We start from the raw sequence: 55,685 nt of genomic DNA, 5'->3' as shown, positions 1-55,685 counted from the left end.
GAAATAACAAATGGGTACTCCGAAATAACAAATGGGTACTCCGAAATAACAAATGCGTTGGCGTAGCCCAACCCAGGCATCGCAAAATCATTGCGCCTACGTTATCGCTCAACCCAACCTACGCAAAATCAGGTTTTTATCTCTAACACCGAGCGTATTGGGATATTATGCAGGATAATAGAGATGGTTCAATTAGCGTGTCTAAATTTTCATGCAGTTTGAGTGGGATGAGGCGAAAAATTTAGAGAATCTTCGCAAACATGAAATTGATTTCGCCGATGTTCCTGAGATGTTTGAAAGTCCAATGCTAATTGAGTTAGACGATCGTTTTGATTACGGAGAAAACCGTTGGTTCGGTATAGGTTTTCTCGGCAACGGTGTAGCCGTTGTAGTTTGGACAGAACGCAAAAATAATGTGATTCGGATCATTTCAGCACGAAGGGCAAATCGGTATGAGCGACAAAGACTTGAGAAATACCTCTCGTACTAACTGGACAGCATTGGAGTCAATGAACGATGAAGAAATTGACTACTCTGACATTCCACCATTGACAGAAGAGTTTTTTCAGAAAGCTACTCTCCGAGTTCCGGCACCTCAAGCACAGCAATTGGTACAGATTGAGCCAGATATACTAGAGTGGTTTCAAGCTCAAAGCGGAGAATATAAAACCTTAATCAACTCTGTTTTACGTCGTTACATTGAAAACTGTGACGAACAGCCAGCATTATAACAATTCAAAATCCAATATTACACCAGAACTTCCCCTCGATTAGATGACAATTTATATTGGGTGGGTATTGCTTAATATTTCCTCAAAAGCGCGATCGCAAAAATAACAAATGTGTTGGCGTAGCCCAACCCAGGCATAGCTAGATTAACTTTTGATTATGAAAGTAAAATGAAATTATCCTCCACCTGAGCTACATCATGGTTGTCCCAGAACTCGAACAACAACTCCTTCAGCTTTCACCTGATGATAAATTGTATATTATCCAACTCCTGGCACAAAGCCTGACTACAGACAATAACAATACTCAGCCTGTGCAAACAAGCAAAATATCAGAATTATTCCGTCAATTTCCCGTGGCTGAATTACCCGAAGAATTTGACCTTACTCGATTACTAAAAACCCTCATTGAGTCCCTACAACCAACAACTCTAACCAAAATAGCAGAATATCCTTTGCCTCAATTTTATGGATGTATCCAAGATGAAACCTTCTTCCGTCATCCTCAAGAACAACAACCAGAACGCGAACCAATCCTGTGAAATTTCTGCTCGATACTAACACCTGCATTATCTATATGCGTGGTAAAAATTCCACTTTAAAACAGAAACTAGAATCCACTACCATTAAAGATATTGCCGTTTGCTCAATCGTCAAAGCTGAACTATTTTATGGCGCAATGAAAAGTGCCAACCCACAACGGAATCTTACTTTACAACAACAATTTTTAGCCCAATTTAGATCGCTACCCTTTGACGATTTAGCCGCAACGACGTTTGGAACAATTCGCTCTCAACTAGAAGCATTAGGTACTCCCATTGGCGCGTATGACTTACAAATTGCCGCGATCGCTCTGACAAATAACTTAACCCTTGTCACCCATAACACTAGAGAATTCCAACGCATTAATAACTTGTTGATTGAGGATTGGGAGATATAGCGATCGCTGAAATCACAATTGCGTTGGCGTAGCCAAACCCAGGCATTGCACCCTTGTTTTACCTGAAACTGCCACTGGGCGATCGCCTGAACAACCTTTGCAATTGTTAGAGTTTGACAAGCAAGCGGCATTAGGGTTACTTGTCAGGGACAAACTGTGATTCCTTTCTGGTGCGATGCCTACGGCGGGCTACACCAACGCGTGCATCAAATTATTATTTTATTAATTTAAGTTAATATTCAAATTTATGAATAGAGCTAATACGAACAAATATGAGAATTATGAAATTCTTAATTTAATTGGATATGGTTTAGCTAAATTTGATATGGATTTTGTTAGAGAATTTAGTTTTCAAACTAAGCAAGAGTTTTTTCTTTATCTTGTAAACACTGGTATTGCTAAAACTGTAGGAACAATAAAAAATAGACAAGATTTATTTGATCCTTTTTTTGACAATGCAAGAAAAGGATGGTGGCAAAAGGGAAATACATATATTCATCGAAAAATACTAATTGATTCCCTCTTTGGTTCAGAAGATTATAAATCTTATGCAAATATTGATGGCGAGTAGCTGGTCTCTCAAACCTTCAATTATCAAACCAGTTTTGACTACCATAGATAAAGGACTAGCGATCAAAAAGTTAGGGCGACTCGAAGAGCCAGACCTTCAGGCTTTGCAAAACCTTTTTCTGACTATTTTGGGTTGATATGCGATCGCTCTCTCCATTAAAAGCCTGGAACTATCACTCAAACTCAGTTTCGCAGAAAGCTTTTAACAAATCGATACAATTAGCGATCGCTCCTAAATGAGCAATTTCATATCCATGTGTATTTTGGGTAGGAAATGCTAAACACGCAGCACGCCCAACATGTCCGAATTTCATGGCAATGGAAGCATCGCTACCAAACCCACTCAGAGTTGTTAACTGCACTGCCATATCCAACTGTTTAGCACTATGGCGCAGTTGTCCATTTAACCCCTCATCATATATTCCATAGGCATCTTGAGATAAAAGTACAGGACTTTCCCCATCTTTAACAGGATATTCCTCAGATAATGGACAAATTTCTAAAGCAATCAAGGCATCCAAACGTTGATTTTGCGTGAAAAATAGCGCCCCAATTGCTCCCACTTCTTCTTTTGCTGAAGCTACTAAATAAACATCAACTACTGGCTGTTTCAGGTTTTCAGCCAAAGCTAACAAAATCGCCACAGAAGCTTTGTTATCCAAGGTGTAACCAGCAATATGATCCTTTAACCGAATTGGACGCTTGCGATGCTTGCCAATCACCATTCTAGTTCCAGGTCGAATACCAGCTGCTTCTAATTCAGCAGATGTCAGCTTCGTTTCAATCCAAGCATTTTCCCACTTAACAGTAGTATCTTCCTGCTGGACTTTTTGGGGCGATTCGTGGGAAACGTGGCGGGAACCAAAGCTGAGAATACCGTTGATGGTTTCGTTATCTCCCAATAAATCGACAACGCCTTCGCCATAAACCCACGGGAAAGAACCGCCGAGTTTGCTGACTTCAACACGACCTTCATCACCGAGAATCTTGACAATTGCACCAATTTCGTCTTTATGTGCTGTGATGGCAATCGCTCCGTCTGGATTTTTCCCAGGAATTTTCGCAATAATATTATCGGCGCGATCGCACCAGACTTCTACACCCAGCGCTGTAAATCGTTGCATCAACAACTGGTTAATCTCAGCTTCTACACCACTAGGGGAATGGTGCATGACTAATTCTTCAATAATTTCAAATAAGCGATCGTAATCCCACATCAAGACAGTTAGTTTAGTTTTCGACTGTTATATGAGACAATTGTGCATCAACAACCCGACCTGCTGACCTTTTTTGTTGACGCTTCAGCACTCCTACCGCACCAAAAGCACCAAGGGCTAAAATACCCAAGTCGATCGCAGGTTCAGGAACAGACTTCGCCTCAATCGCCGCCAGTGCAGCGTCTGCTACTAACTTATGAGCACCTGTTGTTGGATGTACAGAGTCAAAGAACAAATAATCGTTTGGTTGAGAACATACACTGATGATTGTCTGGAAATTCCCTACTACACAAGGGTTAGTCACATCTTTAAACCCAAACTTCCCTGGATTTGCTTGTACTTGATTAAATAGGGAAAACACATCCACAGAGATCAGATTCAAGTCAGAGTTATTAGTAAATTTGTCTAGTTCCTCTGCTAATCTCGTGTTATGGTCATTTGTTAAGGCAGTCAAGTTGCTAGAGAGACCTGTAGCGGATGCAAAAGGAATCTTGCCTAAATCAGGCAAGTTAAAGACTAAAATATTTTTTGCACCGGATGAGGCAAGTAACCCTACTGCGTTTGATAAATTCTGGACTGTTTGCTTTGCATTCGTAGCTTGACCAAACACATAATCATTTGCACCTCCCCATACAGCATAAAGGGCATTTGGATCGAGCTTCTGATTGGCTTGTATAATAGGTTGCGTCAACAAGGCGACTTGCTCTAATACTCCCGGTAACGGTGCATTCGGAACAACAGCATTGCCTTGACCAGAACTAGCACCACCCACAGCAAAGTTAATACCTTGGTTGGGAATAGTAGGATTTAAAGTAATGTATGGAGAGGGTTTTAATCCTAGCCGATCTCCAAGGTAGTCTACCCACACTCGATCGTTGGAAAAACGCCCTTGAAAGTACGGTGGATTTTGGGGAATGGCTGTTGTTGGAGCGACTAAACCATTAGTAGCAGCGAAAACATTGCCAGTATCAGAAAGGCTGTCGCCAAATACATAAAATTTGTCAAAACTCGCAGCACTTACTCTGAGCGGCAACATGAAAGATAAGAAAACAAATCCTGCTGCTACAGCTTGTTTTTTCATATTTGTTTTACCTGCATTATTTTTTAGTTTGTTTAAAAGCAATCAAAAGGCGAAAGTCTGACAACTTGTCTTTACTAAGTACGTCTATTAAGTTAATTTACGTTATTTTACTTAACTATGCCTCAAAATTTCATCAAACACGGGTAAAAACGCTGAAAATACTTAGATTTACATTTTCTTGATGAAAAACAGGTCTATTACAAAAAAATGGTCAAATTTATATGTTATGGCGTGGGAATTGCACACTTTTATGCTTGCGATCGACTAACTGCGACAGAATGGTGCAACCCTTCCTCTTCATAGCTTTAACTTTGCTTTAATTTCAAAGCCTCAGTAGCCGATACACCCTCACCTTGACTGCCGAAATACCACAAAGCCGTAGCAGCCTCAGCACGAGTTACTGGTTTTTTGGGTTGAAACAGAGTCGTATAACCAAACACCCGGCGAATATTCGATTGTTCGCCATTCTGATAATCAGCCAACACTGCTCTTAAAGCCTTCGGGTCAATTTTCGCTACGTCTTGGAAACCCCAGGTTTGTTTAACCGCATCTAAGTTAGCAGAGGGTAAAGCTTGGCGAGTATCTAAGGGTAATTTCCATAGCAGCAATTGTTCTCGCGTTAGAGGTGCATCAGGACGAAACAAAACTACTGTAGAATCTCCAGACAAAGGACTAGGAATTAAGCCAGCCTCAGCCAATCCCTGAATTGCAGGAAAATCAGGATCTTTTGCTGACACATCACTAAAAGCTGGTTGAGTACTTTCTGATGCCAAGCGAATCTGTTTAGCTGGATTGTTGGCATATACAGCATTGTTAGCAGCAATTAGCCAACGAGCATATTCTCGATGTGTAACGATTTTACTGGGTTCAAACTGATTAGTTGTGGTAGTAGAGTTGCTCTTAGTTGTCTTTGTTTCTATAGATAAAACACCTAATGCAGCCAAGTCCTGGATATGTTGCTGCCATTCTTGTGGTGCCTTATTCAGATCGTTGAATACCTGAGATTTAGAGGAGGCTGTAGGGATTGTTTGGTTATTAGCTGTACTTGGTGGCTGTGCTGCCGAGTTTGTCGGTAGTATTGGGCCAATGAACTGTGAATTTCCCGGTTGAGGAACGGCGTTAGCAGTTTCGTTAGGATTTGTAATTGAAGTAGGTTGTGCTGTTGCAGTACTATTCGGTACGTAATCAATCAGTAATTCAGTGGCTGTTTGGGGTTGATTGGGTGTGGCGTTAGTAACTGATTTGGGCTGAATGGAAACCTTTAACAGCAAATCGCTGCGACGCGCCTCAAAAGTGTTTCCTGTATCATCTGTCGGCTGTTGTAAAATCTGCCAGTTATTTGTTTGAAACTGGCTGCGATAAAAACTAGCAATAAAATTACTGGGGTCAGAACTTAACCAACGAGTTGAGATTTTGTTTTCTGAGCCGCTAGCAGGTGTAACTTCCTGTAGCTTGGCATTGGAATATAGTGGAATATCTTTAGGAAAATCAACTGGTAACTGAACAGTTGATTCGTTTTGCTGTGCTTGCGGTTGGTTACTCTGAGATTCTCCAAAGACAACTGGATTGCTTTGCAGTTTTGGATCTGCCGCCAAAGATTCCTCAAGGTTTTTGGCGACTGGACTATTAGCACAAGCTGTTAACGAAGTGAGTATAACAGCCCAAATTAGAAATACAGCTGGACGTTTACAGGGAAGCACAGGAAATCACAAATTGAGTTTCAATTCCTACCCTAGCGCAGACTGTCCATTAAATGGGAATGAGGCATGGGACATGGTTATTCTCCTTTATTCCCCTGCTCTCCTCTGACTCTCCATATCACCCAAAAACACTACCGACTCACTACGTCTTCTTCGTAAATGTCTATTTTGGTGATGATGTCTCTAAAAATGAGTAAACGGTAGCAAAAGCTACCGTATTGTCTTCGTTTTACAGCCATTAGGTTTTGATAATTCCTATGCTTATTTATAGAGTTCCCTAAAATTCTGGAAAACTAACATTTTTGGGAAAAAATATAAATAAACCTGAAATCATTGCTAGATAATAGTTTTATAATTTCAGAGTTCTTAGTCAGGATTTTAGTATTTAGATAAGAGTCACCAACTACAAACCGAGCGATACTAGATTGTGAACCAATCTTTTAGAGAGTTATCTAAATATCCAAGTTGTAGAGTAGATAACTGCTCAAAAAACAGTTTAGCTAGCAAAAGCTTGAATCTACTTCCATATGCACTAGTTGTAACGCGATGCCTACGCCAAGCAACTGAAGTGATAGACTTGGAATAAAGCTCCCTTTAGCCTCACCCAAAGAGGGGAATAGATCGAGTTCACTAACACTGGCTGACAATCGATTCTGAAAATTATTCATCTGACGATGGCAATGTGAGTCAGGCAATAGCTGAAAAATGCCAGTGTTAAACAATTCCAGTAACTTAGCGTAAGTTCGTTATTCTTGACGATTGGGGTAATTAGGTAAAGCAGTCAAGTGTCGCAGCAGTTTCTTTAGTATCTCTAAATTGATTTTCTGGAGAAAATGCTACTTGTGCTGTAGTCAAGAATTACTTGACAGCCTCGAAAGCAGTGAGTGCTTTCTCTAAAAGTGCGTAGTTTACCGCCGTAGGCATCGCCTCTATGTTATCCAAAACTTTCCCTCAATCAACCCATCCCCTGTTATTCTTGGATAGGGCTGTGGTTCTTTTAGGAAAGCTGGAAGGTGCGCTTCGCAAGTTATAGAAATAGTACATAGTTGGCTTTGGCTGTTTTTCCCAATCCTAGTTAATGATTGGCTTGAGGCGAAAAAGACACTTCATCAAATGCACTGGCGGTTGAAAAAACCTCTACAAACTTGGTCTGAACAGTTAACACCTTCCTGATAGATTAGATACAATTAGCATCTGTGTTTTCTTGGGCGATCGTTTGCTCAAAGCGAGTATTCAAATTGACATGGTGCTAGACTAGCCGAATTGACATAGTATTAAACCTTTCACCTGCTGGCTCTGGCGAAAATTTTTGATTCAGGGCAAATTAAGACTTATATTCAAGAGGCTTGGGTGTTTATTGGAGATGAAGTTCACCAAAAGGCAGCAAAAGGCAGAAAAAGACACGTTTGATGTCAAAAACGCAGATCGGATAGGAGTATGAAAATCTAAAATAGATATTAAGAAGAAAAAACAACGACCATCGACAACCGTCAGTCCTTTTTACTTTCTGTAAAGCGTCACCGGGTTGTTACCAGTGCTGAAACACGATTACATGCAAGTTTCCCAGGATCAGCCTATTTATTCTGAGGCTCCACTCCAGCTGTTACTGTTTGTCGATGGACGTCCCAAGTCCCGTCAACAGGTGCAGCGAATACGTGCTTACTTAAAAGAGTTGCAGGTTGAGTATAGTTTTGAACTTCAAACTATTGATGTTGGTCAACAACCTTACTTAGCAGAACACTTTAAATTGGTAGCAACGCCAGCTTTAATTAAAATTCACCCGGAACCACGGCAGGTTTTGGCTGGAAGTAATATCATAGCGCAATTGAAAAACTGGTGGCCTCGCTGGCAAGCCGCTGTAGACGCCTATTTGAAATTACAGGAAGACTTACAAGAACGGATAGACGATAATGCTAGGGTGACATTACCCAAATCGACTATCCGTTCAGTTGCTGTTTCTGCCGAACTGATCCGACTCTCAGACGAAATTTTTCGCTTAAAACAGGAAAAAGATAACCTCCAAGAGCAGCTACAGTTTAAAGATCGGGTGATTTCGATGCTGGCACACGATCTCCGCAATCCCCTAACTGCCGCCGCGATCGCCATCGAAACTCTCCAATCTAACTACAATTTAGAAACAGGCCAATTTCAGCGCCTTAAACCATCATTAACGGCGCATCTATTAAAACAAGCCCGTAATCAAACTAAGATCATCGATCGGATGATTGCCGACCTTTTGCAGGTAGGTCGGGGCAAAGATACTGAGTTTCCAATTTTACCACAAAAATTACAGCTAGGTAAACTGTGCTTAGATGTACTAGAAGAATTGTGCGATCGCTACACCGCTAAATCCCAAGAGGTCGAAACAGATATTCCCAACGACTTACCTTATGTATATGCTGACCCAGAACGCATCCGGCAAGTGCTGGTGAATCTGTTGGATAATGCCATCAAATACACCCCAGAAGGTGGCAAGATTAGCATCGCCGGATTACACCGCACTACCCAAAAAGTTCAGTTTAGTATTGGCGATACTGGGCCTGGTATTCCTGTAGAGAATCGCGATCGCATCTTTGAAAACCACTTCCGCCTGCAACGGGATGAAGGTACAGAAGGTTACGGCATTGGTCTTTGTCTATGCCAACGCATCGTTCTGGCACACTATGGCCAAATTTGGGTGGATTCTGCCCCCAATAACGGAGCATGGTTTCACTTCACACTGCCAGTTTATCCTTCTTAGGTAAGGATATTGACAAATGACCAATGACCAATGACTAATGACAAATGACAAATGACAATTAAGAACTTGAGACAAAGCGATCGCGTCCCCCGGCCTTTGCTTGATAAAGTGCTTTATCTGCCAGCACAATCAACTCTGAAGGTGAAGATTCCCAAGTCGGGACAACAGTTGCCACACCCATACTGAGAGTGACGTGCTGACTCACCGCAGAACCGTCATGAACAATTTGCAAATCTTTGATTCCCGCTCGAATTGCGGCGGCTACGTGAAGTGCGCCAGATGCAGGAGTGTATGGCATAATCACAGCAAATTCTTCGCCACCATAACGCGCTACTAAATCCTGATGTTTTTGTGCCTTAAGGCTTAAGACAGCACCCACCTTTTGTAAACATACATCCCCTGCCGGATGGCCGTATTTATCATTATAAAATTTAAAAAAGTCGATATCACACAAAATCATTGACAAAGGAAATCCCTCTTGTGCGAGATTAATCCATTGAGTATTGAGATAATCGTCAAAGCGGCGACGATTAGCTAACTCAGTTAAGCCATCTACATTGGCAAGGTGATGCAAAGCTTCGTTTGCCGCCTCTAACTGTTTGTATACTTGTGCTTGCTGTAGCAGTCGACGCAACCGCTGGCGTAATACAGGCCAGTGAATTGGCTTAGTGACATAATCAGTCGCTCCCGCTTCAAAAGCACGGTTTACAGATTCCTCATCGTCCAAGCATGTGATCATCAAGATGGGAGTGCGCTCCCATATCTTGGACATGACCGTATTGTTAAGAGTCGAGTCAGTATCAAAGGTGGCAAGGGCTGAGATTAAATTATTCCTAGCAATCTGGAGCAAGTGCTTACAGCAGGTAAAGCCATCCATCACAGGCATTACAGCATCTAGCAAAACTATATCGGGTTTGATAGTCTCGTAAGCATCTAAACATTGCTTACCATCATTGACCTCGACTACTCGATAACCTTCTTGTTCCATTGCTTTACGCAACAATACCCGGATGGTCTTGTCATCATCAGCCACTAGAATCAGTGGTGGTTGCTTAGAAACAGAAAATGGGCTTATGCCTGACATGAGTTGCCTTCCACTTGCGGGATTATCCTGAAAAAGGCTGTGCAACTCAATTGCATGGGGGCGATCGCTATTTTCATCAATGCCAGGATTTGCGGCAAAGGCGTGTCTGGCTTCACAATCAACTGTTTTTTGACAATGGACTGCCCAATGTTGTTGGGCCAAGCAAGCGGTAGATAAATAAGTTGCATAGACAATCTGTAATTTGAACGCGAAGGCAATTGCTGCCTTTTTGTTCAGCGATGGTTATGGGAGAAAATGTTACTTTTATATTTCCCTATTGTTAAAGTCAAATTACAATTTTTTTGAGAATTACAAATACATACCCTAATTATTTAGTTATGTAGTTAGTTTATAAACCCAGTGAGACAAGGAAAAGCAATCGCTAAAGTCCCCTTAGAAGATAGCTAATACTAAATACTAATATCACTTGACTGAAATTTATTTAGTCTATCCGACAAGGTTTGCTGAGGTTTAGTATAATTACATAAGATTGAGAGAAAACTTAGTGCAAAACTTTATTTTCAAGTGACTTCATAACCCTTTCGTTCTAGCCACAAACCGTCCAAAATTAAAGTTTACTACACAAACAAGCAAAAGTTCTTCCAAAAACCATTCAAACCTATTGACATTCGCTAAATCTTTAAAATGCCAGACTCATTAATGTACCAGCAGGATAATTTTGTTGTTCTAGAAACAAATCAACCCGAACAATTTATGACATCATCAGAGCTATTAGAAAAGCTCAAAATAACTCTTCAACAACTCATAATTCAAGATTTACCGCCTGACTTGCAAAAGTTTAATACTGTGGAAACTCAAGCCCAATATTTAATTGACACTAGTTGCGAATTAGACATTGGCCCTGGAAAATATTTACAGTGGTACGCAGTTCGTTTAGAAAAGTAACTTTTTGGTAAATGTAAATGTTTAAGAGAATCCCAAAAAATATCTTAATAAAAAATTTCTGACTACCTCCCCGACTTTTTGAAAAAGTTGGGGAGTTAAATCTTGGTTAAAGGAATTCTCCAAAAAGAATAATTACTAATTCATAATTCATAATTCATAGTTCAAGACACTGTACACCAATCCATACTGCTCATCAAAAATTTGGTGGTAAATAAGAGCATGGAGCCTACAGACTCTACCACTAATTATAATTATGAACTATTAATTATTTTGACTGTTGCAAAAATATGGGTAACAACAAGTCATAAAGGTATGAAATTTGGGTAACGATAATTTTTGCTCTTGACTATTGACTACTGACTAGTGATTCTTTTTGAGTATTGATTAGCGCTAGCTCAATTGTATTTTCAGATGGCTGCGTTATTTGAATTTCCAAACCAGGGCCAAAATAATTGGTCATTTTTTCATGCTTTTTTTGCCACACATCAATCGGTATTAGCGGTGAATCAAATTCTAAAATTAGGGCATAGCTCCCATTAACTTCCGTTTCTCGTATCCCTGTCACTGTTGGCCGCTCCTGGTCAGTGGGACTCAAACCCAGAAAAGAAAGTGTTGTATCTAGATGAGCATCTTGACCGTAGCAATATCGGGTGATGTCTTTGCGAATTTTATTTTGCGTATCAGTTGCTTGCTGCTGGCGCAGTCTCAATGCTGATGGTGACGTAGTTTGGGTAAATGGTACTGGCTTAAGTTCATTCGCTTTTAGTGCCAGTCCTCCCAATAGTAGAGGAATCCCGTAAAAAAATCCGACAAGATTGAGTGTGGCATTATTATCAGCATAGGCGACAAAGCCAATGATGGTTAATATGCCGCCGATAGTTAGACCGAGTGTTCCCAAAGAGATTTGGCGTAGCATGAGCTTAAATTAGGATAAAGTCTGAATACCTTAGTTTTATTATCATCGGCTATGAGCAACAAATTAGGAAAGAACATTGTCACCAGGTGCTAGTGTTCAACTAACCTTAAATTGCCATATTAAGATGGTTAGAAACCGCACGCCAGTTGCTCAAGAGTGGGAAGGGAACACACCAAGAGCGAATAAGTCAGGCATTGTCGCTCAAAACACTGGCTTCGTTTAAACGAGACTTTATCCACCTTTGTCTTTGTGGTTTTCAAACACTCAATTTATCCTTAGTCCATATTCGCACAGCATCACGCAGGGAAGGCAAGTGGCACTAAGTTGACTACTAAGGGTGTATAGTGTCCCAGAATATTAGATTTTGCGTTAACTTTAAATTTAAAGGTAGTTAAAGATAGGAAAAAAATAATGGATATACAGACTATAAAAGAACGAATTGTCGCAGTTCAAAATAAACGCGATTACCTATTAAGCTTACTGGAGCAACCAAACCTGGGAACTTTGAGAATAGATGTAAATCAGGCTTTGGAAGAACTGGATGAATTAATTGATGAATTTACACGCACCATTCCGGCAGAGTAAAAATTATTAAAATTTACGTCGGTTTAACCTCAACTTCCGGCTAGACCGACGTTCTTCAGTAGTATCATGTCTTCAAATCCCCAAAATTAAACTAAGCTTGAGTTGGCGAAGCAATAATCACTGGATTATTTATCCTGCCACTGAACCATCTCCTGCACGCTGACCTAGCTGCCTAACCAAGGCAATAAGTTCGCTTGTAGGTACATCTTTCTTGCAAACGTTATCAAAGCTAGACATTGCCTTTTGCCCATGAAAATTTACGTCTTCCACTGAGGAGTAAGCAAGTATCTGGGTATTCGGAGATATAGCTTTAATGTGACTGGACGCACTCCAGCCATCCATGACTGGCATCTGTAAATCTAGAACAATTACGTCAGGATGGCAACGTTTAACCATTTCTATAGCTTCTTCACCATTACTGGCTAAACCTACTACTTGAATATTTTCCTGGCAAGAAAAAACCAATTGTAACGTTAAACGAGTCAGTTCGTGGTCATCAACTACTAAAACACGCAAGGTAGAGAGCTCGCAGGATAACATTAACATTGACGGGAAAGACAAATTTATTCAGAGTAACCCCTCCAGTTTATGAGAACAAGTGCCAGCACTGACTCTATCCTATGGTTGAATAACTTGTGTGAAACTATGTAAACAACTTAGACAACTGCTCAAAAAATTCAATTTTTCCAAAAAAAAACTAATTTGAGCTAGTTGTCAAGGTATAAGTAACTTATTTTTTTATCAATCAGGTTGGGACTACACCAGTTGAGCGTAATGCCATGTTCATGAGAATTTTTTGTGAATTAGCTTCTGGAGAATCATCATAAGGACGCCGTTGAATGTAACTACCATCAGCTTGTAATTCCCAAGCTTGGCGATTATCTGCGAGCATAATTCCCATAATTTCTTGCAAATCTTTAGCAATATCTGGATCTTTTACTGGGGTAATTACTTCGACTCGGCGATCCAGGTTGCGGCGCATCCAGTCAGCACTGCCAATATAGATTTCCTCCTGTGTATTGTTATGAAAATAATAAATCCGAGAGTGCTCTAAAAAGCGACCAACAATACTGATGATGCGAATATTTTCACTAATGTCTTTGATTCCTGGGCGTAAACAACAAACACCCCTAACAATTAAGTCGATTTGCACTCCGGCGCGGGAAGCTTCATATAAAGTGGCAATAATTTCTGGATCGACTAGGGAATTCATTTTGGCGACAATCCGTCCAGAAAATCCATTTTGAACATTTTCGATTTCGCGGTGAATTAATGCCAAAAAGCGATCGCGCATATTCACAGGCGCAACCAGAACCTCTCGATAAGATTTTTGCAGGGAATACCCAGTTAAGAAATTAAATAAATCTGTAATGTCAGCACCCAATTCTTCACGGCAACTAAACAATCCTAAATCTGTATAGAGTCGTGCTGTTTTAGGGTTATAGTTACCAGTCCCAATATGCACGTAGCGACGTATGCGGTCTTTTTCGCGCCGTACCACCATGACGGTTTTACTATGGGTTTTTAGCCCGACTAAACCATAGACAACATGAACTCCAACTCTTTCTAGGCGTTTTGCCCAGTAAATATTATTCTCCTCATCAAATCGTGCCTTTAATTCCACCAGCACAGATACCTGCTTGCCATTTTCAGCAGCGGCAATTAAGGCGTTGACGATGGGCGAGTCACCAGAAGTCCGGTAAAGGGTCATCTTGATGGCTAACACATTCGGATCGTAGGCAGCGTAGGTAATAAAGCGCACAACTGTAGCCGAAAAGGATTGATAGGGATGGTGTACTAGTAAATCCTTTTCCCGAATTACAGCAAAAAAGTCTTTTCCTTCGTCCGTCTCCAGCGCATCTGGGTCTAAACTCGGTTCTCTCAGCCTTTGCAGGCGTAACGGTACAACAGATTGGCGTGGTGGATCTTTGAGTTCCGGCAATGGTAAGGACATAAAGTACATTAAATCCCGCAGTCCCAAAAGACCATCTACCTCGTAAACATCACTTTCTGCTAATTCCAAATCATGTAATAATCGCGATCGCACTATTTCTGGAGTCTGGGATTGAATTTCTAGCCGGACTGGACTTCCACCCAAACGCCGTTTTCGCAATTCCTGTTCGATCGCTAACAACAAATCATCTGCTTCATCTTCTTCTAAGACTAAATCGGCATCACGGGTAATGCGGAACGGATGATATTCTTGAATGTTCATCCCTGGAAATAGAGATTCCAAGTTATGAGCGATCGCCTGTTCTAAAGGTACTCCAGTCCAATGGGCAGGTTTTTCGCTATTCTGATCTCCCAACTCAGGCGGTATCGGTAAAAATCGTGGGAGAACACTAGGGACTTTGATTCTGGCAAAAAATTCTTCTTCGGTGTCTGGGTTCTTGACGACAACAGCCAGATTCAGACTGAGATTAGAAATAAAAGGAAAGGGATGACTAGGATCGACAGCCAGAGGAGTCAAAACTGGAAAGATTTGTTCTTCAAAATAGCTGTTGAGATGAGTCCGCTGCTTTTGATTTAAATCTATGTAATTCAGAATATGAATGCCATGATTTACTAGTAAAGGACGAAGCAGTTCCTCAAAATGTTGGTGCTGTTTGTTGACATGGGGAGTGAGGGCAGACCTAATATCGTCTAGCTGTTGTTGTGGTGTGCGACCATCAGGAGTTAACAGGCTAACTTTTGCCTCTACTTGTTGCTTTAAGCCAGCAACGCGCACCATAAAAAACTCATCTAAATTAGAGTTAAATATTCCCAAAAACTTAAGACGTTCCAGAAGTGGGGTGCGATCGTCACAGGCTTCATGTAATACCCTGGCATTAAATTCTAACCAGCTTAACTCTCGGTTAAGATAGTATTGTGGATCGCTGAGATTGATGGGGGTAGCGCTTTTTTTAGATTTTGCCATAATGACCTAAAGGCAGTCAGATGTAGCCCATTCAACTGGGGGACAATAAATATAGTAAGTTAAATGGGGCTTGAGGGTAACGCTAAGGCAATTTTTTGCTGCGCTTACGATCTACCTCGCTACTGGGAAAGGACAGACATCATAACTTTCAAAAATCTATTGGTATTTAAATAACTGTAGTCAAAGACTCAAAAATTAACTTGTGTAGGCACGAAAGCCAACATTCCTAAGAAATTTTTGGGTGTTTTGCGCGTAGGCATAGCCCGTCGTAGACATCGCCTTGGCTATCTTCCAGATAACCACCCTAACCACCTAACCTATAACTAGATTTTATAGCCGTTTTCAATTTTATGGAATATGGTGTTGGCGTATAGTTATCTGCCCTTTGAAAATATTGCATCCATACAATAACTGCGATCGGACTGGGATTCAAATCGTTGCCCACAGCATATTACCTATAAAGATGCACTTAAGATTTAGCAAAGAGATGACATAGCCATATCTGACAAGTTTTAACGAATTATTAAGCAGTATTTACAGAGTATTGGAGTGTTGTAAGCAGTCTAAAGGCTTACCTCCAATCCTTGATGGATTTGGCTTTCCAACATCAAAAATTTGGTAATCATTACTACAACTTTTATACAGGCATTTATTATGCATAAGCCTGACTGCAACTCTATTTTTATAAGGTATTTGAAGCTTTTATTCAGAGCTACACCAATACTTCCATCTATTAGTTTTTTTAATTTGTGACCTCTGCAATTTTAAAAAATTTCAGTATAATCTCTGAGATATTTCTGGCAGGCAATGGTTATATTGATAACGTAAAGAAAAACAACACGGGGAGTTTGTTAATCATGAAAATTTCTGCGATCGTTAAAGGAAGCATCTGCTTGTTAGGTTTGGTTGGTGTTGGTAATATCCTGGCTGCACCAGCAAATGCAGGACAAGCTTCTGCTCGTGGTGCAGTTACAATAGTTAGACCATCAGGTGCTTCTCTCAGCGTCAGTGGTGAGTTGGTTGCAGCTCCGGGTACAGACTTTACCGCACTAGATGTTGTCGTTAATGGTAATTCTGCTCCAGGTACAAACCAAGAAGTTGTCACAGGTCTCACATTAACTCCAACTAGTGCGGCATCTTCAGTCACACCTCCCACCACAATTTCAGCAGCTATTGCAGCAGCTATTGCAGCCAATGCTCCTACAACTGTTGAAGATTTAGCAACCCTTGTCAGAGCAGCTGGTGTTGGTGGCGGTTTAGAGTAGATTGAATTTTTGCTTCGTAAGTACTTACAAAAATTTTAACAACTGACAGAACAGTTGAATAAATTAATAGATCATAGGGAGGAGAAATAGCAATGCTATATCTGTTCCCTATATTTATTTTGTGGCTCAGATTCCCGACTTTTTCAAAAAGTCGGGAATTTTGTTATATGGGTCTTTCGTAGAGAGGCATAGCTAGAGTCATTGGTGTCAACTAAACGTGAAGGCTGGTAAGCAAGAATGCTTTGAGACATTATCTTGTTCCTAGTCTCTTGACTGGAAAGGCATATTTTGTCCACCTCAAGTATTGAGGTAGAGCCGCAATGACAAGCATTTCCAGCTAGAGACTGGAAGCGAGGTTTTAAAAGGTTTTACGTTTAAACTCAGTAAAGGCAATTCATGAATTGCCCCTACTGAAAACTAGGATTTTAGTCCTTTATTGAATTGCCATCTAACTCCTCATCAATCCTTTACATAGCTTTATTGATATCAATATAAACCCTGAAACTCTCACTAAATATTGAATAGAGAGCTTGCGTAAAAATACGAAGCCTCAAAATGTCCATTTTTCACAAAACGCTCCCAACAAAGGTTTTATATTTTTATACACTGAAAGAATAAAAGCCCAATAACAAAAGGTTCTGCCTCTACTTTTGCTAGTCGAGGTTAATTTTGCACTATCAAGCAAAATCTGGAAACAAGCTAAGGCGAAGAACATGAGGAGTTCATAAAACATGAATAGCTTATCCCAAAAATTACCTATAAGTCTTCGAGGAAGTATCTGTCTATTAGGCTTAATAAGTGTAGGAAACTTTTTAGCCGCACCAGCAAACGCACAACAAGCTACTGCTAGTGGTGCTGTTACTCTTATTAGACCTTCTGGCACTTTTCTCAGTGTCAGTGGCGAGGTAACTTTACCTTCTGGCTCTTACTTTAACGGAGGTGTAACAATTTCTCCTACTTATGGAGGTATCGCAGGTGGAAATGAGGAAACGATAACTAGTCTGACTATAAGCCCAGGATTAGTTCAAACTACTATACTCTCTAACCCAAACTCATCTATTGATACAACAGCAAACTTATTAAAAAATACTACTTCTGTTGAAGATTTAACAACTGTAATCCGAGCAGTTGGTGGTAATAATGGCTTAGGTGGCTTAGATTAAACATAATTGACAAATTAAAAACCTTATATCCCCGACTTCTTTGATAAGTCGGGGATATTTTACGATGCTATCAAAATCGATAACCACCTTGAAGCTGTAGGTCAAATCCATTCTCGCCTGTACCAATTTGAGTTTCTATAAACACACTATTGTCTGGAAAATTATGTCTTAGAATAACTCCATAATTGAAGCCAGAAACTCGGCTGCTCAAACCTACATTATTAATAGCATAATTTTTAAAATAAACGCCAGCAGAAAGATGTTTGCTAATTTTGTGTAAACCCTGAAATTGAAAGAAAAACTCTTTACCCATCTCCAAATTTGTCTTGAGGTTCAAACCATGACTAGTACTAAATTCTCCATTAAAAAGACCTAGAAATTCACCATTGCTATTATTCTCAACAAAAGCAATGCCAGGAGCTAAAGAAAAACCAAAATTCCTTTCTTGATGCTGATATAAATAACTTAAATAAGTAGAAAAAGGATTATTTTTATTAGAAGCACTATTCCAATCAACTCTCAAGTATGGTACGTGAGTGTTAATAGCTACAGGCCTTTTGGCTGAATTTAACCGCACATCAGTTTTAATATAGTTAAGAAGTATATTAGTATAGAAACCTAATGTTGGTTCTTCTATTCCTAAATTATTATTAGAAACGCCTGGGGCTGAGTTAGCATCTATATTAAACCATGTTCCTACATTAGCACTATAATTAAAATTTCCAGAAGAACCTGCTGCTAATAATTCAACTGTCGGCAATGAAAGATAACCGTTAAAGCTATTAAAAGTAACACCAATTTTGTCAACTCTAGTGAGTTCCATATAATCGAATGCTAAATCGGCTGCTCGCGCTTGAATTGGTACTATTGTCGAATCTGAGGAATTAAATTTTTGTACAAATTGTTGTCCTTGGGGACTTGTCAAAATTACTTCGGCAGCAGATGATTGGTTAATAGGATCAATAGAAGTATCAGTTAAAGGAATCGGAATACCAATGTAAGTCAGAGGGCCAAAAGTTTTATTAGAAAGCCTTAAATCAGAAAAGAATGTATTACCTTCCTTTAAAATAGAAATATCTCTTCCAAGAAATTGAACTGCTCGTTTGTGGTTTCCCGTTCTTATTTGTAAAATACTAGAGTTCTGAGGAGTGACTTGACTAGGAAATGTATAAGTTCCAGATACCTGCTCTAGTCCACTAGATGCATTAGCATAAGATAAAGTGCGATTCAGCCTGTTATTAATTTGTCTTCTTTGTTCAGATGTAGCAGTTGTACTTAAAGAAGTAAAGCCTTCTCCATCCTTAAATTTTTGTCTAGCTTCTTGTAGACCTTGTTGAATATTATCAATTTGAATAGCTTCAAAAACTTCACCTAATAACAAACCTAATGTAGAATTTACTGATTGAATAGCATCAAGACTAGTATCGCTGAATTTAGCTGTCAGAGATAATCCTGGAGCAGAAAAAATATTAGAATAAGTAGCCTTGACTGCAACTGGATCGTATTGAATTAAACTGCGATTATGAGGACGGCTAACATATAGCCTATGCCAATCTGAACTTTCTTGAGTTTGAGATAGCGTCTGAAATACAGGTTGTCTTCTCCCTAAAGATAACCACATTAAAGAGTTAAAATAATGAAAGTCTTTCTCCGATTGAGAAAGAAAAGGATTGACTGCTACATTTAATAAATCATAGTTATCAAATTTGCCAAGTTGAGCAACCTTAATACCTGGTAAGGAAGAGATAGGAGCATTAAAACCAAAACCTTCTCCTGTCAAGATATTTCCCCAGGAGATACCAGTGGCTTCTAGGGCACTATTAGGAATGATTTCGCCTATCTTGAGTTTGACATTTCCATCATCTAGTAAAGGCTGTATATTCGTCGTTGGAAAGCCTTGCAAAATTTTGGGGGCATTGGCAGCATCTAAAGCTTGAAATAAAGCTTGTCCACCATTAATACTCAAAGTAGAACCACTACCAATAGCTGGAATAGGATTTCTTAAAACTGTGACATTAGGATTGTTTGAGTCAATTCCACTATTAATGGTAACTCTGCCAGCAGGTATCCCTTCAAGATTTACCAATTGTCCAACTATTGAGGTTATGGAAAAATTTTGAGTATCAACGTCTCCAAATAAATTCTGAAAATCTGTAGGTATAGCGAACAGAGTTTGCAATCCCCAAAATGCCTGTTGTGAGGTAACATTTTGGGTGATATAAGTATTAGTTTGTCTTCCTTGAGAGATGATACCGACTTGGGAGCCTTTCGTTTCAACTACTATTCTATTGCCATCGAGAACCCAGTAAAACTGGTCAGTCTTGGGAAATTTGGCATAAGTAAATTTATCAATAATCTGATTCTCTCCAGAAAATCTTATTCTTATATCTGTATCTATATAATTTTCATTTTTATTTGGCTTAAATAATTCAGTGGAAAAAGTAAGGTTATCTGTAGGGTTAATAATCCAAGGATACTTGTTGGCACTAAATGTTAGAGCATCAATAATTATTGTCTTTTGGATTGCTTGTGGTTGCTTTTTTGTTCGGCGTAGTTTTTCTATTAGTATTTGTTGTTGGGGTGTGTATGGTTTTGACGGATTTGAATTTGTTGATGGCTGAATTGTATTTGGTTGAGGCTTTTCTCGGTCTTCTTCAGGTAGCTGGGGAGGCTTTTCTTTGTATTCTTCAATCGGGATAACGTCAGCAATGATGAATTTGCGTAACTGTTTTGGCTTCTCTAAGTTAGAGTTAGACTTTCTTAAAGCCTGTTTTAACAGTTCTTGGCTTTGCAAGTTATTTATTTTTCGATCTGAATTTATTAATGACTTGTTATGATTAGCGATTAAATCAATATTATGCCTGTCTATGCTTAGAGCGATCGCAGATAATTTAATAAATACAATTTTGTATAAAATTGTTGAAAATAACAAACAAATACCAAGAATTTTGATATGTTTTCTGAATCTCATTAGGGAGATATTGATAGTTCTTCGATTTGAATTTTTCAATGGTTTCAAAATAATTTTTTTGGCTATTCAAACTATTGAGCATTGGCTAATGTCGAAAATTAACCATTATTTAATACTTAGTCTTTGGATTTATTTGATTTGATGAATGGATTCAACAGTGTTTCAGTAAATATAGATAGTCAAAAAAGTTTTCTTTCTTATCCTGTCGGCAAATAATAAAATAGGATTAAGCAGATTTACTGCAACAAGAGTGTAATTCTTGAGCAAAAATTCAACCTCAGCGAAATCACCACAACTCAAAAATTGAGCGATTATTTAGCCGTATAAATACGTACTTAAAGACTAATAACTTAAAAAGTGGAGTAAAAATATACTTCAGGCTACTCGCTTTTGTCTGCAAATTTGATACATTTGCTGCTTTCTAGTAGAGTTTATTTATACATCCGGAGTAGACTGATTGAGCTAATTGAGGATACCCTTAGCCATGTATTGGAAATACTAGAGCGATATCTCACAATTAGCCGCTGTGCATTAATGCTGATGTAGATAAATTTCGCATTAATGTAAAAGCCAGTTTTCCTGAGAATTTCGACACAGTAAAAGACGATCGCATCGACCTAGAATGGTTTAGTGCGACTGGTAAATTACTCCGGTAAACTCACTAAATCTCTTATGTCTAATAACTAAATCTAATCATGCACAGTAAATACAATTAGTCCTAAACTTGTCTACATTAGGATTAGGGCGATGTCTACGACGGACTACGCCTACGCAATAAATTTGTGGCGTAGACAGGCAGTGGTTGATAAAAGCTTGTTGAAAAAGTTGTAAAGTATACTTAAAACCCCTCTTCAAATTTCTCCCTGAAACGGAGCGAGACTTTGAAACGCCGATTATCTTGTAGGCAAAGGGGGCTGGGAAAGTTAGGCTTTTAAGGCTTAGATGTTACGAAAAATACTTTTCAAACATCCTTTAAGAATCGCTTTTAACAAACTTTCCTGAACAGCCAAAGGTGAGGAAAGTATTAAGAATTATTAAAAAAACTTAAGCTATTCTTGAGATAATCATGTTGCTGACTGGATATAACATTTAGATTTTTTTAAAAAAAGTTAATGAAATTTAGACATATTGATACAGAAATAGCGAGGTTAGAAGCCCTCCGCCAGTATCAAATTCTTGACACAGAACCCGAAGAAGCTTATGACAATCTTGCTCGGTTAGCGGCCTTTATTTGTGGCACTCCCATATCCTTGGTAAATTTTATTGATGAAAACCGTCAATGGTTTAAGGCAAAAATAGGTTTAGATGTATCAGAAATGCCCCGGAGTGTTGGATTATCTTATCTTTGCCAAGAGCAGCGTCATGTTGTTGTGGTTTCTGATACCCTAGCTGATGAAAAGTTGGCAAGTAATCCGGTAGTAACTGGCTATCCATATATACGGTTTTATGCAGGTGTACCCTTAATTACTCCGAAGGGAGATATGTTGGGAACTCTGTGCGCGATTGACCAAGTTCCACGACAACTAAGCCAAAAACAAGTGGAGGCATTTGTGGGTTTGAGTCGCCTGGTAATTGACCAACTCGAACTCAGGCGTCATGTAAGTGAGGTATCTAAAGTTACCGAGAAACTAGTGGCACACGAGCAAGCAGCCCGCGCCCAATCTGAAGCCGCCAAAACCCGCATCACCAATCTTCTCGAAAGTATCACTGATGGTTTTTTTGCCCTAGATCAAAAGTGGCAATTCACCTATATTAATGGTCAAGCAGAACGGCTGTTGCAAAAAACTCACAATCAGCTTTTGGGTAAAAATATCTGGGAGGTGTTTCCAGAAATTATCGGCACAACATTTGATTGTGAATATCGCAGGGCAATCTTAGAACAGGTTAGTGTCGAATTTGAGGAGTTGTATCTACCACAGCAGCAGTGGCTTAAAGTTCATGCCTATCCAGCTAAAGACGGCTTGTCTGTTTATTTTCAAGATGTTACTGAACGACGGAAAACAGCAGCAGCACTACGAGAAAGTGAAGAACGTTGGCAATTAGCATTACACGGTAATAATGATGGTATTTGGGATTGGAACCTCAAGACTAATGAAGTGTTCTTCTCAACTCGATGGAAGGAAATGCTCGGCTATAAAGACTACGAAGTTTCCAACCATTGGGATGAATGGATAAAACGAATCCATCCCGATGAGCGAGATTGGGTACTTCAGGCTTTCCAAGACCACTTTGCCAAGAAAACACCGTTTTACGTCTGTGAATATCGAGTCCAGTGCCAAGATGGCAGCTATAAATGGATTCTAGATCGAGGACAGGCACTTTGGGACGCATTGGGTGATATAGTGCGGATGGTTGGTTCTTATACTGATATCACAGATCGCAAGCAGGCAGATGAAGAATTAAAGCGGCAAAATCTGCGATCGCAACTATTTGCCGAAATCACCCTGAAAATTCGAGAATCTTTACAAATAGATGAAATTCTTCAAACCACTGTCACAGAGGTACAAAAACTACTACAAGCTGACCGTGTATTAATTTTTCGACTGGAACCTGACGGTTCGGGAACAGTGGTACAAGAGGCAGTGCTGCCTGGTTGGCCGGTAATTCTAGGAAAAAATCTTTTTGACCCCTGCTTCAAAGAAGACTATATAGAAAGATATCGCCAGGGAAGAGTAAGCGCCCTTGAAGACATTGAATCTGCTCATATCCAACCATGCCATCGAGAATTTCTTCAGCAGTTTGCTGTCAGGGCTAACCTTGTAGTGCCGATTATTGTCAGGGAGGATATTTGGGGCTTATTGCTAGCTCATCAGTGTAGCGCACCTCGACAGTGGAATCAGTTTGAAATGGATTTGTTACAGCAATTAGCGAACCAAATTGGGATTGCTTTATCTCAGGCAAAACTATTAGAAAAAGAAACCCAGCAAAGTCAGGAACTTACTCGTTCTAATGCGGAATTAGAACAGTTTGCCTACGTAGCTTCCCATGATTTGCAAGAGCCATTGCGGATGGTAACTAGTTATTTACAATTGCTGGAGCGGAGATACAAAAATCAACTGGATGCCAATGCGGATCAGTTTATCACCTATGCAGTAGATGGGGCCAGCCGGATGCAGACCCTAATCAACGATTTGTTAAACTATTCCCGCGTCAGCACCCGTGGACAGCCTTTTGTGCCAGTTGATTGTAGTGTTGTCTTAGAACAGGTGCTTGCTAATCTTCAAGTGGCGATCGCAGATAGTAAAGCAGTTGTCACTTATGATATTCTACCTGAAGTAATAGCCGATCCTACCCAATTAACACAAGTATTTCAAAACCTGATTGCCAACGCGATCAAATTTTGCGATCGTCAACAGCCATTAATTCACATTGGAGTAAGTAAGAGAGATACAAATATATTAGATGGAAAAAATTTAAATTTTACCCCCTCGGAGGATGAATGGTTGTTCTGGGTGCGTGATAATGGAATTGGTTTGGAATCCGAATATAGTGAACGTATTTTTATAATTTTTCAGCGCTTGCACGGTAGAGACAAGTATCTAGGTACTGGAATTGGTCTGGCAATTTGTAAGAAAATTATCGAACGCCACGGTGGCCGGATTTGGGTTGAGTCGAAACTGGGTCAAGGCTCGACTTTCTACTTCACAATTCCAGATAGAGTAGGTAAGCAATGGTAAACACCATAACAGCGATTATGCCTATTGAGGTTTTGTTAGTAGAGGATAATCCTGGCGATGTCCAACTTACACGCATCGCCCTAGAAGATAGTAAAATCTCAATTCATTTAAACGTAGTCGAGGATGGTGTAGAGGCAATGGCATTCTTGCGAAAACAGGGAAAATATGCTAAATTACCTCATCCAGATATTGTACTGCTCGATTTTAACCTTCCGAAAAAAGATGGACGAGAGGTATTAGCAGAAATAAAAGGAGATGAAAACCTCAAACGAATTCCTGTAGTAGTTTTGACTACTTCCCAGGCTGAAGAAGATATCCTCAAAGCCTATAACCTTTTTGCTAACTGTTATATAACTAAGCCAGTAGATTTCGATCAATTCGTTAAAATTGTCCAATCAATAGAAAATTTTTGGTTTGCGATCGTAAAACTGCCACCGGAGTAGTGGAAATGGCAGGTAAAAATATTATTAAAGTCTTGTTAGTAGAAGACAACCCTGGTGATGTCTTATTGTTACAAGAGTTATTCAAAGAAGTTACCACAGTTATAGTTGAGTTGATGCCCGTTGAACGGCTTTATGAAGCACTCAACTACTTAACAAACGAAATTTTTGATGTAATTTTGTTAGACCTCTCGCTGCCAGATAGCCAGGGATTACAAACTTTTGTCATGGCTCATAATCAGGCAAAAGCAACTCCAATTATTGTGCTGACGGGTATAAATGATGAAACCCTGGCAACTAGGGCAATGCAAAAAGGAGCGCAAGATTATTTAGTGAAGGGGCAAGTAACTGGCGACTTGCTGGTGCGATCTATGCGTTATGCCATCGAACGTCAGCAGGCAGACAACGCACTGCGGCAGAGTGAGGAGCGATTTCGGGTTGCTCTGAAAAACTCTCCAATTTTTGTCTATAACCAGGATAGAGATTTGCGGTACACCTGGGTTTACAATCCGCCATCTGGATTGACAGTTGAGAAAATATTGGGCAAGCAAGACTTAGATATCGTCCCAATAGAAGATGCTCAACATCTAATCGCAATTAAACGTGGAGTGTTGACTACAGGCATCGGAACGCGAGAAGAAGTATCAATTACCATCAAAGATACAACGCGATATTACGATTTAACTGTCGAGCCACTACGGAATGAAACCCAAGAAATTGTTGGAGTGACATGCGCCAGTATAGATATTAGCGAACGACAAGCTGCATTACGCGACCGCAAATTGGCACAAGAAAAAATTCGCGAACAAGCAGCATTACTAGATGTCACCACAGATGCTATCTGCGTCCGAGATTTAAACAATCAAATTATCTTCTGGAATAAAGGTGCAGAAACACTTTACGGTTGGCAAGCTACAGAGGCTTGGGGTAAAAATGCTAGCGAACTTTTGTATGACGAACCTTCACCGGAAATTGAAGCGGCTCTATTGCAAGCTATTAGTAAAGGGAAGTGGCAGGGCGAATTAACAAAACTTACTAAAATGAACAAAGAAGTCCTTGTGGCTAGTCGTTGGACTCTGGTATGCGATGAACAAGGAAAACCCAAATCAATTCTCACCGTTGACACAGATATTACCGAGAAAAAGCACCTAGAAGCCCAATTATTTCGCGCTCAACGCCTGGAAAGTATTGGCACTTTAGCTAGTGGTATTGCTCACGACCTCAACAACATCCTGACACCGATTTTGGCAGGAGCGCAACTGCTACCGCTAAAATTTCCTAATGCAGATGAGCGGACTCGTCATCTCCTAGAAATTTTAGAAATTAACGCTAGACGCGGTGCTGATTTAGTCAAACAGGTACTTTCCTTTGCGCGGGGTGTAGAAGGGAAGCACATCACTTTGCAACTCAAACATATAATTGTGGAAATTGCCAAGATTCTTAAAGAGACCTTTCCCAAATCGATAGAAATCAGCACTAATGTACCGCAAGATTTGTGGATGGTTTCTGGAGATAGTACTCAACTGCATCAAGTGCTGATGAACCTCTGCGTTAACGCCCGCGATGCTATGTCCAATGGTGGTACTTTGAGTATCTCTGCCGAAAATATGTTGATTGACGCAAATTATGCCCGCATGAACCTAGAAGCCAAAGAGGGGCCTTACATAGTGATTACTGTCTCCGATACTGGAGTTGGGATTCCGAAACAAATGCTAGATAGAATTTTTGAGCCATTCTTTACTACAAAAGATGTCGGACAGGGCACTGGTTTAGGACTTTCCACGGTATTGGGAATCGTTAAAAGTCACGGAGGTTTTGTAAATGTGTATAGTGAACTGGCAAGTGGTACTAGCTTTCAGGTTTACTTGCCAGCAGTGGGGGGAATAGAAACACGCAACCCCGAAAATTTGCCACCACAGACAGGACATGGAGAATTGATTTTGGTTGTCGATGATGAAGCCGCCATTCAAGAGATTACGACAACATCATTAGAAGCTTACAACTACAAAATCTTAGTTGCCAATGATGGCATTGAAGCGATCGCACTATATGCTCAAAATAGAGACAAAATTAGTGCCGTTCTTATGGATATTATGCTGCCCTCACTGGATGGTTTAACAGCCATACGTACCTTGCAAAAAATTAACCCCCAAGTCAAAATTATTGCCAGCAGTGGACTTATGTCTGACAAGAAGCTCAGTGCAGTAGTAGCTATTGGTGTCAATACGTTTTTGTCAAAGCCCTATACTGTTAACGAATTATTGCTTTCTTTGCAGAAAGTACTATCATGAATCAAATGCTTACGTAAGTATACTGTTAGCTGTGAGTACAAAACGCTGCTTTATTAAGCGGGTGCAAATTGCTTGGATTTGATATGATTGAGCATCCGTTAACAGACTTATTTTACCGATACTCACAGCTTGGCTATATTGTGGGTGGAAGTAGCTATTAGATTTGCAGGATTGCTGGTTTATTTGCGTAGGCTTTGCCCGCCGCAGGCATCGCCTTGCATATTTTTATGCACATTATACAATATTTGTCAATTTATTTATGGCGATCGCAACTTAGTGTAAGTTGACCATTATTTTATCGATAACGGCCACTCATTAATTACCCCTACACATTAAATCGGAACAACATTACATCTCCTTCCTGCACAACATACTCTTTCCCTTCACTGCGAACCAACCCTTTTTCCTTCGCCGCATTCATCGAACCTGTTGTTACCAAGTCTTTATAGGCAACAGTTTCGGCGCGGATAAATCCCCGCTCAAAATCACTGTGGATTACACCAGCAGCTTGAGGTGCAGACATTCCCGCATTAATTGTCCAAGCGCGGGTTTCTTTAGGGCCGGAGGTGAAATATGTCCGCAAACCTAAAAGCGTGTAAGTTGCCCGAATCAATGATTTCAAACCGCCTTCTTCCACACCCAAAGACGCAAGAAAATCAGCTTTATCTTCCTCTAGTAATTCCACTAATTCAGCTTCAACTTGAGCCGAAACTATCACAACTTGGGCATTTTCTGTTGCTGCAATTTGCCGCACTGTTTCGACAAAATGATTACCAGTAGCCAACTCATCTTCAGATACATTGGCAGCATAGATAATTGGCTTATAAGTAAGCAGTTCCAATCCTTTAATAATTACTGCTTCTTCTTCATTCAAGCTTACCTGACGCACCGATTTACCTTCATTTAAAGCCGCAGCTAATTTTTCTAAGACTGTGATTTCAAACTGTGCATCTTTGCTAGTACGAGCTAGTTTACGAGTGCGGTCAATTCGCCGTTCAATTTGTGCTAAATCTGATAAACCCAGTTCTATATTAATGATTTCAATATCTCGCGCTGGATCAACAGAACCAGCAACGTGGATAATATCGTCATTCTCAAAACAACGTACCACATGGACGATCGCATCAACTTCCCGGATGTGGGACAGGAATTGATTCCCTAATCCCTCACCCTGACTAGCACCTTTAACTAAACCGGCAATATCGACAAATTCAACCCGCGCCGGGATAATTTGTGCCGAACTGGCAATCTTAGCAAGAACATTTAACCGTTCATCCGGTACTGCGACAACGCCGACATTCGGTTCAATCGTGCAAAAAGGGAAGTTAGCTGCTTCAGCTTTGGCATTAGCAACTACAGCATTAAATAAAGTAGATTTTCCGACGTTGGGAAGTCCGACAATTCCGGCTCTTAGCATTTTGGATTTTAGATTTGAGATTTTGGATTACATTACCAAGTTAATCTAAACAGGTTCCGGTATGGTTTGGGGAATTGTCCCTGGAACCGTCTGAGGAATGGGAGCAGGTACTGGTTCAGGTACAGGCCCCGGTAACGGTTGAGGAATCGCTGGCCCCGGTACAGGTTCGGGACTAGGTAGCGGATTCGGCTCAGGATTGGGGCTAGGTAGCGGACTCGGCCCAGGAGTAGGAATTTGTGGTTCAGGTATAGAAATCGCAGTAAAATTAATCATCGTAAGTCTAAATTAAATTATTTAACCTTCCCACGCTAGATGACAACCTCATCTGTTGACATCTCCCCAAATAGCTATACCCACCAACACATCCTTTAATAATTTACCCCTCTTCTCATTCTCCGCGTCCCTCTGCGCTTCCCTTTGCGCCCCTTTGCGTTTAAAATCCAACCTCAATTCCCCACCGCACAAAACTACTCCTCCTTCACCTTTTCCACCACCTCTGGCACTGGATCGTAACCACCCGGATGAAACGGATGACAGCGCAAAATCCGCCGAGTTGCCATCCAGCTACCACGCAACACACCAAATCGTTCAATAGCTTCAATAGCATACATCGAACAAGTTGGTTGAAAGCGACAAGTTGGGAGAAACAACGGCGAGATAAACATTCGGTAGCCCCGAATCAGCCAAATAAATAATAATTTCATTGCAGCTACCCAAATCTTATAAATTAGTAACAGGGGTAAAACTTTTCATTTTGTCGCATCTTTGTTAATTACATTTTCTGACTTCACCTCAATTCCGGTTTTCTGGCTGCAAATTGCGTTGGCTTTGCCCGCCGAAGGCATCGCTGCAATCTGGGTGTTACTCATCCTCCTGATTGCAGGGGTGGTAAACCGCTTTGCCGACAAGCCAGAAATCGTGCGGAAGATAGTTCATATAGGCACTGGTAACGTGATTTTAATCGCCTGGTGGCTAGATATTCCCGCCAGCGTAGGGATTACAGCTTCTATTTTAGCGAGTGCAATCACCTTATTATCCTACCGATTGCCGATTCTTCCTGGTATTAATAGCGTTGGACGGCAAAGCTTAGGGACATTTTTTTACTCTGTTAGTTTCGGTATTTTAGTTGCTTGGTTTTGGTACTTGCAACAACCCCACTACGCAGCACTCGGAATTTTAGTAATGACTTGGGGAGATGGATTAGCAGCCTTAATTGGGCAACGCTTTGGTAAACATAAGTATAAAGTTTTTGGGACAGAAAAAAGTTGGGAAGGTTCCCTAACTATGATGCTTGTTGGCTATGTTGTCAGTAGTTTGATTTTAGTTGGAACTCAAGGAAACAGTTGGCAAACTTGGGCGATATCCCTGATAGTGGCAGTTATAGCTACGGCTTTAGAAGCTGTTTCATTTTTGGGTATTGACAATTTGACAGTTCCTTTAGGTAGTGCAGCCCTTGCCTTCTTTTTAAGTAACTTAGTTTTGAGTTACTAAATTGCATTGAGTACTATTCCTAATTGAGCAAATAAGAGATAGCGCCAAAAATTCATCCTTAGTACTTTTTTAAACGCAGAGGAACACAGAGTTAAACGCAAAGGTACGCAGAGTTTTGCCAAAGTTAATTCGCTATAAATTAAAGAAATGTTGTACTTAGTTAATAAAAATAGTACTTTTCAGTTGAGTCCAATACGGGTAAGCAAGTTTGTAGTAAGGACTTTAGTCTTTATTTTCTAAGTACTAAAGTCGTTACTACAAATCTTCAAAACTAATTTACTGGTTTAGTAGTCCGATCGCAATTTCAAGATACATCTTAGCCTTGTGCAAGTTAAGCAAGCTTTCTTGGTCGTATCTGTCAGGGTAGCTCATAGCCTTTCCTTCCATTGTCAGCTTAATCAGCGCCGCTTGCTCATCTGTGGGTGAGTTCATCTCATCTACTACACCTTCAAGAAATTGAATAACGCTAAAACCTGGTGACTTCAACCCTCTTCCTTGCCTTAGTTGCGCGAGTCCTATCTGTGGGAATGCCATTAAGGTAACAATCCAACTGGTCTTGTACCCTCCGTTCCCAGTAGGCTTCAATCCGTAACGCCTACACAAGTCTCTCAATTCAGCAATAGTTTTGATTTCGAGTTCTGACCTTGTGAACATAAAATAGAGTTACCTCTTGTAAAAGTGGTATCGGTGGTGAACTTGTTTTGTAGACTGGGTATCGCCACCGATATAAAACTCTATTCTAATGGTTTCGTTTGTCTCAAGCTATATTTACATCTCTCAATAATGCCTAATCCTAAAGGAAACCCTCAAAATTTTGAACCAGCGCAACCAAAGGGAGATAAGCCATTAACTGACCAATTGAGTTTTAGAGTCTCTAAGGAAATGAAGGAAGAGGTAAAGGCTAAGGACGATCCTCCTGAATTTTGTCGCCAAGCTATCCAAAAAGCACTAGATGAAGATAAGAAGAAGTAGTTATACCAATTTGAAAAAAGAATGGGACAAATAGACTCTTTGTAGAGACGCGATTCATCGCGTCTTTACCCAAGGATGTGTTGCAATCATTAATTGAATTGGTATTAAAAGTTTTTGGACTAAAACTTCAAGAACTATAATAAAGCCCTCCTATTAGAGAGGGCTTTATCGCTAAGTCAAACTCTTAATTTAATTAAGACCATAGTCCTATTGCCAATTTTTCGTATCGGCTCAATTAACAAAAAATAAATCTTTTTGATTATATTCAACACCATCCATTACGTGAAAATTGAGCCGAGTTTATGACTGCGATCGCTCCAAAATCCAATCGAGTAAAATCGGATTGACTAACTCCGGCGCTTCATCCTGCGGACAATGGCCTACTCCCTCTAAAGGAATAAACTTTTCTACTTGCCCAAAGTTAGCTAATTCTCTCCCTAACTTAATTGGTTCCCACGGATCGGCTGTTCCCCACAAAATAATCGCCGGACACTGTAATAGTGGCAAAAGGTCTTCAGGTAATGGCCCTGTAGAATAAGAAGTAAAGGCAAGAAACACAGCCCCAGCCCCCACATCGCTTGCTGGTGACATCAAAATATCTACCAACTCATCTGTCACCATCTCAGCATTTGCATAAGCTTGTAGCAGAATTTTCCGCACCGTTTTCGGTTTGGCGAGTTGATTGAAAAAGAAATCACCAACTGGTTTGATGGATAACAGGCGTTGCAGTAGAGGCGCTCCGTAACGACGAGATAAAGGTAAAGTTTCCCGTTTGCGATCGTGCAACAGCCGTAAAGAACAGTTGAGTAAAGCAACTCCCAAGGCAATATCTGGGTTGCTTACTGCTGCTTGCATGGCGACAATACAGCCAATGGAATTTCCGACTAAAAAAGCTGGCTCACCCACTACTTCACGGCAAAAATCTGCTATTTGTTGTCCCCAGGTTTCTAGAGTATAGGCAATTTTTTCACCAGGTTCAGGTTTTGCGGAAGCGCCAAAACCAATTAAATCGATCGCATAAACACGGCAATTTTCCGCTAATACCGGAATATTTTTTCGCCAGTGCCACCAAGAAGCACCAAATCCATGCACCAGGACAACAGCTGGCCCAGTAGTTCCTTGGGTTTGGTAACAGATCGGAAAATCTTGCCAAATCCAGGTTTTTGTAGAGTTAAGTGCTGTTTTTGAACTTGAGGTTGTCATGGGAAATTTGATGTAAAGAATGCTAAAAGCTTTTTAGCAGCAAAGCACAAGTAAAATTGTTTTGAATTTGCAGAAAATTTATCAGATTTTCAAAATTAATCCTTTGCTCTAGTGATAGCCTATACATATACCACAAAAGCTTCTAGGCTGAATAATCCTAGCATCAAGCTGATAATTTTATCCAGTATAGAGAGTTTTCATTTTATTGATAGAGGTAATTTCCTCACAACTGAGATTATGTCAGTATTAAAAATCATAACGTTTCTAATATGAGTAATATTTGGGCTATTTTTTAGATGTGAGTGAATTAGCATCCATGCTAGATTCAGTAGTTTCACAATTTACGATCGCAAATTTGGTCTATAAGATTGGCGAATATGAGGCATCGGCTAAGGGGTGGTTTGCAACTGGAAACTGACGCTGAATTTAACAATATTTTTCTTGTTCCTAGTTCTGCGGGCCAGAAATCATGAATCTACTAGAAACAATTGATACTCCCGTTGGGAGCTACGCACCAGATTTTGAATTGCCAGGAATTGATGGTCAAGTACACCATCTCAGGCGTTATCTTGAGAAGTTCCGAGCAGTCGGCGTTATTTCTATGTGTAACCACTGCCCTTATGTCGATCGGTATTTAGGCAGACTAAAAAACATTCAAGCCGAATTTGCCCCCAAAGGCTTCACACTAATTGGACTCAATGGTAGTAATGTTGACTACGACACTAGGTCAAGCTTTGAAAATATGAAAGCTTTTGCCCGACATCACCAGTTAAATTTCCCCTACCTGTGGGACTCAACGCAAGATGTGACCGGTAGTTTCGGCGCAACAAAAACACCAACAGCCTTTCTCATAGATACTAACGGTATAGTCCGCTATAAAGGTAAAATTGATAATCATCCCCAAGAACCATTACCAGTGGGAGAGGATTATTTGAGAACTGCGATCGCTTCTCTGTTTAAAGGTGAAGAAATAGCCATACCACAAACAGAACCAGTAGGTACTACATTGATTTGGCGTAACTAGACATAGATAGTCCCTGTAACTGTTATCTTAAATTGGAGGCAATTGCAACTTTTTTGATAAAGCGTAACTTCATGGGAACGAATTACCGACGGGTTTTACTCAAACTGAGCGGTGAAGCCTTAATGGGCAACATGGGCTATGGCATTGATCCAGAAGTAGTCAAAGGAATAGCACAAGAATTAGCAGAGGTGATAGCCACTGGTACTCAAATCGCCATAGTTGTTGGCGGCGGCAATATTTTTCGTGGCGTTAAAGCAGCGTCGGCGGGGATGGACAGGGCAACCGCTGACTATATCGGGATGATTGCCACGGTAATGAATGCCATGACGCTGCAAGATTCGCTAGAACACATAGGAGTACAGACGCGGGTGCAAACCGCGATCGCTATGCAAGAATTAGCAGAACCATATATCCGTCGTCGTGCCATCCGTCATCTTGAAAAAGGACGGGTGGTAATTTTTGGTGCTGGTTCTGGAAATCCCTTTTTTACTACAGATACGACTGCGGCATTAAGAGCAGCAGAAATCGATGCTGAGGTGATTTTTAAAGCCACCAAAGTAGATGGAGTATATGATGCCGATCCTCATATTTATCCTGACGCCAAGCGTTACAATAGCTTAACCTACGCGCACGTTTTAGCCCAAGATTTGCGGGTGATGGATAGTACTGCGATCGCCTTGTGTAAAGAAAATAATATCCCAATTCTGGTATTTGACCTAACGGTGCGAGGAAATATCCACCGAGCAGTCTTGGGAGAATCCATCGGCACCCTTGTGGGAGGTTCTTGTGAAATTAGCTGAAGCTGAAAGTACGATGCAAAAAACCGTTGAGGCAACTCAACGAGCTTTTAACTCGATTCGCACTGGTCGCGCCAATGCGAGTCTATTAGATAAGGTATTGGTGGACTATTACGGTTCGCCTACTTCCTTGAAATCACTGGCAAATATTAGCACGCCAGATGCTACGACAATCTTAATTCAACCCTACGAGCGCAACACCCTAAACATCGTTGAGAAGGCTATTTCCCTCTCAGATGTGGGTTTAACACCTAGTAACGACGGTTCTGTAATCCGGTTAAATATTCCGCCCTTAACCAGCGAACGCCGTAAAGAATTTGTCAAAATGGCATCCAAGTATGCTGAAGAGGGTCGTGTTGCTATTCGTAACATTCGCCGCGATGCTATAGACGCCATTCGCAAACAGGAGAAAGCCTCTGAAATCTCCAAAGATGAATCAAAAGACCAACAAGACAAGTTGCAAAAATTGACAAATGAGTATACTGCCAAAATAGATGCACTGTTGGCAGAAAAAGAAAAAGACATCACGACTGTTTAAAGTCTCAAGTCTTAAGTATAAAGGCTGAAGGATAATGGATAAATTCTTCAGCCTTTATCATTTCTTAAGTTATTGCATAAATTCTAGAAAAATTGATCGAGTAAGTAAGTAGACATGAATAATTAAAGTAGGAACAATTCATCAATTGCCCCTACTCAATAGAAAATAAACTAATTCTGGAGCAAAAATTCAATATGTACGACTGCATCATCGTCGGCGCTGGGCCAGCTGGTGGAACAGCTGCATATCATTTAGCCAAACAAGGTCGCTCAGTATTAGTGTTGGAAAAAGAATCTCTGCCAAGATATAAACCTTGTGGTGGTGGTGTATCTCCAGCGATCGCTCAATGGTTCGACTTTGATTTTAGCCCAGTAATTTCTGTAAAAGCCGACTCCCTTCGCTTTACCTGGAATTTGGGCGACCCTGTAGAAGCAAAAATCGCCACCAAAGAACCAGTCTGGATGGTGCGACGAGATATTTTTGACCATTTCCTAGTGCAGCAAGGGCAAAAGCAAGGAGCTGAACTACGAGATAATACGGAAGTAACGGGTATTGAGTTTCAAAGCGACTATTGGCAAGTTAACACAGCTAATGGCTCGGTTACAGGTCGCTACTTAATCGCAGCTGATGGTGTCAAAGGGCCAATGGCAAAATGGCTAGGCTTCAAAGATCGTAAACGCCGTTTAGCAGGAGCTTTGGAAGCAGAAGTGGCCGCGGAAGTCAAGGATAAATCGACAATTCATTTCGAGTTTGGCTTGGTGAAAAACGGCTACATTTGGAATTTTCCAAAAGCTGATGGTTATTCCATTGGTGTCGGTACATTTGTCGGCGGCAAACCGCAGGATTTTAAGAAAATTTTAGATGAGTATGCGCGATCGTTTAATGTAGATATCAAAACTGGCAAGCAATATGGCTATCCTCTTTGCTTGTGGGATGGCAACCAAAAGTTGCATACTCAAAATGCAGTTTTAGCTGGGGAAGCAGCTTGTGTAGTCGATCCGATGACAGCAGAAGGCATTCGCCCGTCAATTTTTAGCGGTTTAATTGCAGCAGGAGCCATTAATGAAGCACTTTCTGGTGATACCAACGCTTTAGAAAAATATAGCGAAGCCATTAATGAAGAATGGGGTACTGAAATGGCTTGGGCGCAAAAATTAGGTGGAGCATTTTATCGCTTTCCTAGCATTGGCTACAAAGTTGGTGTTAAGCGTCCTTCCGGTGCGAAAATCATGGGTAAGATTCTGTGTGGAGAACTGCGCTATGGCGACGTTGCCGGTCGTGCCATCAAGCGTTTAATTCCTGGTTTTGGGACTTGAGCAACTTGTTAAAGTAAGCAAACTTCCGCCGCAGTGTACTAGATATTTCTCAATATGGCAATTTACTTGACAAAACGGCTATCTGTGTTAGCTAATATTCTTGCTCTTGTCCTCTTCATACCGGGAATTGCCTTAGCTGCACCCGTTCAAATCAATACTACTTCTGGTATTATTTTCGCCCAAACTACCAAAGCTGCAAACTACTCCACATTGTTGGAGATTAACCTGACTCCTTTACAGCGTCAAGAACTCCAGGCTGTGCGTCAGAGAAGAAATAGGGAAATTGAGGCAGTGTTAAACTCAGCCCAACGTGCCCAACTTACTCACAATCTCCGGGCTGGTAATAATATCAAGCAAGCTTTAGAAAAATTAAATTTACAACCAGAACAGCAAGATTTTGTAAAGGCGATCGTGCAATTTACTAACTTGAAAATGAAGGCTATTTCATCTAGGCATTTGCTAAAAACTGGACAGAAGTAAAAGTTTGATTTGTAAAAGTTATGGAAACATTTGACTAATCTGGACTTCAATTTCTGGAAAGGCAATCAGGGATAACGTTGCATCCTCCTGCAAAATAAATTCAAGATTGTAACCTTTCAAACCTAGTTTGCGGAAAACATAAACCTGACGCTGATTCACATCCAAAATCCAGTAGTCAGTAATTCCTGCTTTCGCATAAAGAGGCGCTTTTTGTTTACGGTCTGTTTCTAGTGTTGTATCCGCTACCTCAATGAGTAAAAAGATTTCATTCGGTGCGGGATGGCGATCGATATACTTTCGCGCATCAATCTGAACAACAGCAATATCTGGCTCAGGTTCCGAGTATTCGCTTAACTGAATCGGATCTTGCACCCGAACTAAGGCAACTTCTGCTAGCAGCCGCTTAAGATAATCAGATGCACACAGCGTTGTCGCTGCATGGGGAGGATTTTTGGCGCTCATCGGGATAACTTGCCCGTTAATCAGTTCTACCCGTTCATCCTCTGTAATAATACCCGTTTCAAACATCCGGTGATATTCGTTTACAGTCCACAGGCGCACTCTAGTTTGTGTCATTGGATTTCCTTTAGCGATACCTACGGTGGGCTACGCCTACGCACATCACTTTTAGGCGATTATCTTTTACTCTCAACTTTGGCAGCATCTATAATTAATCTTGCCCTATTTAGTTCGTTACCATGTCGGAAGAAGATATCCGAGCCGCAAGGCTGGAGAAAGTAGAACAACTCAAGCAGCTAGGGACTAACCCTTATGCCTATCGTTGGGAATCTACCCATCATGCAGCGCAGTTGCAAGAAAAATTTGCCGATTTATCCAGTGGCGAAGAAGTCGATTTGGAAGTTGCCATAGCTGGACGCATTATGGCGCGTCGCGTTTTCGGTAAACTGGCTTTTTTCACCTTGCAAGATGAAACCGGTACAATTCAGCTTTATCTGGATAAAAATCGCATCCAAGAAAGCATGGCAAATATTGATGCTGATGCCTTCAATCATTTAAAACAACTCACAGATGCAGGCGATATCCTGGGAGTTAAAGGTACTATTAAACGGACTGAAAAGGGCGAGTTATCTGTCTACGTTAAACAATATACTATCCTCACGAAATCCCTGTTGCCCCTACCCGACAAGTGGCATGGATTAACGGATGTTGCCAAGCGTTACCGTCAGCGCTACGTTGACTTGATTGTAAACCCGGAAGTACGGCAAACTTTTCGCCGTCGCGCTCAAATTACTGCTGGTATTCGTCGTTATTTAGAAGAACGGGATTTTCTGGAAATTGAAACGCCAGTTTTGCAAAGTGAAACTGGGGGTGCAGATGCGCGTCCATTTATCACCTACCACAACACTTTAGAAATGGAGTTGTATCTGCGAATTGCCACAGAACTCCATCTCAAGCGGTTAATTGTGGGTGGTTTTGAAAAGGTATTTGAGTTGGGGCGAATTTTCCGCAATGAGGGAATTTCGACTCGACACAATCCCGAATTTACGACGATTGAAATTTACCAAGCCTACGCCGACTACAACGATATGATGGCGCTGACAGAAGGGATTATTACTACTGTCGCCCAAGAGGTACTCGGCACATTAGAAATCACCTACCAAGGGGAACCAATAGATTTAACACCACCTTGGCGGCGGGTAACAATGCACGATTTAGTTAAAGAATTTACAGGCTTGGATTTTAATTCGTTCCAAAGTTTGGAAGAAGCAAAAACAGCAAGTAAAAATGCTGCTATTCCTGGTATAGATGAAGCTCAATCAATTGGTAAGTTACTAAATTTAGCCTTTGAAGAGAAGGTAGAAGCCAATTTAATTCAACCTACCTTTGTAATTGATTACCCTGTAGAAATTTCGCCCTTAGCAAAACCCCATCGTTCTCAACCTGGTTTGGTGGAAAGATTTGAGTTATTTATAGTCGGGCGAGAAACTGGGAATAGTTTCTCAGAACTTACCGATCCCATCGACCAAAGAGAACGTTTAGAAGCACAAGCGGCGCGAAAAGCTGCTGGTGATTTAGAAGCCCAAGGTGTAGATGAAGACTTTCTCACCGCTTTGGAATATGGGATGCCGCCTACAGGTGGTTTAGGGATTGGGATCGATCGCTTGGTGATGTTATTAACTGATTGTGCCAGTATTCGGGATGCGATCGCTTTCCCTTTACTCAAGCCAGAAAAATCAGAATCATCCCCAGAAGAATCCTAATCTTACACCCCATTCCTTAATCCCCTCCTCGCTTGCGGGGCTACAGTGTACACACATCCTGTCAATTAAGCCCAAACCTTGGATTTACCCCCCTTAATCCCCCCTTGCAAAGGGGGGAAATCCGGTTCTCCCCCTTACCAAGGGGGAGTTAGAGGGGGTGAGAAGGACTTGTGTGTACACCGTAGCTTTGGCGGGGTGGGGTTCTTCTGTTAAAGCCCTTATACCACTACCTTTTCTAAAATCAGCTTAGAACGCTTCACTTGCTCAGGAATCACCACAGGATAATCTCCGGTAAAGCAGGCAGAACAGAAACTATTGGTGTCTTCTCGTGTCGCTTCTAGCATTCCTTCCCAACTCAGATAGGCAAGGCTGTCTACTTCCAGCTGCTTGGCAATTTCTGCTACTGACTTGGTAGCAGCAATTAGCTGATCCTGAGAATCGGTATCGATGCCATAGAAGCAGGGATGAGTTACAGGCGGAGACGAAATTCGCATGTGTACCTCTACTGCACCTGCTTCACGCAAAGTTTTGACTAGTTTACGGCTGGTAGTACCCCGTACAATCGAGTCGTCTACAATAATTACTCGTTTACCTACCAGTACATCTTTGAGGGGGTTGAGTTTCATCCGCAGACCCGATTCCCGCATGGTTTGGGTTGGTTGAATGAAGGTTCGCCCAACATAGCGATTTTTAATCAGTCCTTCGCCGTAAGCGACACCAGACGCTTGGGAAAATCCAATAGCAGCAGGTATACCAGAATCAGGAACACCAAAGACAATATCGGCATCTACAAAAGATTCTTTAGCTAGCTGGTGTCCTAATCGCATTCGATAGCTGTACAAACTCTCGTTGTGCATGACGCTATCAGGGCGGGCAAAGTAAATCATTTCAAAGATACACAATTTCCGCTCAGATTTTTGACTCCAATGATAAGAAGCTAAACCTTCTTCAGTAATCCAAACTAATTCACCTGGTTCTACATCTCGCAGATATTCGGCTCCAATGATGTCTAAACCACAAGTCTCGGAAGCCAAAACGTAACGGACTGGATTACCTGCCAAAGTGCCGATTACTAACGGGCGGATTCCATTAGGATCGCGCACACCCATAACGCCGACGGGAGTGCCAATAACTAAACTAAAGGCTCCTTGGCAACGTTGAAATGCCTGAATTCCACCTTCTAGCCAATCAGCGCCCGTATCTATGGCTTCTGCGATCGCAAAAGCGATCATTTCTGAGTCTGTTGTTGTCACTAAGTTACATTTATTCTCAAGCAACTCTTGACGTAGTTGCACAGTATTGACTAAATTACCATTGTGTGCAAGAGCTATTGAACCTAAACGGGTTTCTAGTACTGCGGGTTGGGCATTAACTTTGCGGCTAGAACCTGTGGTGGAATAACGAGTGTGACCAACAGCAAGACTACCAGGCAATTGATCCAAGACAGATTCATTGAAGACTTGAGACACCAAGCCCATATCTTTATGGAGATGTACCTTTGTCCCCTCAAAAGTGGCAATACCAGCTGATTCTTGACCCCGATGCTGGAGGGCATACAATCCAAAGTAGGTCAGTTTAGCAACGTTTTCTCCTGGGGCGTAGATGCCAAAAACACCACAAGCTTCTTCTGGCTTGTCAGGTTGATTTTCATGACTATTGATTGGGTTGTTGGTCTGGTCGGGGTATTCATCCGAAGTGACAGAATGAATAGAAATCATGCTAGCTTTGCTCCTGGTGGGGGGGGGTCAATCAATTTTGGATTTGAGACTTCGGCTACGCTCAGTCGAACGATTGACGATTTTGGATTGATCGCACCGTGTAAAGATGCGGCTTGGGATTTTAGAATGGCTATTTTAGATTTTTTGCCCAGTAAGAGCAAGATATGAACTAGAAGCAACGCCCCTAATCCAAAATCTAAAATTCAAAATCTAAAATTGGTAGTCAGTCACTGGGATTATTAGATGGCTGGGGAGTTCTTAACAAATCTTTAACCATCCATTAAAACAGTACCGTAAATTTGCTCAGAGACGCTAAAAGTTGTGAGTGAAGTCTAAATACTCAGCATTCAGCGCTCAGAAGTAGTGGTATGGATGGCGAGACGTTTGGCGATCGCATGGGAATAGCGATCGTTCATATCTTCGATACTAACTTTGATTAAGGTTTGGTTATCAGTGGTAAAAACCCCCAAACCAGTCTCAAAATTACTAACTACACCCAGTTTTTGCCACTCTTGACCGAGATGTTCCTGTAAATATGATTCCCAAATTTCTTGTTCTGCTGATGCTACAGAAACTAAAATTCTGGCACCACCTTCGGCAAACAACACCTCGTCAAGTCGATTTAACTGTGTTTGCGCTATTTCTAAATTGATTTCGGCACCAAGGTTGCCAGCAAGACAAGATTCGGCTAGTGCGATCGCCACTCCCCCTTCAGCAGAATCGTGAGCTGAACGTACCCAACCATTACGAATTCCTTCACGACAAACTTTCTGGACGCGGCGTTCCAAGTCAAAATCAACCCGTGGTGGTTTTCCGGCAACAGTATTGTGGATAGTAGCTAAATACTCAGATGCTCCCAAACTGATTTGGGATGCCAGAGGTAATCCCAGAAGATAAATCACATCGCCGGATGCTTGCCAACCTTGACCACAAATTTTGGTTAGATCGGGAATCAAGCCCACCATACCGACAACAGGAGTGGGATAAATGGGTTGTGGGATGCCTTGAGAATCAAGAGTTTCGTTGTACAAAGAGACATTTCCGCCTGTGACTGGTGTCGCCAATTCTCGGCAACCTTCCGCCAAACCGCGACAAGCTTCTGCCAATTGCCAGTAACCAATGGGTTTTTCTGGAGAGCCAAAATTCAGATTATCCGTCACCGCCAAAGGTTCAGCACCCACACAACTAAGATTGCGTGCAGCTTCTGCCACCACTGCCTTAGCTCCTTCGTAAGGGTCAAGATAAACATAACGAGGATTGCAATCTACCGTTGCCGCCACACCGCTTTGGGCATTGAGGGTTTCCTTGTCTCCTTGTCCTCCTTGTCCCCTTGTCCCCTTGTCCTCTTCCAAAGGGCGTAAGCGGATAACAGCCGCATCTGCGCCACCTGGCAGTATTACCGTATTATTTTGTACTTGATGGTCATACTGACGATATACCCAATTTTTAGAAGCGATCGTGGGTGTATCGAGCAAAGTTAAGAGAATATCATTCCAATTTTGCAGTCCTCCTGGAAGTTCTATTCCAGCAATTGTGCAAGGAGGTAGGGAATCAGGTGTCCATTCCCAAGCTTGACGCGCATATTCTGGTGCTTCTGCCAATAACTCCCGGTTATACAGTGGGGTATTTTCTGCCAAAGCTTCAGCGGGAATTTCTGCTGCTACTTTACCCTGAAAGAGAATTCGCACAATAGGATCGGCGATAACTGTCCCAGCAACAACGGCTTGAAGTCCCCAACGGTGGAAAATGTCGATTAATTCTTGCTCGCGCCCTTTATGAGCAACAAACAGCATTCGTTCTTGAGATTCCGAAAGCAGATATTCATAGGGAACCATCCCCGTTTCTCTGACGGGAATTTTATCTAAATCTAGTTCAATTCCCACACTGCCTTTTGCCGCCATCTCTGAGGTAGAACAGGTGATTCCCGCAGCTCCCATATCTTGGGCGGCGACAACTGCACCCGTTTTAAACGCCTCCAGACAAGCTTCAATTAACGACTTTTCCAAAAAGGGATCGCCCACTTGCACAGCAGGGCGATCGTCTATGGATTGATCGCTCAATTCTGCACTAGCAAAACTCGCGCCTCCCATACCATCGCGCCCAGTGGTGGAACCAACATACAGCACGGGGTTGCCTAAGCCAGATGCTCCAGATTTGACGATTTCTGAGGTTTCCATCAACCCCAATGCCATAACGTTCACCAGAGGATTACCAGAGTAAGCAGAGTCAAAGTAGACTTCGCCGCCAACGGTGGGTACTCCCACACAGTTACCATAATGAGAGATTCCTGCCACCACACCGCTAAACAGCCGTTGAGTTTTGGGATCTTCTAGGGAACCAAAGCGTAACGAGTTTAATAGGGCAATGGGACGCGCACCCATTGTAAAAATATCTCTGAGAATACCTCCGACTCCTGTTGCAGCTCCTTGAAAGGGTTCGACTGCTGAGGGATGGTTGTGAGATTCAATCTTAAAAGCTAGTTGGAGTCCATCACCCAAATCTACAACACCAGCATTTTCACCAGGCCCCACGAGGATGCGGGGGCCATCGGTGGGAAATTGTTTGAGTAGAGGTCGAGAATTTTTGTAACAGCAATGCTCAGACCACATGACACCAAACATTCCCAGTTCAGCTTTGTTGGGATGACGGCCTAGCCGACGGACAATTTCTGCGTATTCTTCTGGTTTAAGACCAACAGCCGCAATTTCTTGGGGGGAAAAAGCTGGTTTTGAGGTTGCAGTCATGGAAGTAATGCACTCTGGGGGGACAGAGCATTATTCTATCGATTTACTTGCCCTGTAAGTACAGTTCTTAATTGAAGCGCGATCGCTCTTTAATTTAAACTTTAACTAAATACTTGTATTTCCATCTTGGTAAATAATTGGTAGAAAATGCTTGTGCAGCCTTTTTTACAAGCAAACTTATTTCTTTGATGGAGGAGTAGTAAAACCCCAGAATGCACTCAACAGGATTATTTCGACCATGAGATAGACAAGATGAAGATCAATAGCACACAAAATGCTTTAGTCTGTAAAGATAACTTTATTTTTTAATCTTGGTGAAATTTCTAGCTCCTTTACTTACGTGAGTCTAGTCTCACTCAGAGATTATTCGGGTATATGCAGTTTAGATGTAACAATCAAGTGACGAGAATCACACATATCGATGATTAAGATCGTCCCCCAGCGATCGGTAACTAGGCATAATTAATGACAACTGAACTCTAGCCGAGTCATTAATAGGGAACACACTTAATAGCCGACAGTCTTAATCAAGGACTGTCGGTTTTTTGTATTTGTCCTTAGTCATTGGTCATTGGTCATTGGTCATTGGTCATTAGTCAAATGCCCCATGCCCATATCCATAAAATTTCCCCACAACTGGTTGGTAACCTGACAGAGATTTTGCCACAGCCACTACCAAATGTGGGGAAGGTACGATCGAATTGGGGATCTTATGCCTATCAAGTGCTAGTATCTCGCACTCACTTTAGTAGACCGGAAGTATATTCTTAGAACCAGCACACACTTTGTATTAAGACATCGCTTGAATGATGTAATCAAAGTAAGGTGCTGCTTCAGCAGCGTCTTCCGCACTCAGTAAGCTAAGGGAGGCTGTTTTGAGGGAATTAATCGCTTCTACCATTCCAGGCACGGGAACGCCCAATGAATTGTACATTTCCCGCACACCAATCAAACCAATTTTTTCGATTGGCTCTTTGTCACCGGCAAGTACACCATAAGTAATTAGGCGTAAGTACCAGCCAAAATCACGGATACATAGAGAGCGTTGGCGTTCGCCGTAAGCATTACCTCCAGGGGAGATAAAGTCAGGACGCTTCTGCCAAAGTTGTTTAGTTGCTTCTTGAACTATCTTCTTTTCGTTTTCAGCTAAGGTAGCCGCAATCCGCGTCCGTTGTACACCGGTTTGCAAAAAGTCTTTGATATTTTTAAGTTCGCCACTGCTGGGATAACGCAGTTCGTCGTCGGCTTTGAGAATAACTTGGCTAATTACAGTCATGATTATTGAAATCACCTGAAATATTATCTGTTAGTTTAGCGAGTTGGAGGTACACAAGTGAAGGGATAGGAGCTACTTATGTATTGAATTTATCTATTTGGGGGAGTGGGGAGTGGGGAGCAGGGGAGCAGGGGAGGCAGGGGAGGCAGGGGAAGAAGAATTAATAACTAATGTCCAATACTTCGACTTCGCTCAGTACAAGTGCCCAATGCCCAATGCCCAATGCCCAATGCCCAATGCCCAATGCCCAGTAACAAATGACAAATGACAAATGACAAATGACAAATGACTAAAATAATTTGGCAACAGGGTGAATTAATTGAAGTGACGATCGCTAACCTGAGTGATACAGGTGATGGTGTGGGACGCGCTGATGAGCGTGTAGTGTTTGTCCCAGATACTGTCCCAGGCGATCGCGCCATTGTCCGCTTGGTACACATTAAACCAAAATACGGCCACGGTAAGCTCCAAGAGCTATTGGAGCCATCCCTCCACCGTATCCGACCTAGCTGTATTGTGGCGGATAAGTGCGGCGGTTGTCAGTGGCAGCATATTAATTATGATTACCAGCTAGTAGCCAAACAAAATCAAGTTATCCAAGCTTTGGAACGTATTGGCGGTTTTATCCAACCACCAGTAGATCCGGTACTTGCTGCCCCTTCTGCTTTGGGTTACCGTAACAAATCTACATATCCTCTCTCGCTATCGGCAACAGGACAAGTACAAGCTGGTTACTATCAAAAAGGTAGTCACCAATTAATTAATTTAAATCAATGTCCAGTCCAAGATGCGCGATTAAATCCCTTACTTGCCGAAGTTAAGCAGGATATTCAACAGCAAGGTTGGCAAATTTACGACGAACACCGCCACCAAGGAAAAATTCGCCATCTCGGTTTACGCATTGGGCGACACACTGGGGAAATGTTGCTGACTTTGGTGGTAAAGGACTGGAATTTATCAGGAATTGCAACCCAAGCCCAGGAATGGTTAAAGCGCTATCCGCAGTTAGTCGGAGTGTCGCTCAATCGCAATAGCGATCGCACAAATGCTATCTTTGGATCAGAAACCCGTTGCATCGCTGGAGTCCCCCACCTGCGTGAAAATTTTGCTGGACTGGAATTTCAAGTACGCCCAGATACATTTTTCCAAGTGTATACCGAAACAGCAGAGGCACTATTACAGGTAATTCAATCAGAACTCAATCTTCAAGGGCATGAGTTCCTAGTTGATGCCTACTGTGGTATTGGGACTTTAACTTTGCCTCTTGCCAAAAAAGTACGTATTGCTACAGGATTAGAAGTGCAACCAGCAGCAGTAGAACAAGCAATTTTGAATGCCCACCGCAACGGAATTGATAATGTGACTTTCCTTTTCGGGGCAGTAGAGAAATTGCTTCCCCAAATGGGCACAATACCAGAAGTAGTAATACTCGATCCGCCACGTAAGGGGTGCGATCGCGCAGTCATAGATACTTTACGGCAATTGAAACCATATAGGATCGTTTACGTCAGCTGTAAAGTAGCTACCCTCGCCCGCGACCTGAAATTGCTTTGTCAAGATGGGCAATATACCATCACACGGGTACAACCTGCTGATTTTTTTCCTCAAACTGCTCATGTTGAAGCTGCCGCCTTTCTTGTGTTATCACATTGTTGACAAGGTTAGTAATTCCTTCAAAAAAACTGAAATTTGAAATTTTTAGTCTAGTGCATACTAAAGATGCTAAAATTGAATTAAGCGAAAAATAAAAATTCATTTTGTTTAAATAAATTCAAGTAGCATAGGTTCTGAAAAATATGAAGAAGATTGTGTGAATGATAAATCGGCAACTAATTAGAGTATGCCAATACTCTCTAAAATTAACAGCATATTCTTAATTTGCTGACCTCATTATCAAATTTCTTCCAGCCGATATATCTAAACAATCGCAATTCATAGTTATAGAGCCAATGCTCCCTAGCATTTTCAAAATTTAGTTTTAAAGACGCAAGTTTGAAGGCAGCATGACCACCTCAAGTTTTATCAGGGTGACTGTAATAGCAAACTGATGTCTAGCTAACTGAAAGCTATGGGGTTTCTCTTGTGATTACTATTTCACTCCGTCCAGTTGGACGTTATTGGGGCACTATTAGTTTTGCCTCAACCCTCTACCTTTGTCCCATATTAGACTTATTGTTGGCAGAAATTCCAGCAAGATTACAAGCAGAACTGCGGCTAGGACTTCAAGAAGCCCTAGTCAACGCAGCTAAACATGGTAATAATCTCGATCCGAGTAAAACAGTTGTAGTTCGTTTTTCCGTAATAGATAATCAATATTGGTGGATAATATCAGACCAGGGTAGTGGTTTTACTCCTTCATCTACTAGTAATGAAGAACCAACAGACTATCTTCCACCAGATGAGTCAGAAAATGGTCGTGGTTTATGTCTTCTACATCAAATTTTTGATCGGGTAGAGTGGAACCGGAAAGGCACAGAATTGAGACTTTGTAAACAAATGGAAAATCGCCGGGGATTATCTCTGCGGCGGTAACTTAGTTAGGAGTTAGGAGTTAAAAGTTAGGAGTTGAGTAATAATTCATAACTCCTAACTCTTAACTTTTAACTTTTTCCGTGAGTTTGACAGGGAGGGGCAGAAATGGAGCGATCTAACCAACCAACTGCTTGTTGTAATCTAGCTTGAGCTTCTTCTGGCTGATTCTTTAAAAGATACACAATAGCTGCTGCCACTTGTTCATTAGCGCGGGAATTGCGGTTAGACTTGAGGCGATGCCAATCGTTAGGGGAAATAGTCAGCCTTTCCATGAGGGCTTGAGCTAGTTCCAGAGTACTAAATTCATTCAGTTGACTGGTTTTAGGCAGCTGAGTAGATTGAGACATAATTATGAGTCCTTTGTCTTTTGGCCTTCGTCCTTTGTCCTTCGTCCTTTGAAAAATTACAAATGACTAATGACTAATGACAATTGATTAATATTTAATTTTAGTTTACTACTTGTAAATGAAGCCGCCAAAACAATCACAGCCGTCAGCAGAAAATCCCGAACCAGATTTTGAACAAGAATTAGAGGAAGTAGAGCGATCGCTCCTATCCTTAAAAGAACGTTACGATCGAGTGCAGCGCGATCGCCAACAACAGGCACAATGGCAACAGCGCCGGGATCAACTAAAGCACAATAAATCTCAGACACCAGAAATCAAAGCAGAGTTACGGCACATTCAACAGCAGTTGGAAAGGCTAGAAGTGAACTTAGAAAGCCAGTTATTTTCTTGGCGTAGCCTCAAAAAACCTTTCTGGCAAGTCGTCCGCTTTGGTGGAATGGGCGTTATCATAGGCTGGATATTAAAGTCTTATGCTGGGTAAATATGGTAAATCGACGAATTGCAGAAATATTGCGAAGTGGCCAACCTGATGAGTCTCTCCTAGTTCAAGGCTGGGTGCGGACGAAGCGCGAGTCCAAAGGGTTTGCTTTTATTGAAGTCAATGACGGCTCATCACTAGCTAATTTGCAAGTCGTCATTAATCAGGATTTGCCAGACTATGAAGCTATTTTGAAAAAACTGAATACGGGTGCTGCTGTTGAGACGACAGGGGTACTAGTGGCTTCTCTTGGTAAAGGACAGAGGATTGAGTTGAAAGCCGAGTCCGTGAAAGTTTTCGGAGAAGCCGATCCCGATACATATCCCCTGCAAAAGAAACGCCATTCCTTTGAGTTTCTGCGAACTATTGGACATTTGCGATCGCGTACCAATTCTTTTGGTGCAGTTTTCCGCGTCAGAAATGCTTGTTCGGCAGCAATTCACCAATTCTTCCAACAAAGAGGCTTTTTGTGGGTACACACACCGATCATCACTGCTAGCGATTGCGAAGGCGCGGGTGAACTGTTTAGCGTTACCAGTTTAGATTTAAAGAATATTCCCCGCACACAAAACCAAGCAGTAGATTACAGCCAAGACTTTTTTGCTAAACCCACATATTTAACAGTTAGCGGCCAGTTGGAAGCAGAAGTTATGGCGATGGCGTTTAGTAACGTCTACACATTTGGCCCTACCTTCCGTGCAGAAAATTCCAACACTTCCCGTCACCTAGCAGAATTTTGGATGGTTGAGCCAGAAATGGCTTTTTGTGACTTAGAAGGCGATATGGATTTAGCTGAGGCGTTTCTGAAACACATTTTTAAATATGTGTTGGAAACTTGCCCAGAAGATATGGAATTTTTTAATGAACGCATTGATAAATCTGTGTTGGCAACAGCCGAAAATATTATTAATAATCAGTTTGAACGCTTAACTTATACAGAAGCCATCAAACTTTTAGAAAAAGCTGATGTCAAATTTGAATATCCAGTGAGTTGGGGTTTAGATTTACAATCAGAACACGAACGGTACTTGGCTGAACAACAGTTTAAAAAGCCAGTAATTGTCACAGATTACCCAGCGCAAATTAAAGCCTTTTATATGCGCTTGAACGACGATGAAAAAACCGTTCGGGCAATGGATATTCTTGCACCCAAAATTGGCGAGATTGTCGGCGGTTCTCAACGGGAAGAACGTTTAGAAGTATTAGAACGCCGTGTGTTAGCGCAGGGGTTAAAGCCAGAAGACTTGTGGTGGTATCTTGATTTGCGTCGTTACGGTACTGTTCCTCATGCGGGTTTTGGACTAGGTTTTGAACGACTCGTGCAATTTATGACTGGTATGGGAAATATTCGTGATGTGATTCCGTTCCCGCGTACACCCCAAAGTGCTGAGTTTTAGTTTAAATTTTAGACCTGGCCATTTCTAATCGCCAGGTTTTTGACTTTTGTGGATAAACAGAAATCCATCTGAGAATATTTATCATGAGCATACAAGACCAAACTATTGGTAAAATCCGGCAAATGCCAGAAGCTTTAGTTCAGGAAGTAAGTGATTTTATCGACTTCCTATTAATGAAGCATAGTGGTAAAAACTGGGAACTATGGCTTCAGTTTAGCGAGTCGTTAGAAATAGTAGAATCAGATTTTTCAGAATATTTATCTAATTTAGAAGATTATGAAGAACGCTTGGCGCGTGGAGAAATCCAGTGGTAGATATCTCAAGAGGAGATGTAGTTTTGTGCGATCTAAATCCTGTTATTGGTACAGAACAAGCAGGGATTAGACCTGTCGTAGTAGTGCAAATTGATCGGGCAAATGCTCTTAGTCCCCATACCATTATCGCACCATTCACTTCAAAAATTAGACGTGCTATTTTACCTTTTCATGTATTTGTACCTGCTGGTATCGGTGGTTTAAGCCAAGATTCTATTGTGCTGTGAACCGAGTAATCAAGTTGCCAAGTCATCTTTGAAGTTTTCGGCAAGGAATTTACAGATATTGTCATACATGGCAGCCTGAAAGTAAGGGCATCAGGTATTTTTGAGAAAATTAAATTTGTTGGTGTTTGGTTTACTTGCCGCAACCCAACATAATTCTACTACACTACTCTTTTAACACCACCTAATTACCAAGTACATCTTGTCTACGGCGCTCCTGTTCCTGCTCTTGAACTTCTTGGCGTACTTCCAAATATTTTTTTAAGGCTGCACTAGATTCACCCGCTATTACTAATCTCAATTTACGAGCTTGATCGCCATCCCCTAAAAGCGAAATCAATTCTCTTCTTTGTGTTTTTTCAAGGGTAAAAAACCATTTGATAAAAGCTTTTAAAATTTCTTCTCGTGAACCATATACCTCATCATGGGCAAGAACACAAGAAGGACAAACGTTAACTTTATAACTTGTATACCATTCTTGTACCCTGTCTCTAAAAGAAACTCCACTACCAAGTATAGACTTTGTTAGAGAGCATTCTTGACTCGATATATCTTGATTGACAATACAGTCTAAAATAGAAGTTTTATCATAACCTCCAAATACGCTTGCTAGAGATGCAACAACAACAGAACCAGGATACCCGGCAAGTATTTCTCCAGTGGAATCAAGCCAAGCATATTTAGTCAATACTGAGGAGTAATGGTATCGAGAATATACACAATGACTGATTGCTTGCTCTTGGTTATAGGAATTTTTAAGATAGTAATTAATACTATTTGTATCAAATCCCATTCGCTTGTAATAATTAAAAGAAAGTATATCTTCTTGGCAGCTTTTTGCCACCTGAGTTAGTCTGTTGATATTTATCTGTGCATCACTTCTCATTGGTGCTAATAACAAAGCCGAGCTAGTTACCACTAAAGTGATTAAGCTTTTAACTGCGAATTTTTTCATTTATTTCCTTCTCTTATTACTTGTTCTAATTCATCAGAAGTTTTAGGTATGGGATATGTAGATTCCCAAGGATTAGGAATATTAGTACCATCATTATTTGTATCTACTGTATTTTCTGGTCGTTCTGTTATAACTTGTTGCTTAGGTGGTAATTGCCGTTGATTTGAGGTTGTTACAGTTTTTTTTGGTTGCTGCTTAGTTTGCAAGTAAACTTGTTTAACTTTTTCAAGGCTAATTTTTGTCTGTTGCTGTTTATAATCTTGTTGCTTTTTTTGTGTTACTAAAGCATCTTGAGGTTCCTTTTCCCTTATATCAGGATTTAATTGCTCTCTTTTTTCCCTCATCTCTCTTCTTTTCCTCATCACAGCTTCTAACTGCTCTCTTTCTGTTCTGACAGCAGCCTCTTTTTTAATAGCTGCTTGTCTCTCTTGCTCTGCTTTTAAAGCAGCCTTAATTTTTTTTTGCTTTTCTACCTCTTTTATTTGAGCTTGCTCAGTTTCTACTTTGTCAGATGTAGGCAAAGTTAAAGGACTTATTGTAGGTTGAGATTTAACAGTTAATGGAATTTCAGGAATTTGGGTAACTGGACTAGGAATAGCTACCGGAACATTTTCTACAGGAGAAACAGAAACCGGATTTTTGGTGTTTGGTTGATTAATAGCCGCAATAACAACAGCAAAACATCCCAGTCCTAAACCGATGAGAACTTGCCAAAGTTTTTGGCTTTTTTGAGTCTGGCTAGAAGACGCGTTGACTGATTTAACTCCACTAACTGATACAGTAGCAACAGAACTAAATGACGCAGCAGATTTAGACCCATTGATTGATTGAATTTTCGTTTGCTGCCATAGTATTCTAGGCATTTGTAACGCTTTTTCAATTTCGTTCAATTTCTGCAAAATCACTTGCGTGTTTTGAGGACGATGATTTGCAGTAGGAGCCATCAAATGGTCGATTAAATCTGCCAAAAGTGGAGAAATATTGAGTGCAGATTTTCGCCAGTGCAACTCGTTAGTCAGAGGGTCATAAATTTCTTTATCCTGGGGTTCTTTACCTGTGAGCAGAAAAATAAAAGTCCGTCCCAATGCAAAAAAGTCTGACTGCTGTACCGAATAACCGTTTTGTTGCTCTGGCGGTGAATAGCCTTGTGAAAAAATTCTGGTATGGGAATTTCCCGCCACAATGGTTGTCGTGACTTGTCGAACTGCACCAAAATCAATTAAGACAAGCTGCCCATTTGGCCGCAGCATGATATTCTGAGGTTTAATATCACGGTGAAAATATTGATGAGCGTGTACTAAAGCGAGAATTTCTACAAGTTGTTTTAGCCAATTGAGAGCTTGAGCTTCAGAAAGACGTTGATAATTACGAAATTCCATCCACTGCTCTAAATTTACGCCTTCAATTTTCTCCATTGCTAAACAGTGCAATGGTAGAGAGCTATTTTTAGGTAAAACAGTAAAATAACCATCTGGTTCTACCTTGGGAATACCCGCACTGTTTAACTGACTCAAAACCTTTGCTTCCTGCTGAAACAGTTCAATGGCTTTGGGGTTCTTCTCAGTCAGCACTTTTAAAACTTTAGTTTTCCCACACTCGTCAACTTCAAAAGTATTACCAAAGCCACCTTGTCCTAGTTGTTTGAGTACCCGATAGCGACCTTGCAGTAGTATTTCTGACCCACAGTTACAGCAAATCAGTTTGTTTGCATTCACTGGGTCAACAGGTTTTGGACAATGAGGATTTATACAATAGGTCATTACACAAAAGTAAATATCCTAAAGAATTAACTTTTATTTATATCTAAGGTTCTAGTAATAGAGTTCCCTAAAACTCTGACAAAGTAGCATATAGTTTTTAGAATATGCCTGCAATAAATTTCTCATTACTATAGAATAGGCATCTTGCATAGCCTACAAGGAACATCAAAGCTAGCAATGGAGATGTAAATTAGTGTTAATGCTACTTCTCAACATTGGAAATGAGCGATATGCCATAGAAAGCCGACAGGTTGTAGAAGTAATACCACTTGTTGTACTCAAAAGTTTGCCCCACCAGCCTGAGCATATCGCTGGTGTTTTTAACTATCGCGGACGCATTGTACCAGTAATAGATTTATGCCAGTTGATGCGTGGTAAACCCTCCAGTGAGTATCTGAGTACTAGAATTGTCCTAGTCAATTATTGGGGAAGTAATAATACAGAACTTCAGGCTCCCTATATTTTGGGTTTGATGACAGAACAAGTTGTAGAAACATTACATCAGTCTGAGTCTGAATTTGTCGATCCCAATATTCAGATAGATACAGCGCCATATTTGGGCAAAATGATTGTAGATGACCGAGGGATGATTCAGTGCCTTCGCATTGAGTACTTGTTGTCAGAAGCACAGCAAGTAAATCTCTTGCCAGAAAGTCATCACAATACTAGATTTTAGATTGGTCTGAAGACTCTATAAATGGCACAATCTGTTATTGAAGCTTTACTAAAAAGCAAGATTGGTTTAGATGCAAATTCTATTGGTGCTGATGCGATCGCTAGTGCAATTTATCAACGCATGGCAGATTGCGGCATCACGGATATTGCTCACTATCTGGGGAAGTTACAGGTATCTACCCAGGAATGGGAAGCGCTGATTGACAGTGTAATTGTTCCAGAAACTTGGTTTTTTCGAGAACCAGAGTCTTTTGCATTTCTGAAACATTACGTATTATCTGAGTGGTTGCCAAAAAATCCCCAAGGCGTATTGCGGGTTTTGAGTGTACCTTGTGCAACGGGTGAAGAACCATATTCCATTGCGATCGCTCTTTTGGAAGCAGGATTAAATCCAACAAACATTCACATCGATGCTGTTGATGTTAGCAACAAGTGCCTATTAAAAGCCCAACGAGCAATCTACAATCAATACTCGTTTCGCGGCAATAGCCAATCGTTTCAAGAGCGCTATTTTCAGGCAACTGAGGCAGGATATCGCCTGTGCGAACAGGTAAGATGTATGGTGAATTTTCTGCACAGTAACTTAGTAGATACCGATTTTTTATTGGGTACGCCGCCCTATGATATTGTCTTTTGCCGTAACCTGCTGATTTATTTTGATAGTGCTACTAAGGTACATACTATTGGAGTTCTAAAAAGGTTGCTAAACCTGCAAGGTTTGCTATTTGTTGGACATGCTGAAGCTTGGTTATTATCGAAAACTGAATTTGTTTCAGTTCGTCAAGATTCAGTAGTTGCTCATCGAAAGTCTTCAACGTGCGAAAATATTCGCAAAAATCATCATCCCAATCTTCACAAACAAGACTTTACAAGCAAAAATATCGATGTTCTCAACAAGCGACAACTACCGAACAAAAACCATTCCAAGTTTGCCGCACAAGGGAGATTGAATCTTCCTCCTCAAAACCCCATATTACCAAAAGACCTGAAGGAAAATTTGTTAGAAACAGCCAGAAACTTAGCTAATCAAGGTCAGTTGAATGAAGCTGCTAAATTATGCAACGACTATCTGAACCAAAATCAGGTCAGTATTGAAGCGTATCTTCTACTTGGTCAGGTACAGCAAGCAATGGCACAAAATGAGCAGGCGGAACAATCTTTTCAAAAAGCAATCTATCTGCAACCTACCCATGAAGAGGCACTTATTCATTTGGCATTACTCAGAGAACATCAAGGAAATGCTGGTAGCGCAAATATCCTTTGGCAGCGAATTCACCGACTAAAGAAGAAGTGAATCAGGATAGCGCTTAATAATTTGTTTCAAAATTGAATATGCAAACTGTTAATCTCGTTTACGATCTGGGAACTCTAAGAATTGCAAGTATTTCAAAAGACTTTTGACATTATGTTCAAAAATATTTACAACAAATGAATCAGTCATAAAGGCTTATATCTGTATGAGCCTACCCATATAACCCAATACGGCTCAGTTAAAGGTTACTGGCAACAATTTTGGGTTTTCGAGACGCGATAAATCGCCGTCTCTACAAGTGTTTTGTTGCTCATTCTGAACTATTTTGCTATATAACCTTCATCTGCCTCTGGCAAAATTTACTTTTGCAAAAAATCTAATTGGCGAATTGGGTAAACCTCAAGCAATTCTTATCCATCCAGAAACGTACATTAAAACCTCATCCATTTGGAAACTTGGAGTAGTGCGGACATCTTGTCCGCTAATATCAGCAGGAAGCAAGATACTCACACTACTTGAAAAATATGGTTCTCAAAATAGATGTGGTTTAGTATAGCATGGTGGAAATAGTTATCCAATTTTAAAAGCTGACTTTCGCATTTTACCTAATACACCTATTTGGAAAAAGTCAAACATCAAAAATATATGCAACAAGGAATTAGAATTAATCAATTTGTCATTGGTGGATTTGGAATCATTGTTATCTTAACAGGTATTGCTAGTTTTGTGGCTAAATCAGCAAACGATTCTCTAGCTAATTCTGCTACTTTAGTAACGCATACCTATTCAGTTAAATTGGATTTAAAAGAAATTGAAAAAATCTTGGTTGATGCTGAAACTGGACAAAGAGGATTTATTATTACAAACAAACAACAATATTTAGAGCCTTATGAAATTGCTAGAAATTACCTGAAGGATAAATTTAAATATTTAAGACAAAAGATTTCAGACAATCAAAAGCAAGTCCAGAGTTTAGATAAATTTGAGGAGTTATCCCAAGAAAAGATGAGCGAGTTAGAAACAACGATCGCTCTCAAAAAAGCTGGTAAAGAGCAAGAAGTACTAGCTCTGATTCTTTCAGATAAAGGTAAAAATATTATGGATGCAATCAGACAAAAGCTTAGTGAGATGCTGCAAACAGAAGAGCAGCTTTTAGATGAGAGGCAAAAACAAGCAAGTCAATTTCAGGCATTTGCAAATTCCGTTAATTTCGCTACTTTCTTCTGTATTATGATTGTTGCATTCATTGTCTCACTGGTTATTGTCCGCATTCTCAGTCTTTCCTTGAGTCGCTCTTTGCAGTCAGCATTTGGGAGCATCCCAAATGTGCAAAAATAAAGAAAGGAAAATTATTAGCGAGTA

Annotated in this window: 53 protein-coding genes and 1 pseudogene; 33 read left to right on the top strand and 21 right to left on the bottom strand. The window is 40.9% G+C overall.

What is annotated here, in order from left to right; translation table 11 throughout:
* Positions 1–211: 211 nt before the first annotated feature.
* The 6 genes from RM049_RS29890 to RM049_RS29865 all read left to right on the top strand — a co-directional run bounded on the left by RM049_RS29890 (position 212) and on the right by RM049_RS29865 (position 2,375).
* Entirely contained in the window at positions 212–490 is a 279-nt protein-coding gene (locus RM049_RS29890; protein ID WP_322706738.1) for a BrnT family toxin, read from the top strand.
* On the top strand, positions 453–731 hold the full coding sequence (locus RM049_RS29885; RefSeq protein ID WP_292732080.1) for a BrnA antitoxin family protein: 279 nt from the start codon (positions 453–455) through the stop codon (positions 729–731). The genes RM049_RS29890 and RM049_RS29885 overlap by 38 nt, the downstream gene beginning before the upstream one ends.
* Before the next feature lie 197 nt (positions 732–928).
* Positions 929–1,270 (top strand): hypothetical protein, encoded by a 342-nt coding sequence (locus RM049_RS29880; RefSeq protein ID WP_322706737.1) that lies wholly within the window; start codon positions 929–931, stop codon positions 1,268–1,270.
* Positions 1,267–1,668, top strand: coding sequence for a type II toxin-antitoxin system tRNA(fMet)-specific endonuclease VapC (gene vapC / locus RM049_RS29875; RefSeq protein ID WP_322669743.1), 402 nt, complete (start codon positions 1,267–1,269; stop codon positions 1,666–1,668). The genes RM049_RS29880 and vapC overlap by 4 nt, the downstream gene beginning before the upstream one ends.
* Before the next feature lie 247 nt (positions 1,669–1,915).
* Positions 1,916–2,239: a hypothetical protein gene (locus RM049_RS29870; protein WP_322706736.1), complete on the top strand. Its 324-nt coding sequence runs from the start codon at positions 1,916–1,918 to the stop codon at positions 2,237–2,239.
* The gene (locus tag RM049_RS29865) at positions 2,229–2,375 is read left to right on the top strand and encodes a hypothetical protein (RefSeq protein WP_322706735.1); all 147 of its coding nucleotides are present in this window, start codon (positions 2,229–2,231) and stop codon (positions 2,373–2,375) included. Before RM049_RS29870 ends, RM049_RS29865 begins: the two co-directional genes overlap by 11 nt.
* A 36-nt stretch (positions 2,376–2,411) precedes the next feature.
* Here RM049_RS29865 and RM049_RS29860 read toward each other — a convergent pair whose 3' ends face one another.
* The 3 genes from RM049_RS29860 to RM049_RS29850 all read right to left on the bottom strand — a co-directional run bounded on the left by RM049_RS29860 (position 2,412) and on the right by RM049_RS29850 (position 6,236).
* Complete coding sequence (locus RM049_RS29860) at positions 2,412–3,455, bottom strand: M42 family peptidase (protein ID WP_322706734.1); 1,044 nt, start codon at positions 3,453–3,455, stop codon at positions 2,412–2,414.
* Between the two features lie 13 nt (positions 3,456–3,468).
* Positions 3,469–4,536, bottom strand: coding sequence for an SGNH/GDSL hydrolase family protein (locus RM049_RS29855; RefSeq protein ID WP_322706732.1), 1,068 nt, complete (start codon positions 4,534–4,536; stop codon positions 3,469–3,471).
* A gap of 305 nt (positions 4,537–4,841) precedes the next feature.
* Positions 4,842–6,236, bottom strand: coding sequence for an S-layer homology domain-containing protein (locus tag RM049_RS29850; protein ID WP_322706731.1), 1,395 nt, complete (start codon positions 6,234–6,236; stop codon positions 4,842–4,844).
* A 1,534-nt stretch (positions 6,237–7,770) separates the two neighbouring features.
* On the opposite strand from RM049_RS29850, the gene RM049_RS29845 reads away from it, so the two are divergent.
* The gene (locus RM049_RS29845) at positions 7,771–8,976 is read left to right on the top strand and encodes a histidine kinase (RefSeq protein ID WP_322669737.1); all 1,206 of its coding nucleotides are present in this window, start codon (positions 7,771–7,773) and stop codon (positions 8,974–8,976) included.
* A 58-nt stretch (positions 8,977–9,034) separates the two neighbouring features.
* Here RM049_RS29845 and RM049_RS29840 read toward each other — a convergent pair whose 3' ends face one another.
* Together RM049_RS29840 and RM049_RS29835 are read right to left on the bottom strand one after the other, a co-directional pair.
* On the bottom strand, positions 9,035–10,060 hold the full coding sequence (locus tag RM049_RS29840; protein ID WP_322697629.1) for a PleD family two-component system response regulator: 1,026 nt from the start codon (positions 10,058–10,060) through the stop codon (positions 9,035–9,037).
* Positions 10,048–10,248, bottom strand: a complete 201-nt coding sequence (locus RM049_RS29835) for a hypothetical protein (RefSeq protein WP_322702094.1) — start codon at positions 10,246–10,248, stop codon at positions 10,048–10,050. Before RM049_RS29835 ends, RM049_RS29840 begins: the two co-directional genes overlap by 13 nt.
* 457 nt (positions 10,249–10,705) lie before the next feature.
* Here RM049_RS29835 and RM049_RS29830 point away from each other — a divergent pair, with 457 nt between their 5' ends.
* Positions 10,706–10,966, top strand: a complete 261-nt coding sequence (locus RM049_RS29830) for a chlororespiratory reduction protein 7 (protein WP_322669736.1) — start codon at positions 10,706–10,708, stop codon at positions 10,964–10,966.
* Positions 10,967–11,312: 346 nt separating this feature from the next.
* Here the strand turns inward: RM049_RS29830 and RM049_RS29825 are convergent, their stop codons facing one another.
* On the bottom strand, positions 11,313–11,882 hold the full coding sequence (locus RM049_RS29825) for a DUF2854 domain-containing protein (RefSeq protein ID WP_322669735.1): 570 nt from the start codon (positions 11,880–11,882) through the stop codon (positions 11,313–11,315).
* 76 nt (positions 11,883–11,958) lie between these two features.
* Between RM049_RS29825 and RM049_RS29820 the strand changes: the two genes are divergently transcribed.
* On the top strand, positions 11,959–12,105 hold the full coding sequence (locus RM049_RS29820; protein WP_322706730.1) for a hypothetical protein: 147 nt from the start codon (positions 11,959–11,961) through the stop codon (positions 12,103–12,105).
* Positions 12,106–12,293: 188 nt separating this feature from the next.
* Positions 12,294–12,467, top strand: a complete 174-nt coding sequence (locus tag RM049_RS29815; protein ID WP_322669734.1) for a hypothetical protein — start codon at positions 12,294–12,296, stop codon at positions 12,465–12,467.
* A 129-nt stretch (positions 12,468–12,596) separates the two neighbouring features.
* Here RM049_RS29815 and RM049_RS29810 read toward each other — a convergent pair whose 3' ends face one another.
* Together RM049_RS29810 and ppk1 are read right to left on the bottom strand one after the other, a co-directional pair.
* Entirely contained in the window at positions 12,597–13,013 is a 417-nt protein-coding gene (locus RM049_RS29810; protein ID WP_322669733.1) for a response regulator transcription factor, read from the bottom strand.
* Between the two features lie 161 nt (positions 13,014–13,174).
* A pseudogene (gene ppk1 / locus RM049_RS29805) lies at positions 13,175–15,384 on the bottom strand (polyphosphate kinase 1).
* A gap of 857 nt (positions 15,385–16,241) precedes the next feature.
* Here ppk1 and RM049_RS29800 point away from each other — a divergent pair.
* Together RM049_RS29800 and RM049_RS29795 are read left to right on the top strand one after the other, a co-directional pair.
* The gene (locus RM049_RS29800) at positions 16,242–16,649 is read left to right on the top strand and encodes a hypothetical protein (protein ID WP_322669732.1); all 408 of its coding nucleotides are present in this window, start codon (positions 16,242–16,244) and stop codon (positions 16,647–16,649) included.
* A gap of 731 nt (positions 16,650–17,380) precedes the next feature.
* Positions 17,381–17,812 carry a hypothetical protein gene (locus RM049_RS29795; protein WP_322706729.1) on the top strand — a complete coding sequence of 144 codons (432 nt, stop codon included), beginning with the start codon at positions 17,381–17,383 and terminating at the stop codon, positions 17,810–17,812.
* Positions 17,813–17,882: 70 nt separating this feature from the next.
* On the opposite strand, the gene RM049_RS29790 is transcribed toward RM049_RS29795, so the two are convergent.
* A complete protein-coding gene (locus RM049_RS29790) occupies positions 17,883–20,783 on the bottom strand; it encodes a hypothetical protein (protein WP_322706728.1) in 2,901 nt (966 codons plus the stop codon).
* 1,112 nt (positions 20,784–21,895) lie between these two features.
* Here RM049_RS29790 and RM049_RS29785 point away from each other — a divergent pair.
* The 3 genes from RM049_RS29785 to RM049_RS29775 are packed head-to-tail and all read left to right on the top strand — an operon-like array spanning position 21,896 to position 27,191.
* Complete coding sequence (locus RM049_RS29785; RefSeq protein ID WP_322706727.1) at positions 21,896–24,460, top strand: GAF domain-containing protein; 2,565 nt, start codon at positions 21,896–21,898, stop codon at positions 24,458–24,460.
* On the top strand, positions 24,454–24,903 hold the full coding sequence (locus RM049_RS29780) for a response regulator (RefSeq protein WP_292814634.1): 450 nt from the start codon (positions 24,454–24,456) through the stop codon (positions 24,901–24,903). The genes RM049_RS29785 and RM049_RS29780 overlap by 7 nt, the downstream gene beginning before the upstream one ends.
* 5 nt (positions 24,904–24,908) lie before the next feature.
* Complete coding sequence (locus RM049_RS29775; RefSeq protein WP_322706739.1) at positions 24,909–27,191, top strand: response regulator; 2,283 nt, start codon at positions 24,909–24,911, stop codon at positions 27,189–27,191.
* A gap of 325 nt (positions 27,192–27,516) precedes the next feature.
* Here RM049_RS29775 and ychF read toward each other — a convergent pair whose 3' ends face one another.
* The 3 genes from ychF to yidD form a co-directional block, all read right to left on the bottom strand.
* Entirely contained in the window at positions 27,517–28,608 is a 1,092-nt protein-coding gene (ychF, locus tag RM049_RS29770; RefSeq protein WP_322706726.1) for a redox-regulated ATPase YchF, read from the bottom strand.
* 45 nt (positions 28,609–28,653) lie between these two features.
* Positions 28,654–28,881, bottom strand: a complete 228-nt coding sequence (locus RM049_RS29765; protein ID WP_322669727.1) for a hypothetical protein — start codon at positions 28,879–28,881, stop codon at positions 28,654–28,656.
* 194 nt (positions 28,882–29,075) lie between these two features.
* Positions 29,076–29,312: a membrane protein insertion efficiency factor YidD gene (gene yidD / locus RM049_RS29760; RefSeq protein WP_012412579.1), complete on the bottom strand. Its 237-nt coding sequence runs from the start codon at positions 29,310–29,312 to the stop codon at positions 29,076–29,078.
* A gap of 61 nt (positions 29,313–29,373) precedes the next feature.
* Here yidD and RM049_RS29755 point away from each other — a divergent pair, with 61 nt between their 5' ends.
* A complete protein-coding gene (locus RM049_RS29755) occupies positions 29,374–30,099 on the top strand; it encodes an SEC59/DGK1/VTE5 family protein (RefSeq protein WP_322706725.1) in 726 nt (241 codons plus the stop codon).
* 276 nt (positions 30,100–30,375) lie between these two features.
* Here RM049_RS29755 and RM049_RS29750 read toward each other — a convergent pair whose 3' ends face one another.
* Positions 30,376–30,753: a hypothetical protein gene (locus tag RM049_RS29750; RefSeq protein WP_322687684.1), complete on the bottom strand. Its 378-nt coding sequence runs from the start codon at positions 30,751–30,753 to the stop codon at positions 30,376–30,378.
* A 129-nt stretch (positions 30,754–30,882) separates the two neighbouring features.
* On the opposite strand from RM049_RS29750, the gene RM049_RS29745 reads away from it, so the two are divergent.
* Positions 30,883–31,071, top strand: a complete 189-nt coding sequence (locus tag RM049_RS29745; RefSeq protein ID WP_322660809.1) for a hypothetical protein — start codon at positions 30,883–30,885, stop codon at positions 31,069–31,071.
* Positions 31,072–31,371: 300 nt separating this feature from the next.
* Here RM049_RS29745 and RM049_RS29740 read toward each other — a convergent pair whose 3' ends face one another.
* Positions 31,372–32,274 carry an alpha/beta fold hydrolase gene (locus tag RM049_RS29740; protein ID WP_322706723.1) on the bottom strand — a complete coding sequence of 301 codons (903 nt, stop codon included), beginning with the start codon at positions 32,272–32,274 and terminating at the stop codon, positions 31,372–31,374.
* 469 nt (positions 32,275–32,743) lie between these two features.
* Here RM049_RS29740 and RM049_RS29735 point away from each other — a divergent pair, with 469 nt between their 5' ends.
* The 5 genes from RM049_RS29735 to RM049_RS29715 all read left to right on the top strand — a co-directional run bounded on the left by RM049_RS29735 (position 32,744) and on the right by RM049_RS29715 (position 36,429).
* Positions 32,744–33,298, top strand: coding sequence for a thioredoxin family protein (locus RM049_RS29735; protein WP_322706722.1), 555 nt, complete (start codon positions 32,744–32,746; stop codon positions 33,296–33,298).
* A 71-nt stretch (positions 33,299–33,369) separates the two neighbouring features.
* Positions 33,370–34,098, top strand: a complete 729-nt coding sequence (gene pyrH, locus RM049_RS29730) for a UMP kinase (RefSeq protein ID WP_322669722.1) — start codon at positions 33,370–33,372, stop codon at positions 34,096–34,098.
* Positions 34,085–34,633, top strand: a complete 549-nt coding sequence (gene frr / locus RM049_RS29725) for a ribosome recycling factor (RefSeq protein WP_322660513.1) — start codon at positions 34,085–34,087, stop codon at positions 34,631–34,633. The genes pyrH and frr overlap by 14 nt, the downstream gene beginning before the upstream one ends.
* A gap of 194 nt (positions 34,634–34,827) precedes the next feature.
* Positions 34,828–35,949 carry a geranylgeranyl reductase family protein gene (locus RM049_RS29720; protein WP_322706721.1) on the top strand — a complete coding sequence of 374 codons (1,122 nt, stop codon included), beginning with the start codon at positions 34,828–34,830 and terminating at the stop codon, positions 35,947–35,949.
* Between the two features lie 54 nt (positions 35,950–36,003).
* The gene (locus tag RM049_RS29715) at positions 36,004–36,429 is read left to right on the top strand and encodes a hypothetical protein (RefSeq protein WP_322706720.1); all 426 of its coding nucleotides are present in this window, start codon (positions 36,004–36,006) and stop codon (positions 36,427–36,429) included.
* An 18-nt stretch (positions 36,430–36,447) separates the two neighbouring features.
* Here RM049_RS29715 and RM049_RS29710 read toward each other — a convergent pair whose 3' ends face one another.
* Positions 36,448–37,005: a Uma2 family endonuclease gene (locus RM049_RS29710; protein WP_322706719.1), complete on the bottom strand. Its 558-nt coding sequence runs from the start codon at positions 37,003–37,005 to the stop codon at positions 36,448–36,450.
* Positions 37,006–37,127: 122 nt separating this feature from the next.
* Between RM049_RS29710 and lysS the strand changes: the two genes are divergently transcribed.
* Entirely contained in the window at positions 37,128–38,651 is a 1,524-nt protein-coding gene (gene lysS / locus RM049_RS29705; protein ID WP_322706718.1) for a lysine--tRNA ligase, read from the top strand.
* 218 nt (positions 38,652–38,869) lie between these two features.
* Here the strand turns inward: lysS and purF are convergent, their stop codons facing one another.
* Positions 38,870–40,369 carry an amidophosphoribosyltransferase gene (gene purF, locus RM049_RS29700; RefSeq protein WP_322687677.1) on the bottom strand — a complete coding sequence of 500 codons (1,500 nt, stop codon included), beginning with the start codon at positions 40,367–40,369 and terminating at the stop codon, positions 38,870–38,872.
* A gap of 347 nt (positions 40,370–40,716) precedes the next feature.
* Positions 40,717–43,113 carry a phosphoribosylformylglycinamidine synthase subunit PurL gene (gene purL, locus RM049_RS29695; RefSeq protein WP_322706717.1) on the bottom strand — a complete coding sequence of 799 codons (2,397 nt, stop codon included), beginning with the start codon at positions 43,111–43,113 and terminating at the stop codon, positions 40,717–40,719.
* A gap of 600 nt (positions 43,114–43,713) precedes the next feature.
* On the opposite strand from purL, the gene RM049_RS29690 reads away from it, so the two are divergent.
* Entirely contained in the window at positions 43,714–43,884 is a 171-nt protein-coding gene (locus RM049_RS29690) for a hypothetical protein (RefSeq protein ID WP_322706716.1), read from the top strand.
* A gap of 19 nt (positions 43,885–43,903) precedes the next feature.
* On the opposite strand, the gene RM049_RS29685 is transcribed toward RM049_RS29690, so the two are convergent.
* Positions 43,904–44,389 (bottom strand): allophycocyanin subunit alpha-B, encoded by a 486-nt coding sequence (locus tag RM049_RS29685; protein WP_094348587.1) that lies wholly within the window; start codon positions 44,387–44,389, stop codon positions 43,904–43,906.
* A 285-nt stretch (positions 44,390–44,674) separates the two neighbouring features.
* Here RM049_RS29685 and rlmD point away from each other — a divergent pair, with 285 nt between their 5' ends.
* Positions 44,675–46,045 carry a 23S rRNA (uracil(1939)-C(5))-methyltransferase RlmD gene (gene rlmD, locus RM049_RS29680; RefSeq protein WP_322706715.1) on the top strand — a complete coding sequence of 457 codons (1,371 nt, stop codon included), beginning with the start codon at positions 44,675–44,677 and terminating at the stop codon, positions 46,043–46,045.
* Positions 46,046–46,471: 426 nt separating this feature from the next.
* Entirely contained in the window at positions 46,472–46,921 is a 450-nt protein-coding gene (locus RM049_RS29675) for an anti-sigma regulatory factor (RefSeq protein WP_322669713.1), read from the top strand.
* A gap of 68 nt (positions 46,922–46,989) precedes the next feature.
* Here RM049_RS29675 and RM049_RS29670 read toward each other — a convergent pair whose 3' ends face one another.
* On the bottom strand, positions 46,990–47,268 hold the full coding sequence (locus RM049_RS29670; RefSeq protein WP_322669712.1) for a DUF6439 family protein: 279 nt from the start codon (positions 47,266–47,268) through the stop codon (positions 46,990–46,992).
* A 118-nt stretch (positions 47,269–47,386) separates the two neighbouring features.
* Between RM049_RS29670 and RM049_RS29665 the strand changes: the two genes are divergently transcribed.
* The 4 genes from RM049_RS29665 (at position 47,387) to RM049_RS29650 (ending at position 49,684) form a co-directional block, all read left to right on the top strand.
* On the top strand, positions 47,387–47,749 hold the full coding sequence (locus tag RM049_RS29665; RefSeq protein WP_322669711.1) for a hypothetical protein: 363 nt from the start codon (positions 47,387–47,389) through the stop codon (positions 47,747–47,749).
* 2 nt (positions 47,750–47,751) lie between these two features.
* Positions 47,752–49,143, top strand: coding sequence for an asparagine--tRNA ligase (asnS, locus tag RM049_RS29660; protein WP_322706714.1), 1,392 nt, complete (start codon positions 47,752–47,754; stop codon positions 49,141–49,143).
* Positions 49,144–49,226: 83 nt separating this feature from the next.
* Positions 49,227–49,457 carry a DUF2281 domain-containing protein gene (locus tag RM049_RS29655; protein WP_229456950.1) on the top strand — a complete coding sequence of 77 codons (231 nt, stop codon included), beginning with the start codon at positions 49,227–49,229 and terminating at the stop codon, positions 49,455–49,457.
* On the top strand, positions 49,451–49,684 hold the full coding sequence (locus RM049_RS29650; RefSeq protein WP_322706713.1) for a type II toxin-antitoxin system PemK/MazF family toxin: 234 nt from the start codon (positions 49,451–49,453) through the stop codon (positions 49,682–49,684). Before RM049_RS29655 ends, RM049_RS29650 begins: the two co-directional genes overlap by 7 nt.
* Positions 49,685–49,865: 181 nt before the next feature.
* Here the strand turns inward: RM049_RS29650 and RM049_RS29645 are convergent, their stop codons facing one another.
* Positions 49,866–50,636 carry a hypothetical protein gene (locus RM049_RS29645; RefSeq protein ID WP_322706712.1) on the bottom strand — a complete coding sequence of 257 codons (771 nt, stop codon included), beginning with the start codon at positions 50,634–50,636 and terminating at the stop codon, positions 49,866–49,868.
* The gene (locus RM049_RS29640; protein WP_322706711.1) at positions 50,633–52,396 is read right to left on the bottom strand and encodes a serine/threonine-protein kinase; all 1,764 of its coding nucleotides are present in this window, start codon (positions 52,394–52,396) and stop codon (positions 50,633–50,635) included. Before RM049_RS29640 ends, RM049_RS29645 begins: the two co-directional genes overlap by 4 nt.
* A 199-nt stretch (positions 52,397–52,595) precedes the next feature.
* Here RM049_RS29640 and RM049_RS29635 point away from each other — a divergent pair, with 199 nt between their 5' ends.
* From RM049_RS29635 to RM049_RS29625, 3 genes are all read left to right on the top strand, one after another.
* Complete coding sequence (locus tag RM049_RS29635; RefSeq protein ID WP_322706710.1) at positions 52,596–53,072, top strand: chemotaxis protein CheW; 477 nt, start codon at positions 52,596–52,598, stop codon at positions 53,070–53,072.
* A 21-nt stretch (positions 53,073–53,093) separates the two neighbouring features.
* Positions 53,094–54,365, top strand: coding sequence for a CheR family methyltransferase (locus RM049_RS29630; RefSeq protein WP_322706709.1), 1,272 nt, complete (start codon positions 53,094–53,096; stop codon positions 54,363–54,365).
* Positions 54,366–54,941: 576 nt separating this feature from the next.
* Positions 54,942–55,661, top strand: coding sequence for a CHASE3 domain-containing protein (locus RM049_RS29625; protein ID WP_322706708.1), 720 nt, complete (start codon positions 54,942–54,944; stop codon positions 55,659–55,661).
* Positions 55,662–55,685: the final 24 nt, after the last annotated feature.

Origin of the sequence: Nostoc sp. DedQUE04, from assembly GCF_034530995.1 — a bacterium.
Taxonomy (GTDB): Bacteria; Cyanobacteriota; Cyanobacteriia; order Cyanobacteriales; family Nostocaceae; genus Nostoc.
The sequence above is the reverse complement of the archived record's forward strand: the minus strand, read 5'-3'. Positions and strand labels throughout refer to the sequence as shown.

Bases quoted from the DNA above. Each gene is read 5' to 3' on its own strand.
- RM049_RS29670 (WP_322669712.1), bottom strand. From the start codon at position 47,268: ATGTCTCAATCTACTCAGCTGCCTAAAACCAGTCAACTGAATGAATTT.
- RM049_RS29665 (WP_322669711.1), top strand. From the start codon at position 47,387: ATGAAGCCGCCAAAACAATCACAGCCGTCAGCAGAAAATCCCGAACCA.
- RM049_RS29830 (WP_322669736.1), top strand. From the start codon at position 10,706: ATGCCAGACTCATTAATGTACCAGCAGGATAATTTTGTTGTTCTAGAA.
- RM049_RS29715 (WP_322706720.1), top strand. From the start codon at position 36,004: ATGGCAATTTACTTGACAAAACGGCTATCTGTGTTAGCTAATATTCTT.
- RM049_RS29690 (WP_322706716.1), top strand. From the start codon at position 43,714: ATGCCCCATGCCCATATCCATAAAATTTCCCCACAACTGGTTGGTAAC.
- purL (WP_322706717.1), bottom strand. From the start codon at position 43,113: ATGACTGCAACCTCAAAACCAGCTTTTTCCCCCCAAGAAATTGCGGCT.
- RM049_RS29765 (WP_322669727.1), bottom strand. From the start codon at position 28,881: ATGATTAATTTTACTGCGATTTCTATACCTGAACCACAAATTCCTACT.
- RM049_RS29890 (WP_322706738.1), top strand. From the start codon at position 212: ATGCAGTTTGAGTGGGATGAGGCGAAAAATTTAGAGAATCTTCGCAAA.
- RM049_RS29810 (WP_322669733.1), bottom strand. From the start codon at position 13,013: ATGTTAATGTTATCCTGCGAGCTCTCTACCTTGCGTGTTTTAGTAGTT.
- RM049_RS29815 (WP_322669734.1), top strand. From the start codon at position 12,294: ATGGATATACAGACTATAAAAGAACGAATTGTCGCAGTTCAAAATAAA.
- purF (WP_322687677.1), bottom strand. From the start codon at position 40,369: ATGATTTCTATTCATTCTGTCACTTCGGATGAATACCCCGACCAGACC.
- RM049_RS29635 (WP_322706710.1), top strand. From the start codon at position 52,596: ATGCTACTTCTCAACATTGGAAATGAGCGATATGCCATAGAAAGCCGA.
- RM049_RS29855 (WP_322706732.1), bottom strand. From the start codon at position 4,536: ATGAAAAAACAAGCTGTAGCAGCAGGATTTGTTTTCTTATCTTTCATG.
- asnS (WP_322706714.1), top strand. From the start codon at position 47,752: ATGGTAAATCGACGAATTGCAGAAATATTGCGAAGTGGCCAACCTGAT.
- RM049_RS29640 (WP_322706711.1), bottom strand. From the start codon at position 52,396: ATGACCTATTGTATAAATCCTCATTGTCCAAAACCTGTTGACCCAGTG.
- RM049_RS29740 (WP_322706723.1), bottom strand. From the start codon at position 32,274: ATGACAACCTCAAGTTCAAAAACAGCACTTAACTCTACAAAAACCTGG.
- RM049_RS29860 (WP_322706734.1), bottom strand. From the start codon at position 3,455: ATGTGGGATTACGATCGCTTATTTGAAATTATTGAAGAATTAGTCATG.
- RM049_RS29780 (WP_292814634.1), top strand. From the start codon at position 24,454: ATGGTAAACACCATAACAGCGATTATGCCTATTGAGGTTTTGTTAGTA.
- RM049_RS29835 (WP_322702094.1), bottom strand. From the start codon at position 10,248: ATGCAACTTATTTATCTACCGCTTGCTTGGCCCAACAACATTGGGCAG.
- RM049_RS29800 (WP_322669732.1), top strand. From the start codon at position 16,242: ATGAAAATTTCTGCGATCGTTAAAGGAAGCATCTGCTTGTTAGGTTTG.
- RM049_RS29645 (WP_322706712.1), bottom strand. From the start codon at position 50,636: ATGAAAAAATTCGCAGTTAAAAGCTTAATCACTTTAGTGGTAACTAGC.
- RM049_RS29885 (WP_292732080.1), top strand. From the start codon at position 453: ATGAGCGACAAAGACTTGAGAAATACCTCTCGTACTAACTGGACAGCA.
- RM049_RS29745 (WP_322660809.1), top strand. From the start codon at position 30,883: ATGCCTAATCCTAAAGGAAACCCTCAAAATTTTGAACCAGCGCAACCA.
- RM049_RS29870 (WP_322706736.1), top strand. From the start codon at position 1,916: ATGAATAGAGCTAATACGAACAAATATGAGAATTATGAAATTCTTAAT.
- pyrH (WP_322669722.1), top strand. From the start codon at position 33,370: ATGGGAACGAATTACCGACGGGTTTTACTCAAACTGAGCGGTGAAGCC.
- RM049_RS29710 (WP_322706719.1), bottom strand. From the start codon at position 37,005: ATGACACAAACTAGAGTGCGCCTGTGGACTGTAAACGAATATCACCGG.
- RM049_RS29735 (WP_322706722.1), top strand. From the start codon at position 32,744: ATGAATCTACTAGAAACAATTGATACTCCCGTTGGGAGCTACGCACCA.
- RM049_RS29840 (WP_322697629.1), bottom strand. From the start codon at position 10,060: ATGTCAGGCATAAGCCCATTTTCTGTTTCTAAGCAACCACCACTGATT.
- RM049_RS29795 (WP_322706729.1), top strand. From the start codon at position 17,381: ATGAATAGCTTATCCCAAAAATTACCTATAAGTCTTCGAGGAAGTATC.
- yidD (WP_012412579.1), bottom strand. From the start codon at position 29,312: ATGAAATTATTATTTATTTGGCTGATTCGGGGCTACCGAATGTTTATC.
- RM049_RS29825 (WP_322669735.1), bottom strand. From the start codon at position 11,882: ATGCTACGCCAAATCTCTTTGGGAACACTCGGTCTAACTATCGGCGGC.
- RM049_RS29785 (WP_322706727.1), top strand. From the start codon at position 21,896: ATGAAATTTAGACATATTGATACAGAAATAGCGAGGTTAGAAGCCCTC.
- RM049_RS29865 (WP_322706735.1), top strand. From the start codon at position 2,229: ATGGCGAGTAGCTGGTCTCTCAAACCTTCAATTATCAAACCAGTTTTG.
- RM049_RS29775 (WP_322706739.1), top strand. From the start codon at position 24,909: ATGGCAGGTAAAAATATTATTAAAGTCTTGTTAGTAGAAGACAACCCT.
- RM049_RS29630 (WP_322706709.1), top strand. From the start codon at position 53,094: ATGGCACAATCTGTTATTGAAGCTTTACTAAAAAGCAAGATTGGTTTA.
- rlmD (WP_322706715.1), top strand. From the start codon at position 44,675: ATGACTAAAATAATTTGGCAACAGGGTGAATTAATTGAAGTGACGATC.
- RM049_RS29750 (WP_322687684.1), bottom strand. From the start codon at position 30,753: ATGTTCACAAGGTCAGAACTCGAAATCAAAACTATTGCTGAATTGAGA.
- RM049_RS29655 (WP_229456950.1), top strand. From the start codon at position 49,227: ATGAGCATACAAGACCAAACTATTGGTAAAATCCGGCAAATGCCAGAA.
- RM049_RS29880 (WP_322706737.1), top strand. From the start codon at position 929: ATGGTTGTCCCAGAACTCGAACAACAACTCCTTCAGCTTTCACCTGAT.
- RM049_RS29685 (WP_094348587.1), bottom strand. From the start codon at position 44,389: ATGACTGTAATTAGCCAAGTTATTCTCAAAGCCGACGACGAACTGCGT.
- RM049_RS29720 (WP_322706721.1), top strand. From the start codon at position 34,828: ATGTACGACTGCATCATCGTCGGCGCTGGGCCAGCTGGTGGAACAGCT.
- ychF (WP_322706726.1), bottom strand. From the start codon at position 28,608: ATGCTAAGAGCCGGAATTGTCGGACTTCCCAACGTCGGAAAATCTACT.
- lysS (WP_322706718.1), top strand. From the start codon at position 37,128: ATGTCGGAAGAAGATATCCGAGCCGCAAGGCTGGAGAAAGTAGAACAA.
- RM049_RS29790 (WP_322706728.1), bottom strand. From the start codon at position 20,783: ATGAGATTCAGAAAACATATCAAAATTCTTGGTATTTGTTTGTTATTT.